Source organism: Helicobacter pylori (genome assembly GCF_002832345.1).
Lineage (GTDB): Bacteria > Campylobacterota > Campylobacteria > Campylobacterales > Helicobacteraceae > Helicobacter > Helicobacter pylori_CP.
Genome location: NZ_PHLZ01000017.1, coordinates 1 through 43,110 on the forward strand (window position 1 = coordinate 1; position 43,110 = coordinate 43,110).

The window sequence follows — 43,110 nt, forward strand, 5'->3', positions numbered from 1 at the left end:
CCCTACAAACAACTCCCTTTGACTTCTGGCGAGTGCGTTATTGTCATTTGATTTTTTCATAAAAGTCCTCTTAATATTAAATTTTTTAATAGAAATTAAAAAGAATGTAATTTATAAAAAATCAAAAACAAGGAGCTTATTTATAAAAAAAGAATAAAAAGATATATATAATGTAATAATTGTAATTATATATAAATCTCTCTCCCTTATTAATAATTAAATTGTAAAGAAAAAATTTTCCGATTTATAAAAAAAACAAATTTTTAAAAATTTATGGTAGAATACAGAGATGGTTTTTAAAAAGTTAGCATTAGAAAATTAAGAAGCTTAGATCTAGCTGAATAATTCCATTCTTATCGTTCAATGATTATTGCATAATTTTTGATATTCAATACAGATTAGTTTAAAACTATAATTATTAGTTGTTAGGCTATAGCCTGTCTTAATGATAGACTATATATTTATTAAAAACTAAAAGTTTTATTAGCGCATAAATTAGTATAAATACCTATATTTTCATCTTTATCTTCTACTAATAAATAATGATGGCTTTGCTGATACCTTTTTATACTAATTGGTTTTGATTATCCAATAAGGTTTAAGCAAACTCCCTAATCTCTTTCTCTAAAGCGTTAATAAAAACGCTTGAATAGGATTTTTCCTTAGGGAATTTGGCTAAAAAATCATTCAATAGCCCAAGGTATTGCTCTTTATTTAAAGCCCCTTTTAACACTTCGTATTTTAAAAAAAGCCAGTAAGTGTTAAGCACATCGCTTTGGCAATAGCCATCAATAATGCCTTTTTTCTCCTTTTGGCTTAAATGCGGGTTGTAATAAATCGCATGCACTAAATCCCCGCTCACATCAAATTTACCAGGAATATTCATCATAGAGCAAACGCCATTTAGATTCAACCCCCTAACGGATCCATAATGGCTCAAGCTATCCATTAAATCCAAATGGAACTGCTCGCTATAACGCGCGCGGTAATTTTCCCATTTGTTTTCTTGGCTGTAAAAAGCGTCTAAGGTTAAATTGTATTTAAGGGCTTTGAGCGTGAGTAGAGGCATATCAAAGCCTCTGCCATTGAAGCTTATTAGGCGCGGTTGCTTTTCGTTAAAGTATCTAAAAAAGTCTTCTAAAAGCTCTTTTTCGCTTGTAAAATCCTCTTTATTTTCGTGTTTTTGACCAAAATTCCCCACTTTGATAAATTGCCCGTAATCATCGCCAATGACTGCTGCAATAGAGATGATCTCATGCAAATAAAGAGGCAAAAACTCGCTCCCGCTTTTTTCTTTTTGCTTTTCAAAACTCCGTTCACAGATTTTTAGTGCATCATTTTCTTCTAATTGAAAATGCTCTTTACACAAACTCACGCTAGGAATGGTTTCTATATCAAACACGCACAACATCACACGCTCCTTTCGCATTTTAATATTCTTGTCTCGCTTTTATTATATAACAATTAGTCTTATAGCGCTATAGTGCCAACTTTTAATATCAAAACGATATAACTAAAAATTAAAAAACTTATTTGGAGAATTGGAAGTGAAAGAAATCACTATCGCCCTTGTGGGCCAGCCTAATGTGGGGAAATCATCCCTCATCAACGCTTTGAGCAACGCCCATTTGAAAGTGGGGAATTTTGCTGGGGTTACCGTGGATAAAATGGAAGTGGGTTTGATACACAAAGAGCATCAAATCACTATCATTGATTTACCTGGCACTTACGCGCTCAATGACTTCACCACTGAAGAAAAGGTTACTAAAGATTTTTTAGAAAAAGGGCAATACGATCTCATTCTTAATGTGGTGGATTCCACCAATTTAGAGCGTAATTTAGCCTTAAGCACACAGCTATTAGACACGAATAAAAAAATGCTTCTCGCACTCAACATGTGGGATGAGGCGCAAAAAGAAGGCATTAAAATTGATACAGGAAAGCTTTCTAAAGAATTAGGGGTTGTGTGCGTGCCTACAAGCGCAAGATCCAAAGAAGATCGCTTGAATACCGAGCTTTTATTAGACGAAATTGTCAGGCTTTATTCTCAAAACACTACAAACAATGAAAATATAAAAGTCCCGTCTCAAAGCTTTAAGGAGTCTTTAAAATACAGCCAGAGCGCTCAAAGAATCGCTAAATTAGTGATCAGTGAAAACCAACAAAACGCGAGTTTTGAACACACTTATAAGATTGATAAGATTTTAATGCACCCGCGTTATGGGATTTTCATTTTTTTAGGGTTCATGTTTATCATTTTTTCCTTGAGCTTTTTAATAGGAGGGGGAGTGCAAAAAGCACTTGAAACAGGGTTTAAATTTTTGAGCGATGGCATCAAAGAAAATGTGGCTAATGAAGATTTAGCGTCTTTGGTGGGCGATGGCATTATTGGGGGAGTGGGAGCGACGGTTTCATTCTTGCCTTTAATTGTGGTGTTGTATTTTGGGATTTCTTTACTAGAGACGACAGGATATATGAGTAGGGTAGCGTTTTTATTGGATGGAATCTTGCATAAATTTGGCTTGCATGGGAAGAGTTTTATCCCTTTAATCACCGGTTTTGGCTGCTCTGTGCCTGCTTACATGGCGACAAGAACTTTACAAAATTATAACGAACGGTTGATCACGCTTTTTGTGATCGGGTTTATGAGCTGCTCGGCAAGGCTGCCTATTTATGTGCTGTTTGTAGGCTCGTTTTTCCCTTCTTCAAGCGCGGGGTTTGTGCTGTTTTGCATTTATATTTTGGGGGCGGTTGTGGCGTTAGTGATGGCCAAATTACTCAAATTAAGCGTGTTTAAAGGGCAGACCGAATCCTTTATCATGGAAATGCCCAAATACCGCTTTCCCAGTTGGAGAATGGTCTATTTCAGTATCTACACCAAATCGCTTTCCTACCTAAAAAAGGCCGGGACTTACATTTTAGTGGGAGCGATTTTAATCTGGTTTATGTCTCAATACCCTAAAAGCGATGCAGCTATGAAAACTTATAAAAAAGAAAGCTTGTTAGTGGGTAAAAACACCACTCTTTCAAGCGAAGCTAAAGAAGAAAAATTAAAAGAATTAAAAGCAGAATTGGATAAAAAGAATTTAAAAAATAGCATTGTAGGAAAAGGTGGGGCGTATTTAGAAAAAGTCTTTAGCCCTATGGATTTTGATTGGCGTTTGAGTGTGTCGCTTGTAACCGGATTTATGGCTAAAGAGGTGGTGGTTTCTACTTTAGGCGTGTTGTTTTCTTTAGGGGATCAAAATGAAAAATCTGACGCTTTTAGAGAGATTTTAAGAAAAGAAGTCAGCGTGCCAAGCGGAATCGCTTTTATCGTGTTTGTGATGTTTTATATCCCTTGTTTTGCAGCGACCATTACTTTTGGTAGGGAAGCTGGGGGGATAAAGTTTGTGGCGTATTTATTCATCTTCACAACCGTTGTAGCGTATGCGTTTTCCTTGATAGCTTTTTATGCGACTCAAATTTTGGTTTAAAGGCCAGCTATAAAAGGGTTTTTAAACCCTGTATTTGTTTAAAATCCACCCTATTAGAAATATTAAAAAATTTTTATTTTTCTTTATATCCCAATCTTTTCTATAAACATTCGCATTAATCGGCATTTTTGACAAAAAAAGCTATTAATTTAATTTAAATAATAATTGTCTCAAAATTTAAGCTAAAACTAATAATAGTTATTATAAATTACACCTTGTTGCAAAAAAGAACATTTTTCATAAAAGGTGGTAAATGAAAAGAGTTTTAGTCTCTTTGGTTGTTTTGAGTCATAGCGCGCATGCTGTCAAAACTCATAATTTGGAAAGGGTGGAAGCTTCAGGGGTGGCTAACGATAAAGAAGCGCCTTTAAGCTGGAGGAGTAAGGAAGTTAGAAATTATATGGGATCTCGCACGGTGATTTCTAACAAACAACTCACTAAAAGCGCCAATCAAAGCATTGAAGAAGCTTTGCAAAATGTGCCGGGCGTGCATATTAGAAACTCTACTGGTATTGGAGCTGTGCCTAGCATTTCCATTAGGGGGTTTGGTGCGGGAGGCCCAGGGCATTCTAATACGGGAATGATTCTAGTCAATGGGATTCCTATTTATGTCGCGCCCTATGTTGAAATTGGCACGGTTATTTTTCCTGTAACCTTTCAATCTGTGGATAGAATCAGCGTAACTAAAGGTGGGGAGAGCGTGCGTTATGGCCCTAACGCTTTTGGCGGTGTGATCAACATTATCACCAAAGGCATTCCTACCAAGTGGGAAAGTCAGGTGAGCGAGAGGACCACTTTTTGGGGCAAGTCTGAAAATGGGGGCTTTTTCAATCAAAATTCTAAAAACATTGATAAAAGCTTAGTTAATAACATGCTTTTTAACACCTATTTAAGAACGGGGGGTATGATGAATAAGCATTTTGGAATCCAAGCTCAAGTCAATTGGCTCAAAGGGCAAGGGTTTAGATACAACAGCCCTACCAACATTCAAAACTACTTGCTAGATTCGTTGTATCAAATCAATGATAGCAACAAGATCACTGCTTTTTTTCAATATTACAGCTACTTTTTAACAGACCCTGGGTCTTTAGGTATAGCTGCCTATAATGAAAATCGTTTTCAAAATAACCGCCCTAATAATGATAAAAGCGGGAGAGCGAAGCGATGGGGAGCTGTGTATCAAAACTTTTTTGGGGACACGGATAAAATAGGGGGGGATTTCACTTTCAGTTACTATGGGCATGACATGTCAAGGGATTTTAAATTTGATTCTAACTATTTAAATGTCAATACCAATCCTAAATTAGGCCCTGTTTATACCGATCAAAATTATCCAGGATTTTTTATTTTTGATCATTTAAGGCGTTATGTGATGAACGCTTTTGAGCCTAATTTGAACTTAGTTGTTAATACCAATAAAGTTAAGCAAACTTTTAATGTGGGCATGCGTTTTATGACGATGGACATGTTCATTAGATCCGATCAAAGCACGTGCGAAAAATCAGATATTATTGATGGGGTGTGCCATATGCCCCCATATGTTCTTTCTAAAAAGCCTAGTAACAATCAAGAAATGTTTAACAACTATACAGCGGTATGGTTGAGCGATAAAATAGAACTTTTTGATTCTAAATTGGTGATAACTCCAGGGCTTAGATACACCTTTTTGAACTATAACAACAAAGAGCCAGAAAAGCACGATTTTTCCGTATGGACCAGTAAAAAACAGCGTCAAAACGAATGGAGTCCCGCCCTTAACATCGGCTATAAACCTATGGAAAATTGGATATGGTATGCGAACTACCGTCGCAGTTTTATCCCCCCACAACACACAATGGTAGGCATTACTAGGACTAATTACAACCAAATTTTCAATGAAATTGAAGTGGGGCAACGCTATAGTTATAAAAATCTATTGAGCTTTAATACCAATTATTTTGTGATTTTTGCCAATCGTTACTATGCTGGAGGCTATAGTCCACAGCCTGTGAATGCTAGGAGTCAAGGGGTGGAATTGGAATTGTATTACGCGCCGATTAGGGGTTTGCAATTTCATGTGGCTTACACTTACATTGATGCGCGCATCACTTCTAATGCTGATGATATTGCTTATTATTTTACAGGCATTGTCAATAAACCCTTTGACATTAAAGGGAAGCGTTTGCCTTATGTGAGTCCTAACCAATTCATATTTGACATGATGTATACTTACAAGCACACGACTTTTGGAATCAGCAGCTATTTTTATAGCCGTGCTTATAGTTCTATGCTCAATCAGGCCAAAAGCCAAACCGTGTGCCTGCCCTTAAATCCAGAATACACAGGGGGGCTAGAGTATGGTTGTAATTCAGTAGGGTTATTGCCCTTGTATTTTGTGTTGAACGTTCAAGTAAGCTCCGTTTTATGGCAAAGCGGTAGGCATAAAATCACAGGAAGCTTGCAAATCAATAACCTTTTTAACATGAAGTATTATTTTAGGGGGATTGGCACAAGCCCTACAGGAAGAGAGCCTGCACCAGGGAGATCCATTACAGCGTATTTGAATTATGAGTTTTAAATTAGTTTCAAGCTTTTATAGCTTGAATGTTTGATATCAAACCATTTTAAAACTCGCTACTAAATTTTCTGTCAATAAATTAAACCCATCTACCAGAATAAACACTAAAATTTTAAAAGGCAGAGAAATCATTACAGGCGGGAGCATCATCATGCCCATCGCCATTAAAATAGAGCTGATCACCATATCAATCACCAAAAAAGGCAAGTAGAGTAAAAAGCCGATTTGAAACGCTGTTTTCAATTCGCTTATCATAAATGCCGGGATCAAAACGCTCAAACTCACCTCATCAGGGGTTTTAGGGTTAGGCAGGTTTCTGATCCTAAAAAAAAGCGCTAGATCCTTTTCTCGTGTGTTTTTAAGCATGAATTCCTTGAAGGGCAGAGCGCTTTTTTCAAACGCTTCGGTGTAAGAAATTTTTTTATCCATATAAGGCTTAATCCCTGTATCATAAGCCTTTTTCAAACTAGGTTCCATGATGAAAAAAGTCAATATCAAAGAGAGCGAAACTAAAATTTGAGTGGGTGGGGTTTGTTGCGTGCCTAAAGCGGTCCTTAAAAAAGAAAACACCACGATCAAACGGGTGAAACTCGTCATCACTAAAATCAATGATGGGGCTAAAACTAAAAGCGTGAGCAGGGCGATGACATTAAGGGTGGTTACAAGCTGTTTGGGATCATTAGGAGCGTTTAAAGAGAGATTGACGCTGGGCAATGCGCTATCAGCGCTCATTAAAGGGCATATTAAAGGGCAAATGAGAATGAAAAAAATGAAAAAACGCAAAATTCTAGCCTTAAATCTTTGATGAAACGAAGTCAAATTATAAGATAAGGCATGTTAAAATTCCCTAAAAAAAGGATTTTAATGCTTTCTGTAATCATACTAGCCGCTGGCAAAGGCACTCGCATGCATTCTAGCCTGCCTAAAACTTTGCACACGATTTGCGGGGAGCCTATGCTGTTTTACATTTTAGAAGTGGCTTTTTCAATCAGTAATGATGTGCATCTTATCTTACACCACCAACAAGAACGCATTAAAGAAGCGGTGTTGGAGCGTTTTAAGGGCGTCATTTTTCACACTCAAATCGTGGAAAAATATTCAGGGACAGGTGGGGCTATCATGCAAGAAGATAAAACGCCTATTTCTACGAAACATGAGCGGGTTTTGATTTTGAATGCGGACATGCCCTTAATCACTAAAGACGCTCTCACCCCCTTATTAGAAAGCAAGAATAACGCCATAGGCTTACTGCATTTAGCTGACCCTAAAGGTTATGGGCGCGTTGTTTTAGAAAACCATCAGGTTAAAAAGATTGTAGAAGAAAAGGACGCTAATGATGAAGAAAAAACCATTAAAAGCGTGAACGCTGGCGTGTATTTTTTTGAAAGAAAGTTTTTAGAAAAATACTTGCCCAAGCTTAATGACCAAAACGCCCAAAAAGAATACTACCTCACGGATTTAATCGCTTTGGGTATTAAGGGGAATGAAACAATTGACGCTATTTTTTTAGAAGAAGAGTGTTTTTTAGGGGTGAATAGCCAAACAGAAAGAGCAAAGGCTGAAGAAATCATGCTAGAAAGACTGAGGAAAAACGCCATGGACTTAGGGGTAGTGATGCAATTGCCTGGTAGCATTTATTTAGAAAAAGGCGTGAGTTTTAAGGGGGAGTGCGTTTTAGAGCAAGGGGTGCGTTTGATTGGGAATTGCTTGATAGAAAACGCGCATATTAAAGCTTATAGCGTGATAGAAGAGAGCCAGATTGTTAATAGCAGTGTGGGGCCGTTTGCCCATGCGCGCCCTAAAAGCGTGATTTGTAATAGCCATGTGGGGAATTTTGTAGAGACTAAAAACGCCAAACTTCAAGGCGCTAAAGCAGGGCATTTGAGCTATTTGGGGGATTGCGAGATAGGGAAAAACACAAATATAGGGGCTGGCGTGATCACTTGCAATTACGATGGTAAAAAGAAACACCAAACGATCATCGGTGAAAATGTCTTTATAGGGAGCGATAGCCAGCTAGTCGCCCCCATAACTATCGGCTCTAATGTTTTAATCGGCAGTGGCACCACCATCACTAAAGACATTCCTAGCGGTTCGTTAAGCCTTTCACGCGCCCCTCAAACTAACATTGAAAACGGGTATTTTAAGTTTTTTAAGAAGCCTTAAAGAGCTTGAAAAGAATTGCCGTTTTAAAACTTCATTGAGCGTATTTTAATGGATTAAAAAGTTCTCTTTTTATCCTTTTGGATTTGCTTCAATAATGAAAAATCCTAAAACTACTATAATTATTTACTTTAATCCTGTAATTTGTGAATAAATAAAACACTTATTGAGCTTCTTGTGATATCTGGCTGATCTGTAACAACGCTTTTAATAGGGTTGTGGTATAAATATTCTTATCAAGGTGTGCCAAACATGCCTTGAATCTCCATTTTATGAAAGGATTTGTTATGAGTGGATTAAGAACATTTAGTTGTGTAGTGGTTTTATGCGATGCAATGGCTAATGTGGCTATAGCTAGTCCTAAAATAGAGGCAAGGGGCCAGCTTGGCAGAGATATAGGAGAAGGTGTTGGAGCTGGAATGGGTGGTGCAATGGGTGGAATGATTGGGGCTCTTGGAGGTCCGTGGGGTACTGTGTTTGGTGCAGGCATTGGTGGTGGAATAGGGGCATATTCTGGGGCTGAAATAGGCGATAGGGTAGAAGATTTTATCCGTGGCGTTGATAGAGAGCCGCAAGCCCCAAGAGAACCCACCTATGATCATCATTTCGTGTATGATAGGTAGCTTTGGGCAAGAAAGGAGAGAGCATGAATATCAAAGAGCGTTTGAGCGATTGGGAATATCGATGGGCAATGGCTCTAGTCTATGGAGGATGTATCTCCATAACCACTAGGATTTTTTATGACATAAATGGTTCAGCTAGCGATCCACTTTTTGACCCTAAATACAGCTATTATGTGTGGTTAGTGGGTCTAATAGCGGCTTTATTGTCTAACCTCTTGTTCAACCCAAAAGGCAGGTCGGTAGGTTATTTAATGATTGAAACTTGGCAAGGATTCCCCAAGTTTTTTAAAGCCATTTTTAAGGCTAGGTTTTTTGGCGCGTTTTATGACGCTGTGTTAGGAGCAAGACTAAGGGATTTTTATGTGATGCTTTTAACGATACCCTTTATTATCGCTATGCATGAGATTTCGGCGTATTGTGGGCATCCTAGCAATCTCCTTATAGAGGGTTTGGTCATTTTGGGGTTTCAATGTTTTCTTAAGCTTTGCGCTAAATGGGGGTGGTGATTTAACCCAAATGTCATTAATAATATGGAGGGGGGGAGTAAAAAATTAAAAAACTTTAAAACTCATTCTCATTAATAGAACAAATCCAACTTGAACTTCTCTCTTTCTTAAGTCTTAAGTTTTTTATTGATACAATGCCAAATTTAAAAGAAAACGATTTGATTTAAAGGAAAAATTTTGATTACGGTGGTTAAACGGAACGGGCGCATTGAGCCTTTGGACATTACCAAAATCCAAAAATACACTAAGGACGCTACGGACAATTTAGAGGGCGTGAGCCAAAGTGAGCTGGAAGTGGATGCGAGGTTGCAATTTAGAGACAAGATCACTACTGAAGAAATCCAACAAACTTTGATTAAAACCGCTGTGGATAAGATAGATATTGACACGCCTAATTGGAGTTTTGTCGCCTCAAGGCTTTTTTTGTATGATTTATACCATAAAGTGAGTGGTTTTACAGGGTATAGGCATTTGAAAGAGTATTTTGAAAACGCTGAAGAAAAGGGCCGCATCCTTAAGGGCTTTAAGGAAAAATTTGATCTAGAGTTTTTAAATAGCCAGATCAAGCCTGAAAGGGATTTCCAATTCAATTATTTGGGGATTAAAACCTTGTATGATCGCTATTTGTTAAAAGACGCTAACAATCACCCTATTGAATTGCCCCAACACATGTTTATGAGCATTGCGATGTTTTTAGCGCAAAACGAACAAGAACCCAACAAAATCGCTTTAGAATTTTATGAAGTTTTGAGCAAATTTGAAGCGATGTGCGCGACCCCCACTCTAGCGAACGCACGCACCACCAAGCACCAACTCAGCTCATGCTATATTGGCAGCACGCCGGATAATATTGAGGGGATTTTTGACAGCTATAAGGAAATGGCGCTATTGTCCAAATACGGCGGGGGGATTGGCTGGGATTTTTCTTTGGTGCGCTCTATTGGGAGTTATATTGATGGGCATAAAAATGCGAGCGCTGGCACGATCCCTTTTTTAAAAATCGCTAATGATGTGGCGATTGCGGTTGATCAATTAGGCACACGAAAGGGCGCGATTGCGGTGTATTTGGAAATTTGGCACATTGATGTGATGGAGTTCATTGATTTAAGGAAAAATAGCGGCGATGAAAGGCGAAGAGCGCATGATTTGTTCCCGGCTCTTTGGGTGTGCGATTTATTTATGAAAAGGGTTTTAGAAGACGCGATGTGGACTTTGTTTGACCCTTATGAGTGTAAGGATTTGACTGAGCTTTATGGGCAGGATTTTGAAAAACGCTATTTAGAGTATGAAAAAGATCCCAAGATCATTAAGGAATACATTAACGCTAAAGATTTATGGAAAAAAATCTTAATGAATTATTTTGAAGCCGGCTTGCCTTTCTTAGCCTTTAAAGATAACGCCAATCGGTGCAACCCAAACGCTCATACAGGAATCATTCGATCCAGCAATCTGTGCACGGAGATTTTTCAAAATACCGCACCCAACCACTACTGCATGCAAATAGAATACACTGATGGCACCATAGAATTTTTTGAAGAAAAAGAGTTGGTAACCACAGATAGTAATATCACTAAATGCGCTAACAAGCTCACTAGCACGGATATTCTAAAAGGCAAGCCAATCTATATCGCTACTAAAGTCGCTAAAGACGGGCAAACGGCGGTGTGCAATCTAGCGAGCATCAATTTAAGCAAAATCAACACTGAAGAAGACATTAAAAGGGTTGTGCCGATCATGGTTAGGCTTTTAGACAATGTGATTGACTTGAATTTCTACCCTAACCGCAAAGTCAAAGCCACTAATTTACAAAATAGAGCCATAGGGTTAGGGGTTATGGGTGAAGCGCAAATGCTCGCAGAACACCAAATCGCTTGGGGGTCTAAAGAGCATTTAGAAAAAATTGACGCTTTAATGGAGCAAATCAGCTACCATGCGATTGACACGAGCGCGAATTTAGCGGAAGAAAAAGGGGTTTATAAGGATTTTGAAAATTCAGAATGGAGTAAGGGGATTTTCCCTATTGATAAAGCCAACAATGAAGCCTTAAAGCTCACCGAAAAAGGGCTTTTCAATCATGCTTGCGATTGGCAAGGTTTGAGGGAAAAAGTCAAAACTAATGGCATGCGTAATGGCTATTTAATGGCGATCGCTCCCACAAGCTCCATTTCTATTTTAGTAGGCACAACCCAAACGATTGAACCCATTTATAAGAAAAAATGGTTTGAAGAAAATTTGAGCGGGCTAATTCCAGTTGTAGTGCCTAATTTGAATGTAGAAACTTGGAATTTTTACACATCAGCCTATGATATTGACGCTAAAGATTTGATTAAAGCAGCAGCCGTGCGCCAAAAATGGATCGATCAAGGCCAAAGCATCAATGTGTTTTTACGCATAGAAAACGCTAGCGGTAAAACCTTGCATGAAATTTACACGCTCGCTTGGAAATTGGGACTCAAATCCACTTATTATTTGCGCAGCGAAAGCCCTAGCATAGATGAAAAAAGCGTGTTGGATCGATCGGTGGAATGTTTTAATTGCCAATAATATAAGCTTAAATAAGCTAATCTTTGCTAAAATGAGATTCAAAATTATTTAAGGAAGATGAATGCTTTTTGCGATGATTGGTTCAGGGGGGGTTATCGCTCCCAAGCACTTGCAAGCGATTAGAGATACAGGGCATTTTTTGGATTGCTCTTTTGATGTTCATGATAGCGTGGGGGTTTTAGATGAGTATTTCCCGCAATCAGAGTTTTTTACCAATATTGAAGATTTTGAAAATCATTTAGAGCAATCTAGGGCTATGGGTAAAGAAATCAACTATTTGAGTGTTTGCACGCCCACGCACACGCATTTTGATCACATCCGTTTCGGGTTAAGAAACGGCATGCATGTGATTTGTGAAAAACCCTTAGTTTTAGACCCTAGCGAAATACAAGAATTGAAAGATTTAGAGGTGAAACACCAAAAAAGGGTGTTCAGTCTTTTGCCCTTGCGCTTGCATTGCGACACGCTGGCTTTGAAAGAAAAAATTAAGAGCGAATTAGACAAAAACCCTAGCAAGGTGTTTGACATCACGCTCACTTATATCAGCGTTCAAGGGAAATGGTATTTTTCTTCATGGCGAGCGGATGTGAATAGGAGTGGGGGGCTAGCCACTCAAATGGGAGTGAATATCTTTGACACTTTATTGTATTTGTTTGGAGGCGTTAAAGACAAGGTTATCAATAGAGAAGAGCCTGATTGCGTGTGCGGGATACTCTTTTTAGAGCATGCCAAAATAAGATGGTTTTTTTCCATCAATCCAGAACACATGGGAGTGGCTAAAGAAAAAGTTTATCATAAAATGATCCTAGAGGGCGAAGAAGTCAATCTCACGCAGAGCTTTGATAACCTGTATATAGAAAGCTACAAACAGATTTTAGCTCAAGGGGGGTTTGGTTTAGATGACGCTATGGCGTCTATTAAATTGGCTTATGAATTAAGAAACCTCTCAGTCAGCGAACCCAATGAAGATTCGCATGTTTTGTGTTGCAAAAACAAAACAGACCAATAAAGGCATCACTTTTAAAAGCGTTGTTTAGGGGGTTTGGTTATTGGTGTTTGATTAGAATAGGGTTGTTTTTAATTTTCTTTTAGAGAGATTTATAGGGGGTTTTTACTTTTTTAAGGGTTTTTATGGATATTTATGCGTTATACATAGCGATAGGGCTTTTTACTGGCATTCTATCAGGGATTTTTGGCATTGGTGGGGGGTTGATCATTGTCCCTATCATGCTCGCAACCGGGCATTCTTTTGAAGAATCCATTGGTATTTCCATTTTGCAAATGGCGCTTTCATCGTTCGTGGGATCTGTTTTGAATTTCAAAAAAAAATCGCTTGATTTTTCTTTAGGCTTGTTGATAGGGGCAGGGGGGCTGATAGGAGCGAGTTTTAGCGGTTTCATTTTAAAAATCGTTTCCAGTAAAATTTTAATGGTTATTTTCGCGCTTTTAGTCGTGTATTCTATGATCCAATTTGTTTTGAAACCCAAAAAAAAAGATTTGATAACGGACACTAAACGCTACCATTTGCAAGGTTTAAAATTATTTTTAATTGGCGCGCTCACAGGGTTTTTTGCCATCACTTTAGGGATTGGTGGGGGGATGCTCATGGTGCCTTTGATGCATTATTTTTTAGGGTATGATTCTAAAAAATGCGTGGCGCTAGGGTTATTTTTTATTCTGTTTTCTTCTATTTCAGGAGCTTTTTCTTTAATGTATCACCACATCATCAATAAAGAAGTGCTAGTAGCAGGGGCGATTGTGGGATTAGGCTCTGTTATGGGCGTGAGCATTGGGATCAAATGGATCATGGGGCTTTTGAATGAAAAAATGCATAAAATTTTGATTTTAGGGGTGTATGGTTTGTCGCTGTTGATTATTTTATACAAACTCTTTTTTTAATTGATGGTTTTATACCACTACTATTTTAAGACCCCTAAGAGCTTCCCTTTAGAGTATTTGCATTTGTGCGCTAATGAGAGCCATTTGTTGAGATTGGATTTTGATACGACCAATTTTTCTCATAACACCCCTATGAATACCCCATTAAAACTCAGCGTTCAAGCCTTAGAGCGTTATTTCTTGGGACAACTTTTTGAATTTGATGCGCCTTTAGATTTGATAGGGACTTCTTTTCAAAAACAAGTTTGGTCTGCGTTATTAACTATCCCTTATGGTAAAACAAAAAGTTACGATGAAATCGCAAAGCTCATTAATAACCCTAAATCTTGCAGAGCGATTGGCAACGCTAATCATAATAACCCTATTTCTTTGATCGTGCCTTGTCATAGAGTGGTGCGTAAAAATGGCACTTTAGGGGGGTATAATGGGGGCATAGAAGTCAAAAAGTGGCTGTTAGAATTTGAAAGCAAAATTTTAAATGAGCAAGCTAAAAACTCTTTAATTTCTTAAAAAATGGGGTTTTAGTTGTTTTATGGTAAAAATCATTTTTTTAAGGGAGTAGGGGGTGTTTTAATTTTCTTCCCAAATGCTCGCCGCTTCTTCTAAACGCTGTTTGTCAAAATGCGTATAAATCCTGCTCGTATTCAAGCTCGCATGCCCTAGAGCTTCTTGAACCAAAATCAAATCATGGCGTTTTTGATAAAGCAAGGTCGCAAAAGAATGCCTTAACATGTGCGCCCCATTTTTCTCTCGCCTGAGTCCTGCAAAATTGATGATGCGCTCCACCTGCTTATACAAATACGCTTGCGTTAAAGCACTGCCTTTTTGGTTGCAAAACAATAAATCGTTTTTAACAGGATACAATTCCCTTTCTATGAGCCATTCTTTCAAAAGACTCTCAATGTGGAAAGCTTTGAGCATCACCGCTCTGTATTTATCGCCCTTACCTTTAATCAAAATCGTATAACAGCCATTTTCTAAAGTAAAATCCTTTATTTTAAGCTGCAAGGCTTCGTTAGAGCGCATGCCTGTAAAAACGATGATTTTAATGAGCAGGCGGTTTCTGGCACGCACTTTAGCGGACATTTCTATTTTATCAATGCCCTCTAAAAATTTTTCTAATTCTTCATTATTCAAATGAGTAGGGAGCTTGTTGCCCGCACTTTGATTGACTCCGCTGATATTTTTAAGCGTGATATTATAAATATAAGATTTTTCATTTTCATCTTGATTTTGCTTGTCTATATAGCTAAAAAGCCCTAATAGAGCGATCCGGTAATTTTTCTTGGTGGCTAAACTCAAACCACCGGTATAAATACTCAAAAATTCAGCCAGCATGACTTCATCTATATTTTTGAGCGATTTTAAAGAAAGCTTTTGAGCGTATTCGTAAAATTTGAGTAGGGGCAGTGCGTAGGTATTGATACCTAGTAATCCGGCATTACGGGCTTTTTTGCAAACTTTTTCCAATTGGCTTGAGCTGATGAACGCATGATTGAATTCGTTCAAGCATTCAAAAACCTTGTTTTGATCTTTCACTTGGGAATTAGACAGGCTTGTGCATTTGTAACGCAAAAAGCGCCCAATCCATAGTAAAAGATTTTCTATGGGGTCTTTTAATTCTTCTAGGGGGTGTTTCATTTAGGGTTTAGTCATCTATTAAGTGCAAATCAATGATATAAGAACCTTGATTAAGATGACATATTAAAGAATTTTCGCTACAAACACTATGAATTTCGCTACAAAAACAAACACGATGGGACGATAGCGTATTTTTAATAAGCCGATCAATATTCTCTAGATCCAACGCTTCTCTAGGCACTTCAATAATTAACTGACTTGACTCTTTTAATAAAGGATTATCCACATCAAAGATAAAATGGAATGTGTTATCAAGCAAATTATACTTAATATCATTTATTAAGATATGATCGAACGCTTTTCCCTTTTTTTGATTAATAACATGGGTAATATCAATATCTTGCTGTATAAATAATCGTTCTTTTAATAAATTCTTTAAATCATCAGGAGTAATAAAACAATATCCAGCATTTAGATCGAACGCATTAGCAATAATCTTTTCACCAATTATCTTACCACTTTTTAAACCCTCAGCAATTTCATTGATCTTACGGTTTTGTTCAGAGCTTACTCTATGATTACAAAAAGAAGGATCTAGTTTAATTTCTTCATTCACTTGCTCTTGTATTTTGGCTATCCTTTTCTCTTGTGGAATTTTAGAATAACCATGCCAGCAATAGCAATCAAAGGTATCTCTTACTTTTCTGTTAAATGCTGCATATGGAGAAATTGATGAATTCTTATTGCTTGTAAAATTAAATGAAATTTTTTCATTGGGGCTTTTTGAATTTTTAAAGTTTGCAAGAAATTGCGGTAATTCATTAGGGGATAAGGATGTAATTTGTGAAAATTCAAGCAATACCCCTTTAAAATCAGAATCATTACTAATCAATTCAATTTTATGTGTGTTTGCGTTTTCGCAATAAAAAATACCCGTTGGCTCAAACCCTAAGTTTACTTTCAATCCTAACAAGTATTGCTTTAAATTGAATGGTCTGTCGTTCTTGTTTGGCTCGCATTGGAATACAAAACAGCTTTTTAGATTATCTAAAATTAAATAGTCCTCAGTTATAATTGGGAAGTAAGAAAAACGACTATTCTTATCACTACAAAAACATGATTGTAACTTTTTGGTTTTATTATCAATATCAATAGGGTCGTCAGAGTTGCTAGCGATGAATATAATCCCAAAAGGCAATCCGTTGTATTGCGGACAAAGTTTTCACAATACCAAATATTTCTACTGTTATTGAAATTTTTGGATAACACTAGCAAGTAGTTTTTTAAATTTAATATTGCATCTGATTCGTCTGTAAATACCACAAATGCGGTAATTTCAGTAATGCTACTATATAATTCATAAAACTTTATAGAATTACACTTTTTCTTGCGCTCTAAAATTGATCTTAATTGTTTGTTTTTATCATCAACAGAAATAGCTCTAAGAAAATCAACGATAAAGATAACTCCAAATCTTATTGCCATTTATTATTCCTTAAAATCTATTTTAGTTATGAAAACTGCACTTTTCAAACTTTTAAGTCAAGCCATTATACCACGCTATGCCACTAACACAATATCAAATTCCAAACAAGATTAAAATCCCCCTTTTTTTTAAATACCAATTTTTTTACCCATTTGATTTGACAAAGCGAGCGATGCGTTCAATCCCCTTTTCAATCTGTTCTTCTGAACATGCAAAAGACAAACGGACATAACCTTCCAATCCAAAAGCCTTTCCAGGCACTAACGCCACGCCTTCTTTTTCTAACAATTCATGGCAAAAACGCATCGAATCCCCCCCACAAAGACTGCCAATATTAATAAACAGATAAAACGCTCCATCAGGTTTTAAAGCGTTCAGCCTTTCAATCGCATTGATTTTTGCGTGGGCTAAATTACAGCGTTTTTCAAAAGCCTGACGCATCGTTTCAATTTCCTTATCCACCAACCCTTCAAGCGCCACAATAGAAGCCATTTGCGTGATAGAATTGATATTGGAAGTGCATTGGCCTTGTAAGTTATTCATCAATTTGACTAATTTTTTATCCTTGCTCGCCGCATAGCCCATACGCCAGCCTGTCATCGCCACTGACTTGCTCAAGCCATTAATGGTAATGGTGCGTTTTTTCATCTCTTCACTCACCGCCGCGCAAGAAACAAACTCCCCCTTATAGACAAGCTTTTCATAAATTTCATCGCTAAGCACCCAAATTGGAGTGTCTTTTAAAACTTCGCCTAAAGCCTCTAACTCCGCCTTACTATAAAGCATGCCGGTAGGGTTTGATGGGGTGGTGAGAATGAGCATTTTTGTTTTGGGGCTTAAGGCGTCTTTAAGTTGCTTAGGGGTGATTTTAAAATGGCTTTTTTCATCGGTTTGAATGAATTGACTCACCCCTCCGCTGTATTTCACAAGCTCAGGGTAAGTTACCCAAAAAGGCACAGGGATAACCACCTCATCGCCCTCCCCTATCAAGGCTTGAATCGCATTGAACAGGCTTTGCTTAGCGCCATTACTCACTAGAATTTCACTCGGCTCATAATCCAAGTTGTTTTCTTTTTTCAATTTAAAAGCGATCGCTTTTAATAATTCAGGGATCCCAGCCACTGGAGTGTATTTTGTAAAGCCGTCATTTAGAGCTTTTATAGCCGCATCTTTAATCGCTTGCGGGGTGTCAAAATCAGGCTCGCCCGCTGAAAAACTTAAAATATCTTTTCCTTGCGATTTCAATTCTTTAGCGAGTGTGCTGATAGCGATCGTTGTGGATTCTGAAAGGGATTGGATTTTAGAGGAATATAACATGCTTAATCCTTGTTAAATTTTTGAACTATCATAACATGATCAAAAAGATTTTAATTCTAATTTTCAAAAAACTTTAAAAAATGTTTCAAAAGAAAGCGGTGGCTTATGCAAGAAAACTCTAATTGAAAATCCAATTAGAGAAAAACAAGCGTTTTAAATCAGAAATTGTAACGATACCCTACATAAAGGCTGTATTGACGGCGGTAAGTGAAGCTCAAATTCCCATGGTTAAAATAATAAACATTGATAGTAGGAATCTTCACGCCAAAGTCAAATTCTTGATGCTGGCCAATATGGGTGCGGATCCCTAAATTAAAAAGGAACTGGAAAATCGCCGGATCAAGGCTATAGGAAGTGTGCTTATAAGGGCTTTTAGTTTCCAAAAAGGCCCCTGTCGTATTACCCCAAGAGTTGCCCGCGATTTGAGCCCCAAAAAAGAAACCAAAACTCGCATCTTCTTTATTAATGACATTGTATAAAGTGTCAATACCCACACCATAAGTGAACATGTCAGACAGATTGCCCATTGTCCCTACTTTGGTCGCACATGGCTCATTGAGTTTGCATGCCCCACCGTTATCTGATGTCAAAGCGTTCGCTCCAAACACGGCATGCCCATAATCCATAAAGCCGTAATAGCGCGCACCAAACCATCTCTTCTCCCCGAAAAACTGCTTATAACCCACAGTAAGCCCTAAGCCTTGCATAACGGCCAGATAGTCGGTTTTACCCACAGGGAACTTAGGGTAGTTAAATTCGCTACTCTTTGGGGGGTTTTTAACGCTTTGTGAAGCCTGACCGACTTGATAGCTAATCCCCAAATACCAAGCGTTTTTCTCGCCTTTCACTGCTTTATACTCTTTTGGCTTTTCCAATTGTTTTTGCACTTCTGTGCTACCTTCTGCTGCCACAAGACTATGACCTAACACTACCGATAAACAGAGCGTTTTAAACACTACAAACTTTTTCATACAACATTTTTCCTTCTAAAAGTCTACATTTCGTATAATAATAACATAATAATCTATAAAAAACCTAAATTCTTAAGAAAAACACCCCTAAAACTTAAAATTTTAAATTTTCTAAGGGGTTTTAGCGGTTTGGCTCGGTGATTTTTTCTGTTTTTGGGGGGATTTTGGGATAAGTCGTTTAGGATAGTTGGAAAAATGCGTTTTTTAATTTGAGAAAATCAATTAAAGTGGGTGGTTGCATGAATACAAGAGAAAATCTTTTGGGAGATCAATTTTTAGTTGTTTAAATGTGTGGTTGAGTGGCAAACTAAAAGTGTAATCGTTGATCCAAAAATATTCCCCCAAATCTTGCTGATTTTCATTGCGGTATTGGGATGCGCTTTTATACCATTTTTCTATTAATTCCAAACATTCATCTCTATGGTTTTCCATAACTGCCCTTAATGAAAAATGAGAGTTATAATTAAGAATTCTAAAACCAAAAATATAAGGGAAAGCTTTGAGATTGTCTTTATTTTCAAGAAAAAACTCAATTGATGCCTCTTCAAAGTCTTTGCTTGTTTGACACTTTTTTAAAAAATCATTGTGGTATTTTGTATCTTGAATGATTTTATTTGTCATGTTTTTAAGGCAATTTTGGAGTTCTTTTGGATTATAAGAAGCGTTTGTTTTTATGCTCTCTATACCATTTTTTATTGTTGGTGCTTGTTGCTCCATCACTTCTTTAAAGATTGTAGAGTTTGGAGAGAGAAGATCTATTGTATTTCCTTTTAATTCTATAGGAAGTTTTATAGGAAATGAATTAAATGAAGTATAATATTTATCATATAAATCAAAATAACATGCATAAACTATTGAATATAGTAAGTATTGGTATATTTTTTTAAACTCATCATCATTTGGATACTTTTTTAGTTGCAATTCATCATATATATTATTTAATTTTTGAAATGTTCTAAGATTGGTTGTGTTATCATCAATATTGAAAGTATCTTTCATATAGGGATAAGCTTCAAAATCAGTTTCAATTGGATGACCACCCATTACTTCAATTTGTTCTTTTGCACAAGGAGAAAAGTTAAACATTCTGTCAAAAACTTTTTCACAATAAACATTAAATATTTTCTGTGTCTCATCAGTAAAGAGCTTAAAGTAATTGCAAATCACAATAACACAACACCCCTTATGTTCCTTGAGTTCAGAAATCAACCCCAAAATATCTTGCACTGGGATCTTATCAGATAGTCTTTCAAACTCATCAATGCACACAATGGTATTTTCCATATGCTCTTTTTTAAGCATTTTGAATAAAAAATCAACATTAACATTTATTTTTACTCCAAAATGCATGCTAAGAAATGAAAGTATCCCATTAATGATGTTTCTTATTGGATTAGTTTTTTGTTTTTCAGCGCTTAAAAATTGAGCGACTAGATCTTCAATGATCGCTTGCTCATCTTTTTTCCCAAAAACAGAAGTGTAAATGGGATTTTTTTTAAACTTGTCTTTAATAAGTGGAGCTAATTCATTTTTCCATAAATAGGTTTTTCCTATCCCCCACTCCCCATTAATGGCAATAGCGACAGGCTTATTTTGATCCTTGCTCTTTTTTAGAAGCTCAATAATCTTTTCTTTTAAGATCTCTCGCTCTTTAATTTCTATGATACTATTTTTGCTCACTCAAACCTCTTCATGCTGATCTTTTCAATCAAATCCACGCTTTTTTCAGAGAGTTTGATGACCCTACAAAGGAGTTCAAAAACGTATTTTCCGCCGGCGTAATGATTCGGGTTGTTTTCAATCAAGCTGTCTTTATCGGTAGTCTTTTGGTAGCGTTCGATCACCCAGTCAATCGCGCTTTTGCCATTTACCACATAGTCAAAGGCTTTTTGTGGGATCTTAGTGATGGTGATGTTTTGGTTATAAAGATGCTATCCCCTTTTTTTGTCATTTTAACCACATCATAATAGCCCTCCATTCCGGCGTTCATCAGTGTGGTGTATTTAACGCTCTCATGCATTTCCCCGCTCTCATAGTTCAAATGCAACTCTCCTAATTCTTTGCCAAGCATAGAGAGTTCTTTAAAATCCTCGCTCAAAGCGATGCGCGGCGCTTCTTTGGCGAGGGAATTTTTGTATTTTTCCAAATAGCCTTTATGGTGTAAAACCGCATAAATGTAATAAAAAATCTCTTCTTCAGTGATGGAGTCATCTCCATAATGCTTCCTGAAGAGGTTGAGCGCATAGCCGCTGATAGCGTTATAGCGGTTCCCTAGATCATCGTAATAATACAAGGGGTAAGCTTGGGTGTGTGAGATCAAATCACAACTAGAAATAAAATCGCTTACAAGAGCGCTAAAATCCTTACCATTTCCCACACCGGTATTGATCACCACATTTCTCTGAGTGCTTTTATCCGGGAAAATTTTTTTCATTGAGTAAAAACTCCAAGCAAGCTCTCGCTCGTAGTAAAAATATTGTTTATTAAAAGGGCGATACAAACTAACAGAGATTTTTTCTTGCGAGAAATCATCAAGCTTTTTCCCTTTTATCAGTTGCGTTTTAAGATTTTGAACCCAAGCGATTTTCGTTTTATCGGTGGTGATTTCTCTATCGTTTAGGTGTTTATAGAGATCGGCTTTTTTAACGCCTTTGGTGCGTTGTTTGAAAGCTTCCCTGAAACGCTCATTGAAGCGCTTCAAATCAGCGTTATAAGTTTCAATGCAGTTTTGCACCGATTGCATTAAAGTTTTTTGAGAAAAGTTATACACCCAAGGATCACGCCCGATCACCACGTCGCCAGAATTGATGTCAAAAATGCTGTCGTTTTGGAGTTTTTTGTCTCTTTTTAAAGGGATGAGTTTTTCAAATTCTTCATTCCTTTGGTTGATCCAATCGCCTTTAGCATTCGGGGTAATTTCCTTAAAAGGCACCGATTCCAAATTTTCAAAATTGGCGAGCAAGTTGAGTTTGGCTTCTCTTTTCAAATAATCCCCAATATCGTAGTAATGGATTGTGTTGTTGGTAACGCTATTGTCTTTCACAAAAAAGATAATCGCTACCGTCGCCCTAGATCCGCTATCAAATATTCCATCGCTTTCTTTTTTTCGCTCTTCCCCCGAAGTCCTAGCATTCCCCCTCAAATTCAGCACATAAAGATGCGCAAAATCTTTCGCCACGCATTTCCTGAACCTGTCCGCGCTTTTAGAGTCAATAAAACTCCCGTTCACCACAAAGCCTAGCACCCCCCTATCTTTTAAAAGCTCGCTAGATAGATAAATGCTGTGAATGAGCGTGTCTCGTGTGGTGTTCCCATTTTTAGCACTGGAATTTTTTCCGTATTTTTCAGTAACCCTTTTTTCAAGCTTAGGGTGTGAAAGGTTTTGGTTGTTATCGTTTTCGCTCTTTGCACCGGCTGAATAAGGCGGGTTGCCGATGATGACTCTAATGTTTTGCTTTTCTATAGTGTCTTTGATGTCTTTGTTTTCTTTCAAATCTTCATATAAAGGGAGCGCCCCTTTATTTGTTTTTTCCTCCAAATAATCCAAGCTGTCCGTGAGCGCGATGTTTTTGAAATTTTTTAACGAGCTGTCCCTATTTTGCGCGGCTTGAGTGATATTGATTAAAGCGATGTAATAAGATAAAAGCACGATGTCAAAAGCGAATAAATTTTTTTGAAATTTTTCTTTTAAGGCTTCATCGCTAATGAGCGCGTTTTCTTTAGAAAGCAAACGAGCGATAAAACTCCCGGTGCCAGTGAAAGGATCAAAAATCGTGATGTTTTGATCGTTAAAATCCGTGTTGAAATGCTTTTTCAAAATGCCGTTAGTGGCTCTTAAAATGAAATCCACCACCTCTATGGGCGTATAAACGATCCCTAGTTTTTCACTTTGCTTTTTAAAGGCTACTTTAAAGAAAGTGTTGTAGAGGTTTTTAATGAGTTCTTGTTGGCTTTTTTGGCTTTTGGCGTGCAAGGCTTCGGTTTTCACGCTTTCATAGAGGTTTTTAAGATCTTTAGTTTCCCCTTGTAATCCCAGAGTGGAGAGTTTTTGAACCATTTTATCCAACGCTTTTGCGATAGGGTTTTGGATATTGTCCCCAAAAAGCGCATCAAAAATGGGCTTAGTGATGATGTGGGAAGTGATCATATCCAAGGCTTCATCTTCTTTGATGTTTTGATGGATATTGCCTCTTAAAGAATCCAAAAAGTCGGAAAAAATTTCAGGGTTTTTTTCAAAAATCATTTTTAGGCGGTTGTTCAAGGTCTTTGCGATATTGCCCGTTTTTTTAGTGAAATTTTCCCAATAATTCCTATCCCCTAATTTAGTGGGCATGACATTATACACAGCGTCCGCTAGATCTTGCAATAAGATAGCGTCAAAAAGGGTTTTTTGGGCTTGTTTGGGATCTTGCTCTGTTTTATCTTTTTGCGGCTTTTCATCGCACACCTCTTCATCGTCTTGGTTGGTTTCATCGTTGCTCCCAAAGATTTTGATTTTTTCTTTAAAAGTGGCTTCATCAACCAAGCTTGGGTCATGGCTTCTTAAGGCTTTTATCACTTTCCAAATGTTTTTGAAATTGGTGTTATTGACGGCTTCATCGAGGTTTTGGATCTCACTCTCTTCTAAAGCGATAGGCAAAATGATATAGCCTCTTTTCTTGCGTTTGGCTTTGCGCATCACCCTACCCACCGCTTGGATAATATCCACCATAGCGCTCTTGCCATCAAAAAAGATAACGCTATCCAACGCTGGGACATCCACCCCTTCACTCAAACACCTAGCGTTACTTAAAACCTTACAAGTGTTAGGTTGGAATTGATTGAGTTCTTCTAATTTTTCAAGCCTGACCTTACAATTCATGGTGCCATCAATGTGATCGATGCTGATTTGCAGGTTTTTAAAACTCTTTTTCTTCAACTCTTCATCATAGCATTCCATAATCGTTTCAAAGGAGTCTTTAATGTTCTTGCTCGTGTTAATGCTTTTACAAAAGTTTATGGCTCTTTGAGAAGGAGCGGTGTCGTATTGGTTTTGCAAGTTGTGATCTTCTTTGTTTTCACCATCTAAAACGATTAGATCCTGCTTGGCTAACCCTTTATGAGTGCCGACAATCTTACAAACAAATTCGTTATTGATGAGCTTTTTATCTAATTTAGTGCCTTCGGCTTTGAGCTGGCTGATTTTCTTATTCACGCTGTTAGTAACGCCGCTTAAATTTTCTTTTCGCACCGCTAAAATGATGACTTTATAATCGGTTAGGAGATCCAAAGCGATCGCTTGTGAAAAATTGAGCGTATAGATTTCTTCGCCAAAAATCTCTTCATCGTCCATAGAATAGATAACATTATCTTTCTCTTTGGCTTTAGCTTTAGAGCTTTCGCTATAAACTTTAGGCGTGGCGGTCATATACAGGCGTTTTTTCGCTTGGATATGTTCATCGCTATGGCAAAGCGTGAAAGCGTTTTTATCGTCCCTTTCATTACTAGAATACATAGCCCCTACCGTTCTGTGGGCTTCATCGCAAATGATGAGATCGATTTCGCCCAAACCCATTCTTTGCGCTTCTTGGATACGCAACGCGCTTTGATAGGTTGAAAAAATAATGAAGCGCTTGTTTTCTTTTTGTGCTTTTTTGTGAACGCTTAAAATGTCTTCAAGGCGGGTGGAGGGCTTTAAGGGGAGCTCAGAAAAATTGATATCATCGCTGTTATCATCGTTTTTATTTTTCTTACCTTTCCCGACTTTATCATCGCTGCACACGATAGAAGCGTAAAAAGGCTCGCTTTTTTCTTGCGCGTATTCTCTAAAAGTTTGAGAAAGCAAAGCGATGCTTGGCGCTAAAAAAAGCGTGATCTTGGGATCTAAAGCTTCCATGATTTTTAAAGAAGTGTAGGTTTTGCCTGTCCCGCATGCCATAATGAGCTTGCCTCTAGTGTTTTTAGGGTCAGAAAAATACTCTTTAGTGGCGTTTATCGCTTCTGTTTGGTGAGGGCGTGGCTTTTTCTTATCGCATAAGGGGAGTTCGCTTTGCGTGGTATCCAACTTTTCCCAATCAATCTGAGAATAGATAAAATCCTCTTCAGTGATTTCATCAATATCAATACCCATTCCGTTGCTTCTGATTTGTTCAATGGCTTTAAGAGCGTTAGAGCTTAAGTTAGAAGTGGAAATGATGATCCCTTTTTTAAACCTAACCTCCCCTACCCCGCTTTGCAATTGGGTTAAAAAAGTCGCAATGTCGTTAAGCGAGATGTTGTTTTGATGGTATTTGCATTGCACGGCGATGTATTCTTTTGAAGTCGTTTGAATGACTATATCAATCCCCCTATCGCCTTCCTTCCCCCTTCCTTCCCACTCGCTCCAAAGCTGAATAGACTCGTATTCGTTAGCGCTGTCATGCTCTATTAAAAAACGCTTAGAAATTTTTTCAAACAAGCTCCCTTTTTGGTTGGGGGGTATGGCTTGTAATTTTTCTTTAATGAGTTTATAGGTGCTGATTTCTGACATGTTACATTCCTTAAATAGCGGTGTTAAAGTTTTGTATTATATAAAAAAATAGGATTTTAATTAACTTGCTTTATCGTTTTAGATTTCATTTTATTGTAAAACTCTTAAGGGATAGGGGGGGTATTTTGAAATAATTCCCCCCTTAACCCCCTTTAACAACCCCCTAACCCAAGAAGACCGCTTTTTTCAATAAGCTATCGCTTGCTTTTTGCAAGCTCTTTGATATTTTAATTGTTAAAAATGCCTTTAAGCGCTTTTTAACCTCTATTCAGTGCTTTTTAAAGCTTTAGCGATGAGTTCTAAAGGGTGTGAAAAAGAGGGGGTGTTAGGATCATCTAAAGACTTTAAAGCGTTGTTAAGCTGCATGTGGCATGCCCCACATTCTGCGCTCAAAATTCTAGCTTTGGTGTCTATGATTTCTTTAGCCCTAAGAAGCCCCACTTTTAGAGAAAACTCCGCCTTTTCGGTTTGCATCGTAATCCCCCCAAAACCGCAGCAATTGTCCGGCATTTCTTTAATTTCATAATGCGAATGGAGCAAGTTGCGCACTTCTTTGTGAGCGTTTAGGGTTTTTTTGGCATGGCAAGGGTTATGATAGGTGATAGCCTCTTTTTTCCCTTTAGGGATTTTTTCTAAAAGACTTTTTAAAGGGGTGTGTTTCTCTAAAAACACGCTCGCAAGATAGATTTTAGGCGTGATTTTTTCCAAGCGCTTCACATACAAATCCTTATCTTTTTCGCCTAAAAACACCTTGTAATAATCGTTAATGAGCATGCTAGCGCATGTGGCTTCAGGCACAATGATCGCATCCACTTCCTCTAAATAGCTTTCAAACCATTCTATGTTTTTTTTCACTAAAAAAAGCGTGGTGTCTTTATCGCCGGTAAAATACGCAGGCGCTGAACAGCATTCTTGCTTAGGAACGATCGCTTGAATGTTGAGCTTTTCTAAAATATACAACAAGCTTTCCCCCACTTGCTGGTAATGGTAATTGCTCAAGCACCCTATAAAAACCGCCACTTTTTGAATGGGGTTTTCTAAAGGCTTCATTCTTGCATGCTTTTGTAAAAAACTTTTTTGATTTAAAGGAGGCAGAGCGCTTTTTTTAAAGCGTTTGAACAAGCCTTTAAACGCCACTCTAGGCTCTAAGCTATCATTGCCTACTTGCTTGAAGATACAAGGGGCTAAAAAATGCGCCACCGAAAACACTCTATCCATTTTTTTGCGGTTTTTTAAAAGGGAAAAATAGGATTTTTTATACCAAGCGATGCCATGCTTTTGAGCGATTTTTTCTCTGGCTTTTTCTATTAAAGTGTCTATGGGCAAATGAAAGGGGCAGGTTTCTACGCAAGTGGTGCATAAAAAACAAGTTTCTAAAAGATGTTTTAAATTTGCGTCTAATTGGAGCTTGTTTTGAGCGTTTAAGCGCATCAAATCTAAAAAGCCCCTAGGCGAAGTCGCCTCGTCTTTATGAATGCGATATATCGTGCAACCTGGCACGCATTTAGCGCATTTAACGCAAGCGTCCCCTACTTCTTCAAAAATATTTTCATTAATATTTTCATTCATAGCGTTTTACTGAAATGTTTTTCGCCCCCACGCAAATACGCGTCAAACTCCATGGCCATGTTTCTTACGAGCATGCCCCCTGTTTTTGTCATCTCAAAGCCTTTAGGGTTGAAAGAAAGCAAGCCCGCTTCTTCATAAGGCTTTAATTTTTCTAATTCTTTTTTAAAATGCGCTTTAAAATCAATAGAAAATTTTTCTTCAATCTTAGAGTAATCCAATTTTAAATTACTCATCATGTGCATGATGACTTCCTTTCTCAACGCATCTTCTTGGCTGAGCGCTACACCCCTTTCTACCGGTAAATGCCCCAAATCAAGGGCTTTTTCATAGTGGTGCAAGTCTTTATAATTTTGCGTGTAATAATCGCTCCCTTCGCCAATGCTCGTAACGCCAATGCCAATGGTTTGAGTGAATTTTTTCGTGGTATAGCCTTGAAAATTACGGCGCAATTCCGCTTTTTGAAGGGCCAGATACAATTCATTATCGCTTTTAGCGAAATGATCCATGCCTATCATTTGGTAGTTGGCTTTTTCTAAAAAACTGATGAGGGATTCTAAAATCTCTAGCTTGTCTCTAGGGCTTGGCAATAAGGTTTCATCAATTTTACGCATCGTTTTTTTCACCCAAGGCACATGCGCGTAATTAAACACCGCTAATCGGTCCGGATCCAGTTTCAAAACCCATTCCAAAGTTTTTAAAAAACCCTCTTTAGTCTGGTTGGGTAAGCCATAAATCAAATCAAAATTAATGGATTTGATGCCGTAATCTCTAGCGAGCTTCACGGATTCTTGAACCATTTCAAAAGGTTGGATCCTATGAATGGCTTTTTGGACTTCAAAATCAAAATCCTGCACCCCAAAACTCAAGCGGTTAAACCCCCTATCAAACAAGGTTTGCATGTGTTCTTTAGTGAAATGCCTAGGATCAATCTCGCAACTCATTTCAATATCTTTGCTGAAATTAGGGAAAACTTCTTGAATGCTTTGCGTGATTTCATCTAATTGAATGGGCGAAAAAAAGGTCGGCGTGCCGCCTCCATAGTGGAATTGCGCCACTTCTCTGTTGGTATTCATGGCGTTTTTTAAAAGGGCGAGTTCTTTTTTAAGGTAGCTGATATAGCGGGTTTTTTTCTCTTCTAAACTGGTGTAAATGACTGAACAAGCGCAAAAATAACACGCGCTCCTGCAAAAGGGCAAATGCGTATAAAGCGATAAAGGCATGGGGTTTTTGAGATTATCATGGTTAAAAAACGCCGTTTTCAAGCTCTCTTCATTAAAATTTTCTTTAAACTCCACCGCTGTGGGGTAGCTGGTGTATCGTGGGCCGGGCTTGGAGTATTGTGAAAATTTTTCAAAATCAATGGTTTGCATTAAAAATTTTCCTCATCGCTATTGTCAAAATTTTCAAAATGATTTTCATTAAAAGGGGGTTGTTTGAACATGTTGTCAAAATTAAAAAATAAATTCGGGTGTTCTTTTTTGATTTGTTTGACAAAGTTTAAGGTGTTGATATTGGGCAAATTCCCATCTTTTTGGCGTAAATTTTCTAACAATTGCAAAGAAACTTCGCGCACGTCTTCAAAATCAATCGGCGCTTGGGTGATAATATCCCTTTCTAATTCCGCCCTAAGCCTGGCTTCAAAAGCCTTTCTGGCGTTTTCTGCCAAAAGAGAGATCACATTGTCCGGCACTAAAACATAATTTTTATCTTCTTCATCAGAAATAAAGTAAGCTTCATTTTTTTTAAACGCCCCTTTTTCTAACTCTAAAAGCATTTCATTAGCGCTGATTTTTTTGAGAAAGGCTCTGTTTTTTTGGGTGGTTAGGCTATGGATAAGTTTTTGCGATTTGGTTTTAGAAACTCGTTTTTTAGGTAATTTTTCCATTTATATCCTTTTTAAGCTGATTGTATCCAATTTCGTTTAATTCTCATTATAAATCGTTTTTAAATACTCTATTTTTGAAGTCAAATTGAGTAATACCATATCGGCTAACACCAACGCTAACAAACTCTCGCACACCACGCTCCCTCTAATCGCAATGCAAGGATCATGCCTACCCTTTAACAAGCATTCGCATTCATTATTGTTAATGTCTATGGTTTGTTGAGGTTGGAAAATGCTTGGCGTGGGTTTGAAATGCACCTTAACAATAATTTCTTCCCCATTGCTCATGCCCCCTAAAACCCCTCCGCTACGATTGCTCAAAAACCCTTTTTGACTCATTAAATCGTTATACTCTGAGCCTTTTAATAAAGAGCTTTCTACCCCCTTGCCTATTTCAACCGCTTTCACCCCGTTAAGCCCCATCATCGCTTCAGCGATTTTAGCGTCTAATTTAGCGTATAGCCCTTGACCTAAACCAATGGGGAGTTTTTGATTGGTTTTTGCGCTCCTCGCTCTAATCAAAGCCACGCCCCCTATGCTATCGTGGTTTTTGATAGCGTTTTGAATGGCTGTTTTTTGAGCTTCTTCTTGATCTTTGTCTAGGGCAAAAATCTCGCTTTTTAAGGCGTGATTGAAATCGTAATTTTTGGCTTCAATGCCCCCAATTTCAATAATCCCGCTTTCACAAACAATACCAATTTCTCTTAAAAGCATTTTAGCAAACGCCCCAGCAGCCACTCTTATAGCGCTCTCTCTGGCCGAACTCCTCCCCCCACCCCTAAAATCTCTGATGCCGTATTTATGAAAATAAGTGAAATCCGCATGGCTAGGCCTGAAAAGGTTTTTAATGTTATCGTAATCCCTGCTCCTAGCCCTTTGGTTGTGGATTAAAAACCCTATGGGCGTCCCTGTGCTAAAATCTTCAAAAACCCCGCTTGTTATTTCCACTTTATCGTCTTCTTTTCGTGGCGTGGTGAAAACATTCCTCCCCCCTTGGCGGCGCTTCATTTCATTTTCTAATAGCACATAGTCTATTTTAATCCCGCTAGGCATGCCGTCTAATACCCCCCCTATCATATCCCCATGCGATTCCCCAAAAGTCGTGAGCCTTAAAAAACGCCCCAAAGTGTTCATTTTGCTTCCTTCAGTTTTTGCAGCGCTTGATAAGCGCATTGCTGTTCGGCTTCTTTTTTGCTTTTGCCTTTAGCGGTCGCATACATTTTATCTTGAATGTATAGAGCCATTTCAAATTCTTTATGGTGATCGGGGCCTTTTTCTTGGAGTAATTGGTACGAAGGGATCACGCAAAATTGCGCTTGGGTCAATTCCTGCAAAGCGGTTTTATAGTCCATAAACAAATGCTCCAAATCCAAACGCTTGTAAGCGCGATTGAGTAATTTTTGTATGATTTTACGCACCTTAGCTAACCCTGCTTCTAAATACACCCCGGCCATTAAAGCCTCAAAAGCGCTTGACAGAATAGAGGGTTTTTCCCTCCCATTAGAAATTTCTTCAGAAGAAGAGACGCGCAAATAATCTTGTAAAGCAATCGCTTTCGCTAATTTAGTAAAACCATGCGTGCTCACAATAGAAGCCCTTAATTTAGAGAGTTTGCCCTCATCGTATTGGTAGAATTTATGGTATAGCAACTCTCCTATCACCAGACCCAACACCGCATCGCCTAAAAATTCCAAGCGCTCATTGTTTAAAGCGAGCTTGCATGATTTATGCGTTAAGGCTTGTTCCAATAAACGCTTGTCTTTAAAAGAATACCCTAAAGCTTTTTCTAGCGTTAGATAAGAGCTATTAGGCGTTACATAAGGGCTATTTTGAGAGCGTTTGTTTTTCATCATGTTTCCCTTTAAGTGGTCGTTTTGACCCGTTTTTGCGCCTCTAATTTAGCGAGGCTGTCGCATCGTTCATTCTCGGCATGCCCATTATGCCCCTTGATCCAAACAGCCACAATCAAATGCCCTTTAGAGACTTTTACAAATTCTTTCCATAAATCCACATTTTTAACTTTAGAAAAATTCTTTTTTTGCCAGTTAATCAGCCACACATTGATCGCTTGGCACACGTATTGCGAATCGCTATAAAGCGTGATATGGCATGGGCGTTTCAAAATTTTTAAGGCTTCATTGAGCGCTCTTAATTCCATGCGGTTATTCGTGGTGAAATGTTCGCCCCCACTGATAATTTTTTCTTTATCTTTATAGCGTAAAATCGCCGCATACCCGCCTGGCCCAGGATTGCCTAAAGAAGAACCATCGCAAAAAATTTCAATTTCTTGCATTTAATCCACTCCCATAGCTTTCTTTAGAAATTTTAAGCACCATATCCATAAACGCTAACTGGTAACACACAGGACACCTGTGGCTTTCAAAAGGAAAGATTTGTTTGCAATGCTTGCAACGGTATTCAAAAGTCAGACGCGCTTTCATAGGGCTATGCAATAGAGCGCGTAAAACCTCTAATTCAAAAATTTGGCAAGGTTTGTTGTCCAAAAGCAGCCCTTGGGATCGCGCGATGTCTTGCAAAAGGGCGTGTTTTTCTAAAATAAAAGCAGGGATATTCATATCCCATAAAAGATCGATCATATTTTCTAAACGCTCGGTCGCGTCAATTTCTTGCCAAAAAAGATTTTCATCATGCGATTTTAAGTGATTTAGGGCGATTTTTTTCAGATCTAACGACGCCTTTGAAACATGCAAGATTTTAGCCGCATCTTCCTTATTCTCTATTAAATGCATGAGATAAAGGTAATTTTTAATCGTTTCAATTTCCGCCACTTCCAATTCTTCCAAACATTCCAAAGTTTCTAAAGCCTTTGAATAATCTTTTTCTAATTCATACGCATGCAAAAGTTTCAATAACGCTTCCACATTCCTTGGGGAAAAGCGCAGAATTTCTTTCACGGTGTCTTTTGTTTTTTGCAAATACCCCACGCTAAAATAATTTTTGGCTAATAAATCTAAAACAGCGATTTTTTCTTCATCTTTTAAGGAGCGATTCAAAAGCCCTTTTAAGATTTCAATACTCATTTGTACATCCGCTTTAGAATACGCCCTAGCTAAAAACATCAAACTGGAAATTTTAGCATGCTTTAAAAGCTCGTCTAAATTCTCACTGCCCGCATAAGCGTTTTGATTTTGGGCGAATTTTTGTAAAAATTTTTTGTTTTTCTTTTGGGTGAAATACGCTCTAGCCTGTTCTAATAGAATCACAAGAGCGATAATGAAAGTGAATAAAGCGATAGAAAATAAAGAATCTTTATAGAGGAAATTGAAGTGTTGCACAATCTAAAAATCACTCTCTAATCATCACAATCCTAGACTTAACGCGCAATTTTTCAAAATGCTCTTCTAAAATCTTATCTTTAGATTCTTCCACTAATTTTTGAGCGATGAATTGCTTGGCCTGACTGAAGCTCACTTCGTTTTTACCTTTTTTTTCCTTGATATAAAAGGTGATGAACTGCCCCCCACCCCCATTCATAACGGGCGTGAAAGAGCCTTGCTCATGCGAGATAAAGACTTGAGCGATTTGAGGGTTTAGGGTTTTCATCTCTATTTTTTCATTAGCCTTACTCACCCCTGGAATTTCTAAATTAGGATCTGCCATAGCCCTTTCTAAATCTTCTTGATTGGTGGAAGTGTAGCGCACGGTTTCTATTTCAGTGGGGATGCTGAATTGCTCCTTGTGTTTGTTGTAATATTCGCGCATTTTGGTTTCAGAGTTGGTATCCACATTGGTGAGTAAGATATTACGCAACAATTCTTGCATTTCTAAATGCTCCTTAAGCTGATCTCTATAGAGTTTATAATGCCCCTCAGCCATAAGCATTTGTTTGAAATGGTCTAAATCCATGCCTTGTTGTTGCGCCATCATCGCCATTTCCTGGTCTAGCTTGTCGTCATCTACATGGATTTTTAAGCGTTCAATTTCTTGGTTTTTAATGCGTTCAGCGATCAAACGATCCCTGGCTTGAGCTTTGCTCACTTTAGATTTTTCTTGCTCTTCTTGGATTTGATACAGCGTGATAGGCGAACCATTAACGAGCAAAGAAATGCCTCCTACGACCTTATCTTCAAGTGTGTTTTTGGTAGCGTTATTAGGATTACCAAAAATAGAATTGAATTGAGAGCTAGGGCTTGCTCCTTTATTTTTTTCAAGAGTTTGAGAGATTGTCTCTTTTTCTTCAAGTTTTGGCGCGTTATTTTGAACGCCTTGATTTTGCGTGCCTTGATTTTGAACCCCTTTAGCGCCCTCTTTGATTTTAGAAGGCGTTATTTTTTGAGTAGGATTTTTGGCATCCCCATGATGGACTTCTGCTCTGGGTTTTCTTTTGGCTTTTGTTTCTTTCTTTTCTTCAGTGTTTTTCTTTTCTTCTTTTTTATTTTTCAATTCTTTATTTTTCAAATCCTTATTCTTTAATTCTTGGCGGATTTTTTTATCCAAAGAAGACTCTTGCTTCCTCCCTTCTAAGGCTTCCACTTTAGATTCCGGCTCTGCATAAACGATCCCAATAAACAACAAAGCCTTCAAAACATAAGAAAAAATTTTCCTCATCAACCCAATTTCTCTTTCAAAATAGCATTCACCACGCTAGGATTAGCGCCTTTTAGATTTTTCATCGCTTGCCCTACAAAAAACCCAAAAAGCTTGTCCTTACCGCTTTTGTATTCAAGCACCTTATCAGCGTTGTTTTTAAGCACCTCTTCTATCACTTTAACAATCGCTTCTGTGTCATTGACTTGAGATAAGCCCATTTGTTCAATGAGCGCATCCACATCGCCCCCTTGCTCTTCTAAAAGCTTGTCTAACACATCTTTAGCGCTCTTACCTGAAATCTTGCCCTCATCAATGCGTTTGGATAAAATGCCTAACATATGAGCGCTAACTCCGCAATTTTCTAAAGTGGTTTCGGCTTTCAAGCGCCCTAATAATTCCACGCAAAGCCATGTTACGCTCGTTTTAGCCTTAACCCCAAGATTGAGCATGCTTTCAAAATACTCCGCCAATAAAGGATCGCTCACCAATAAATTCGCATCGTCTTCTTTAAGGTTAAAATCTTTCATGTAGCGGATTTTTTTCGCGCTAGGCAATTCATTGATCTTTTGAGCTTCTTTTAAAAGCTTCTCATCAATAAAAACAGGATACAAATCCGGATCTTTAAAATAGCGGTAATCCGCCGATTCTTCTTTATTGCGCATAGAAAGGGTGATCCCTTTGGCGGTGTCAAAAAGGCGCGTTTCTTGAACCACCTCTTCGTTATAACGCCCGCTTTCCCACGCCGCGCTTTGGCGCTCTATCTCGTATTCAATCGCTTTAGCGATGAATCTAAAGCTATTTAGGTTTTTAATCTCCACCCTCGTGTAAAGCTTTTCATCGCCTTTGGGCCTGATGGATACGTTCGCATCGCACCTGAAATTCCCCTCTTGCATGTTCGCATCAGAAATCCCTATAAAACGCACGATAGCATGGAGCTTTTTCAAATACGCTATGGCTTCTTCACTATTTCGCATGTCCGGCTTACTGACAATTTCTAATAAAGGGGTGCAAGCGCGGTTCAAATCCACTAAAGAACAACTGCCCTCATGGATATTTTTACCAGCGTCTTCTTCCATGTGGGCTCTTTCAATACGCACGATTTTTGCGCCTTTTTTAGTGTCAATCTCTAATTTCCCATCGCTCACAATGGGGACTTCAAACTGCGAAATTTGATAAGCCTTAGGCAAATCAGGGTAAAAGTAATTTTTCCTCGCAAAAATGGAATACTGGTTGATATTGGCTTCAATGGCTGTGCCTAATTGGATGGCTTTTTTAACCACTTCTTTATTCAATACCGGCAAAGCTCCCGGTAAGCCCAAACACACAGGGCAGGTGTTAGAATTGGGGGTTTCTCCAAAGCTTGTAGAACAAGAGCAAAAGATTTTGGTTTTGGTGTTGAGTTGGACATGGACTTCTAGCCCGATTACAGCTTCAAATGGCATTATTTGTCCTTCTTTTTATTGCTCACAATGGCAAAAGTCAAGTCGTTGATTTCGGTGTGTGCTTTAATGAAATCATTGATTTCTTTCAAACTCATTTTTTGGATTTGATCCAAGAGCGTTTGGTTGAAATTTAAAGGCAAACCTAAATAAAAATAATTGTAAGTGGTGTTCAAGCGGCTAGAGATCGTTTCATTCCTTAAAGGCTCAGAGCCTAGTAAAAACTTTTTAGCGTCGTCTAATTCTTGTTGCGTCATGCCTTTTTCTATAAATTCTTTGACTATTTTTTTAACTAAAGCAACGCTTTTAGCTTGAGTGCTGAGCTTGGTTTGCAAATACCCGCTCGCAAAATGCGCCACTTTAGAAAAATTAGAGCGGATATACACGCTATAAGCTAAGCCCTCTTGAACTCTGATTTTTTCCATCAAACGAGAGCCAAACCCTCCCCCAAGCACAAACATCATGACTTTAGATTTCGCTAAATCCTGTTTTAAATCCTTGATTTTAAAGGGCGCGCCAAAATACACGAAAGCCTGCTCAGTGTCTTTATAGAGGACTTTTTCGCTTTTTTTATCGCTCGTTTCAAAATAAGGCTCTTCATACGCTTTACCTTGCGGCAAGAAATTAAGAGCGTTATCTAAACGCTTAAGGGTTTGATCGATTTTCAAATCGCCCCCAAGCACCACCACGAGTTTATTGAGTTCAAAGACCTTAGAAAATTGCTGTTTCAAATCCTCTAGCTTGATTTTTTGAATACTCTCTTTAGTGCCTAAAGCCGCATTAGCTAAAGGGGTGTTAGCAAAAAGTTCTTGCTTTAAAGTCAATTTAGCCAAATAATCAAAATCGCTTTCTTTTTGTAAAAGCGCGGCTAACATTTGGGTTTTGACTTTTTCTAAAGCGTTTTGAGTGAAGTTAGGGGATTTTAAAAGCTCTTTTAAGCGCGTTATGGCTTCATCTTCGTATTCTTTTAAAAATTCTAAAGTGATTTGCAAATCTTCTGTGCTGGTATCCACATTCAAACTGATCGCTTTTTGCTCTAAAAGTTGCGCAAACCCCACCGCGCCAAGCTCTTTAGTGCCTTCGTTTAAAACTTGCGCGAACAATTTCGCCAAACCCAACTGGTTTTTATCGCTTAAGCTCCCACCCCCTCTAAAAGCTAAATGGATAAACCCCATAGGCAATAAATGGTTTTCTTCATAAATCACAGGGACTTTAGCTTGATTGATTTCTTGGTGTGTCAAAGCACTCGCTTGTAACCCCATAAAAACTCCTAATAATAAAGTGATTAAAAATTTTTTCATGCTCTTTATACCTTTGCTTTAGCCGGATAACGCTTTAAAATTTCATAAGCGGTGTTTCGTTTAGCCGCCACGCTCCCAATGTCTTCAATAAGCTCTATCATTTCCGCTTCATTCATGCAAAAACTCGTCCCGGCTGCTTTCACTACATTTTCTTCCATCATCACACTCCCTAAATCATTCGCTCCAAATAATAAGGCTAACTGCCCTATCATAGAGCCTTGAGTAACCCATGAGCTTTGTATGTTTTGAATGTTATCCAAAAAAATCCTACTGCATGCCAAATAGCGTAAATACCGATTGGAACTCGCTTTTTTAATGCTTGGGATTTCTTCTTTTAAGGGGGTGTTGTTGGGCTGAAAACTCCATAAAATAAAAGCCCTAAAGCCGCCGGTTTCATCTTGCAAATCGCGCACCCTTTGTAAATGCTCTATTACATCTTCTTCATTATCCACGCTCCCAAACATCATGGTAGCCGTGCTTTTAATCCCGCAAAGGTGTGCCATTCTATGCACTTCAATCCACCGATCACTGCTCAATTTTTTAGGAGCGATGACATCGCGCACCCTATCGCTTAATATTTCTGCTCCCGCTCCTGGAATGGAGCTTAACCCGGCGTCTTTCAACCTTTCTAAAACTTCTTTTAAAGACAATTTAGAGATTTTAGAAATGTAATCAATTTCAACCGCGCTAAAACCATGAATGGTAATGGTGGGGAATTTTTGGGCGATATGGCTGACTAAATTTTCATAATAGTCTATTTTGAGCTGCGGGTGCACCCCCCCTTGAAAAAGGATCTGCGTGCCACCAATAGCGAGCAATTCTTCAATCTTTTGATCAATTTCTTCATAGCTCAACACATAGGCGTCTTTTTCTTTTAGGGTGCGTTTGAACGCGCAAAACTTGCAATCCACAAAACAAATATTGGTGTAATTGATATTCCTATCCACAATAAAAGTCGTCAAGTTTTCAGGGTGCAAGCGTTGCTTTATTTTTAAAGCCCTTTGCCCTAATTCTTTCAAGGGTGCGTTTTTCATTAAATCCAAAATTTCTTCTCTGTTGGTGCGCATTTTAAAACCTTGTTCCCATAGAAAATTCAAAGTGTTGCGTGTAATCGTCCATGTTAGGGTTGAAGCATAGCCCTTTACAGTTCTTGCCATTGCCATTCCCCCATTGGTTGAAAAACGCTATAGGGAATATGAGCACCAAAGGCCCCATGGGCGAAATCCATTCAATCTGTAAGCCTGTAGAAGCCCTCCAAGTCGCTCTTTCAAACCCAGCCCCTATAACGCCATAATCTTTAAAATTCGCTGTCGTGGTGGGAGCGTTATAGAAGAAACTCCCCCTAGTTGGGGTTTTAAAGGTTAAGAAACCAAAGTCAAAAAACCACGCTAAACGCATTTTAGCCGCTTTTAACACCCCATAGCTCAATTCAGTAGAAGCGGTAAAAATCCCATCGCCTCCAAGCCACAAGCCAAACTCATCTTTAGGCGTGATTGAGCCGTTCCTAAAGCCTCTTACCGTGGTTACACCCCCCATGTAGAAAGTGGAGTTTAGGGGCAAGTAATCCTCGGTGTTATACCTAAAGATATAGCCCCCTTGCGTTTTAAAGCGAGCGATCAAATCTATCAATAAATATTTTTGCAAATGGTGGTAAGCGGCGAATTTACCATAGACTTTGGTGTTACGGACATTCCCGCCTAACCCGTTCCACGAATTGAGCGTGCCAGAGCTTGGCAAACCAGACATCGTCGCATAGGAGCTAAAGATAACCCCATTTCTAGGGAAATAATAATCATCAGTGTTGTCATAACTCACATCAAGAGTGAAAGAGCTAGTGATAGGCGTATGGTAATCCCTATCCCAAAGACCGGTAACCGGTGGCGTTTGCCCTACCCTAGTCGATCCGGGTGTAGAACAGCTTTGCACCTGACGGAGCCCTAACAATAAACCAAGACTAGACACACACACAGGCTGAGAGGGGATGATTATTTGCTTGGTAGAAGAATAGTAGCGGTTGTATAAAGGGCTGCTGAAACCAAGGAGCTTGGTAACATTCAAGTTATACCCTAAGCTCACATGGGTTCTGTTACCCAGCATGCGCCCGACATTCACCCCAAAGCCCCCGCCTTGTTGGATGTATTGGTAGCTTATCCTATAATCCGCATAAAGATTGATCGTAGAGCTATACCAGCTGTCAAAAATCCTTGGATTAGTCAAGCTCAAATTCCCCGCAAACATACGCCCCGCTCCTCTTGGCATGCCCGGATAAGATCTGCCCCCCCCTGTAGCGATGTTGGCATACAAGCTCATGCTTTGGCCTGTGCCAAAAAGGTTTCTTTCGCTCACGCTCCCATTAAGCATAAGCCCTCCATAAGAGCCATAGCCTAACCCAAATTGCAACTGCCCAGTGCGCCCCTCTTCCACGCTCACTAACAAATCCATGAGTGAGCTATTAACCCTTTTTTCTTCAATTTTGACTTTAGAGAAGAATCCTAAACGCCTCAAAGAATTTTCGGAATTTCTCAGTTTGGTCAAGTTGTATTTATCTTTAGGCCCTAGTAACAATTCCCTTCTAATGATCCTATCGCTCGTGCGTTGGTTCCCTGAAATGATGATATCATTGATATACACCATATCGCCCACTTCAATACGATAAATGACTTTCACAAGCCCGTTTTTTTCATCTTTATCCAAGTCTGGCTTCACCACCGCAAACGCATAACCCTTATCAGCAATTTCGGTTTTTAAAATTTGCGCATCCGCTCTTAAATGTTCAATATTAAAGACATCTTTTCTTTTAACTTTAAGCGCTTTTTCTAAGGTTTTTAAGGGGACTACCGGGTTGTCAATCTCTATTAAAATGTCTGAAATCCTGTATTGGATCCCCTCTTTGACTTTATAATGAAGCTTAGCATCATGGGTAGAAAAATCCGTTTTCAAAAAAGGCGAAGAAATGTGAGCGTCCAAATAACCCCTACGCATATACACGTCTTGGATACGCAAAGAATCGTATTCTAATTGATCTAAACGCAATTTCCCATCATTCAAGCCCCACATCCAGCCCATGAAATCTCGTTGCTTGTTCGCACTCAAAGATTCAATCATGCGGCGTTTTAATTTCGCGCTTCCCTCATAAATGGATTGTTTGATATAAATACTATCCCCCCTATTCACATCAAACACGATTAATAACGCGCCCTCACTGACCTTTTCTGTGCGCACCTCCACCACGCTCCCATAATAGCCCTGCCCCTCTAAAGCTGTTTTTAAAGCCGTTTTAGCATGTTCTAATTTTTGCTCATCAAAGGTGTCGCCCTTTTTGATCCCCATTTGGGATTTTAATTCGCCTTTTTCCTTTTCAGTCCCATAACCCTTGATTTCTACCCCGGCAATTCTGGCTTTTTCATCAAAATGAAATTCTAATATGCCGCTTTCAAAAGTGGCATAAACGTCTTTAAAATACCCTTGATTGAACAAAGCCAAAACAGCGGTGTCTATTTTTTTAGAATCCACAATATCGCCCACACGAATCTTTACAATCTCATTAGCGAGCATGTCAGACATGTAAGAAAGCCCGATATACGAAATGGACTTGACTTTCATTTCTTTAGGCGTTTGACTTGATTGAGGGGTTTCTTTTTGAGCTTCATTTCTTTGAGCTTCATTTTTTGGAGCCTCATTTCTTTGAGATTCTTGAGAGGCTTCTTTTGGTGGAGTCAAATCGTTTGGTTTAGAGCCGTCATTTTCTAAAGCTTCAACGCTGGTATTGATACATGCGAAAACAAGAGAAGATAGAATAAATTTTTTAATACTGATTTCCTTAATAGATTTTAGCTTGAGTGTTGTTAGTAGCATTATTATAACTAATCATTCTTAAAAACGCTAAAAATTATTAAAATTTCTGTATAAAATTATACAAACTATCCCTTTCTACCGCAACAAAACCAGCATCCTTGATTTTAAATACCAAATCTTCTTTTTCTAAACCATGCCGGCTCTTCGCGCCAGCCGCGCTTTGAATGCTCTCTATTTCTATCGTGCCGTCTAAATCGTTAGCGCCAAATTCTTGAGCCACTAAAGCCAAATTCAAGCCCAAAGTCGCCCAATAAGCTTTAATGTGAGGGACATTGTTTAAAAGAATGCGAGATATAGCGATGGTTTTTAAGATTTCTATCGCACTAGGGGATTTTTCCACTTTCAAATAATTGTTTTCTTTTTGATACAACAAAGGGATAAAAGCGTTAAAGCCCCCTTCTTTATTTTCTACTTTATTTTTAGGGCTTTGGATTTTTTTGATTCTTAACATGTGATCGATGCGATGGATTTTATTTTCAATATGCCCAAAAAGCATGGTAGCGTTACTCATTTTGCCTAATTTGTGCCAATAAGCATGGATTTCTAACCACCGAGAAGATCCCACCTTACCATTACAGATTTTACGCCTAACTTCTTCATCAAAAATCTCAGCCCCCCCACCCGGCATGGAATCCACCCCGGCTTTGAGCATGTCTTCTAGCACCAATTCAAAAGGTTTGTTGAATTTAACACTTAAAAAATGCACTTCTGCGGCGGTCATGGCCTTTAAGTGCAAGTTAGGCATTTCTTGTTTGATGGTTTCAAACACCTTTAAATACCATTCATAAGAGTAATTAGGGTTATGAGCGCTCACGATATGGACTTCTTTAATCCCCTTGTTGTAGGAATTTTTAACCTTTTCTAGGATTTCTTCTAAGCTCATTTCATAAGGGTTAGGGTTTTTTCTGTGGGCTGAAAAAGCGCAAAATTTGCAAGCGTCCGTGCAAATATTGCTAGGGTTTAAATGCCTATTCACATTAAAATACACGATTTTTTGGTGCATGTTTTGGCGCATGTGATCCGCTACTTCCCCTAGCGTGTATAAATCATAATCATAAAGCTTCACTAATTCTTTACTTTCAGTAACTTGATTGTCTAATACTTTTTCCAAAAAGTCCATGGTTAAATTGCCTTTCATTTTAAAGATAAACATTATAGCATTTTTAGATTGAAGAATGCTTTTTATATATTTATTATATAAAAATATCCCTTTTAATCCCCCCCCTATTGATACCAGCCCTTTTTTGACCTAATTCTCATTAAATAGATTTTTATGATAAAATCTAAGCTTTATCAAGCCATTGGCTGGTGTTCTTTCTTATTTTTATAAATTTTTAAAAATTTTCATACTCTTGTTTACTTTTTCATTATCATTTATGCTATAATTATGGGACAACTTAAACCAACACAAAGGAGATACTATGTTATCAAAAGACATCATTAAGTTGCTAAACGAACAAGTGAATAAGGAAATGAACTCTTCCAACTTGTATATGAGCATGAGTTCTTGGTGCTATACCCATAGCTTAGATGGCGCGGGGCTTTTCTTGTTTGACCATGCGGCTGAAGAATACGAGCATGCCAAAAAGCTTATCGTTTTCTTGAATGAAAACAATGTGCCTGTGCAATTGACCAGTATCAGTGCGCCTGAGCATAAGTTTGAAGGTTTGACTCAAATTTTCCAAAAAGCCTATGAACATGAGCAACACATCAGCGAGTCTATTAATAATATCGTCGATCACGCCATAAAAAGCAAAGATCATGCGACTTTCAATTTCTTGCAATGGTATGTGGCTGAACAGCATGAAGAAGAAGTGCTTTTCAAGGATATTTTGGATAAAATTGAGTTGATTGGTAATGAAAACCATGGCTTGTATTTGGCTGATCAGTATGTCAAAGGGATCGCTAAAAGCAGGAAATCTTAATTTTAGGGTATTGGGTGCAAAAACTAGCCGTTTTTGATTTTGACTCCACGCTAGTCAATGCTGAGACGATTGAGTCTTTAGCGAGAGCGTGGGGGGTGTTTGATGAAGTGAGAGAGATCACTTTGAAAGCTATGAATGGCGAGACAGATTTTTATAAAAGTCTTATTTTAAGGGTTTCTAAACTCAAAAACATGCCCTTAAAACTAGCCAAAGAAGTTTGTGAAAGTCTGCCTTTGTTTGAGGGGGCGTTTGATCTCATTAACGCCTTAAAAGAGAAAAATTACAAAGTGGTTTGCTTCAGCGGGGGCTTTGATCTAGCGACCAATCATTACAGGAATTTATTGCATTTAGATGCGGCTTTCAGTAACACGCTGATCGTGGAAAATAACGCCTTAAACGGCTTGGTTACCGGGCATATGATGTTTTCACATTCTAAGGGCGAAATGCTCCTCGCCTTACAACGCTTATTAAATATCAGTAAAGATCGCACTCTAGTCGTGGGCGATGGAGCGAATGACTTGAGCATGTTCAAACATGCCCATATTAAAATCGCTTTCAACGCTAAAGAAATTTTAAAACAGCACGCCACGCATTGCATCAATGAGCCTAATCTAGCCCTAATCAAGCCTTTGATTTAAAAAAATTTTTTTGTAAAATACTCCTTTAAACTATAAGGATAGCCATGTTTCAGCCCCTGTTAGACGCTTATATAGACAGCACCCAAATAGAAGAGACAACCCATAAGCCCCCATTAAATATAGCCCTAGCCAATTGGTGGCCTTTGGATAAAAGAGAAAGCAAAGGGTTTAGAAAAAAATTTATTTTACATTTCATTTTAAGCCAACGCTACACAATCACCCTCCACCAAAACCCCAACGAACCCTCCGATCTCGTCTTTGGCAGTCCTATTGGCTCAGCCAGAAAAATCCTATCCTATCAAAACACTAAACGAGT

The 43,110-nt window shown here is 38.3% G+C and carries 29 protein-coding genes and 5 pseudogenes; 12 read left to right on the forward strand and 22 right to left on the reverse strand.

Going from position 1 to position 43,110, the window contains the following annotated elements:
- Positions 1-598: 598 nt before the first annotated feature.
- Positions 599-1,411, reverse strand: coding sequence for a 3'-5' exonuclease (locus tag CXY28_RS05670; RefSeq protein ID WP_100979882.1), 813 nt, complete (start codon positions 1,409-1,411; stop codon positions 599-601).
- 136 nt (positions 1,412-1,547) lie between these two features.
- On the opposite strand from CXY28_RS05670, the gene feoB reads away from it, so the two are divergent.
- Both feoB and CXY28_RS05680 read left to right on the forward strand, forming a co-directional pair.
- The gene (gene feoB / locus CXY28_RS05675; RefSeq protein WP_100979884.1) at positions 1,548-3,476 is read left to right on the forward strand and encodes a ferrous iron transport protein B; all 1,929 of its coding nucleotides are present in this window, start codon (positions 1,548-1,550) and stop codon (positions 3,474-3,476) included.
- 253 nt (positions 3,477-3,729) lie between these two features.
- Complete coding sequence (locus CXY28_RS05680) at positions 3,730-6,033, forward strand: TonB-dependent receptor family protein (protein WP_100979886.1); 2,304 nt, start codon at positions 3,730-3,732, stop codon at positions 6,031-6,033.
- Between the two features lie 36 nt (positions 6,034-6,069).
- Here CXY28_RS05680 and fliP read toward each other — a convergent pair whose 3' ends face one another.
- Both fliP and CXY28_RS08975 read right to left on the reverse strand, forming a co-directional pair.
- Complete coding sequence (fliP, locus tag CXY28_RS05685) at positions 6,070-6,816, reverse strand: flagellar type III secretion system pore protein FliP (RefSeq protein WP_001210273.1); 747 nt, start codon at positions 6,814-6,816, stop codon at positions 6,070-6,072.
- A gap of 35 nt (positions 6,817-6,851) precedes the next feature.
- Positions 6,852-6,941: pseudogene (locus CXY28_RS08975) on the reverse strand (flagellar biosynthesis protein flip); the annotation flags it as partial.
- Here CXY28_RS08975 and glmU point away from each other — a divergent pair.
- The 7 genes from glmU to CXY28_RS05725 all read left to right on the forward strand — a co-directional run bounded on the left by glmU (position 6,898) and on the right by CXY28_RS05725 (position 14,278).
- Complete coding sequence (gene glmU / locus CXY28_RS05695) at positions 6,898-8,199, forward strand: bifunctional UDP-N-acetylglucosamine diphosphorylase/glucosamine-1-phosphate N-acetyltransferase GlmU (RefSeq protein ID WP_100979888.1); 1,302 nt, start codon at positions 6,898-6,900, stop codon at positions 8,197-8,199. The pseudogene CXY28_RS08975 and the gene glmU overlap by 44 nt on opposite strands.
- A gap of 269 nt (positions 8,200-8,468) precedes the next feature.
- Positions 8,469-8,819: a pantothenate kinase gene (locus tag CXY28_RS05700; RefSeq protein ID WP_100979890.1), complete on the forward strand. Its 351-nt coding sequence runs from the start codon at positions 8,469-8,471 to the stop codon at positions 8,817-8,819.
- Between the two features lie 23 nt (positions 8,820-8,842).
- Entirely contained in the window at positions 8,843-9,325 is a 483-nt protein-coding gene (locus CXY28_RS05705; protein ID WP_100950044.1) for a hypothetical protein, read from the forward strand.
- Between the two features lie 177 nt (positions 9,326-9,502).
- Positions 9,503-11,869, forward strand: coding sequence for a ribonucleoside-diphosphate reductase subunit alpha (locus tag CXY28_RS05710; RefSeq protein ID WP_100979892.1), 2,367 nt, complete (start codon positions 9,503-9,505; stop codon positions 11,867-11,869).
- 61 nt (positions 11,870-11,930) lie between these two features.
- A complete protein-coding gene (locus CXY28_RS05715; RefSeq protein WP_100979894.1) occupies positions 11,931-12,878 on the forward strand; it encodes a Gfo/Idh/MocA family protein in 948 nt (315 codons plus the stop codon).
- Positions 12,879-13,000: 122 nt separating this feature from the next.
- Entirely contained in the window at positions 13,001-13,768 is a 768-nt protein-coding gene (locus CXY28_RS05720) for a sulfite exporter TauE/SafE family protein (RefSeq protein ID WP_100950042.1), read from the forward strand.
- 3 nt (positions 13,769-13,771) lie between these two features.
- Positions 13,772-14,278, forward strand: a complete 507-nt coding sequence (locus tag CXY28_RS05725; protein WP_100972022.1) for a methylated-DNA--[protein]-cysteine S-methyltransferase — start codon at positions 13,772-13,774, stop codon at positions 14,276-14,278.
- A gap of 60 nt (positions 14,279-14,338) precedes the next feature.
- Here the strand turns inward: CXY28_RS05725 and xerH are convergent, their stop codons facing one another.
- The 19 genes and pseudogenes from xerH to mqnE all read right to left on the reverse strand — a co-directional run bounded on the left by xerH (position 14,339) and on the right by mqnE (position 41,351).
- A complete protein-coding gene (xerH, locus tag CXY28_RS05730; protein ID WP_100971982.1) occupies positions 14,339-15,409 on the reverse strand; it encodes a tyrosine recombinase XerH in 1,071 nt (356 codons plus the stop codon).
- Positions 15,410-15,416: 7 nt separating this feature from the next.
- Positions 15,417-16,834 (reverse strand): annotated as a pseudogene (locus CXY28_RS08980) (hypothetical protein).
- 145 nt (positions 16,835-16,979) lie between these two features.
- Positions 16,980-18,152 carry a pyridoxal phosphate-dependent aminotransferase gene (locus CXY28_RS05745; RefSeq protein WP_100977881.1) on the reverse strand — a complete coding sequence of 391 codons (1,173 nt, stop codon included), beginning with the start codon at positions 18,150-18,152 and terminating at the stop codon, positions 16,980-16,982.
- A 158-nt stretch (positions 18,153-18,310) separates the two neighbouring features.
- Positions 18,311-19,123, reverse strand: coding sequence for an outer membrane protein (locus CXY28_RS05750; RefSeq protein WP_100979896.1), 813 nt, complete (start codon positions 19,121-19,123; stop codon positions 18,311-18,313).
- Positions 19,124-19,345: 222 nt separating this feature from the next.
- The gene (locus tag CXY28_RS05755) at positions 19,346-20,803 is read right to left on the reverse strand and encodes a P-loop NTPase fold protein (RefSeq protein WP_100971976.1); all 1,458 of its coding nucleotides are present in this window, start codon (positions 20,801-20,803) and stop codon (positions 19,346-19,348) included.
- A pseudogene (locus CXY28_RS05760) lies at positions 20,800-25,631 on the reverse strand (type ISP restriction/modification enzyme). Before CXY28_RS05760 ends, CXY28_RS05755 begins: the two are co-directional and overlap by 4 nt.
- 264 nt (positions 25,632-25,895) lie before the next feature.
- On the reverse strand, positions 25,896-27,200 hold the full coding sequence (locus CXY28_RS05765; RefSeq protein ID WP_100979898.1) for a (Fe-S)-binding protein: 1,305 nt from the start codon (positions 27,198-27,200) through the stop codon (positions 25,896-25,898).
- Positions 27,197-28,570, reverse strand: a complete 1,374-nt coding sequence (hemN, locus tag CXY28_RS05770; protein ID WP_100979900.1) for an oxygen-independent coproporphyrinogen III oxidase — start codon at positions 28,568-28,570, stop codon at positions 27,197-27,199. Before hemN ends, CXY28_RS05765 begins: the two co-directional genes overlap by 4 nt.
- Positions 28,570-29,085 (reverse strand): DUF2603 domain-containing protein, encoded by a 516-nt coding sequence (locus CXY28_RS05775; RefSeq protein WP_033616962.1) that lies wholly within the window; start codon positions 29,083-29,085, stop codon positions 28,570-28,572. Before CXY28_RS05775 ends, hemN begins: the two co-directional genes overlap by 1 nt.
- A gap of 36 nt (positions 29,086-29,121) precedes the next feature.
- The gene (gene aroC, locus CXY28_RS05780; protein ID WP_100979902.1) at positions 29,122-30,219 is read right to left on the reverse strand and encodes a chorismate synthase; all 1,098 of its coding nucleotides are present in this window, start codon (positions 30,217-30,219) and stop codon (positions 29,122-29,124) included.
- A complete protein-coding gene (rnc, locus tag CXY28_RS05785) occupies positions 30,216-30,935 on the reverse strand; it encodes a ribonuclease III (protein ID WP_198513898.1) in 720 nt (239 codons plus the stop codon). The genes aroC and rnc overlap by 4 nt, the downstream gene beginning before the upstream one ends.
- A pseudogene (gene rnhA / locus CXY28_RS05790) lies at positions 30,910-31,378 on the reverse strand (ribonuclease HI). Before rnhA ends, rnc begins: the two are co-directional and overlap by 26 nt.
- The gene (locus tag CXY28_RS05795) at positions 31,365-32,381 is read right to left on the reverse strand and encodes a tetratricopeptide repeat protein (RefSeq protein ID WP_100979904.1); all 1,017 of its coding nucleotides are present in this window, start codon (positions 32,379-32,381) and stop codon (positions 31,365-31,367) included. The pseudogene rnhA and the gene CXY28_RS05795 overlap by 14 nt, the downstream one beginning before the upstream one ends.
- Before the next feature lie 10 nt (positions 32,382-32,391).
- A complete protein-coding gene (locus CXY28_RS05800) occupies positions 32,392-33,654 on the reverse strand; it encodes a SurA N-terminal domain-containing protein (protein ID WP_100979906.1) in 1,263 nt (420 codons plus the stop codon).
- A complete protein-coding gene (gene gatB / locus CXY28_RS05805) occupies positions 33,654-35,078 on the reverse strand; it encodes an Asp-tRNA(Asn)/Glu-tRNA(Gln) amidotransferase subunit GatB (RefSeq protein ID WP_198542625.1) in 1,425 nt (474 codons plus the stop codon). The genes CXY28_RS05800 and gatB overlap by 1 nt, the downstream gene beginning before the upstream one ends.
- Positions 35,078-36,376 (reverse strand): M16 family metallopeptidase, encoded by a 1,299-nt coding sequence (locus CXY28_RS05810; protein WP_100979910.1) that lies wholly within the window; start codon positions 36,374-36,376, stop codon positions 35,078-35,080. Before CXY28_RS05810 ends, gatB begins: the two co-directional genes overlap by 1 nt.
- A gap of 5 nt (positions 36,377-36,381) precedes the next feature.
- Positions 36,382-37,443 carry a dehypoxanthine futalosine cyclase gene (locus CXY28_RS05815; RefSeq protein ID WP_015644329.1) on the reverse strand — a complete coding sequence of 354 codons (1,062 nt, stop codon included), beginning with the start codon at positions 37,441-37,443 and terminating at the stop codon, positions 36,382-36,384.
- A gap of 1 nt (position 37,444) precedes the next feature.
- On the reverse strand, positions 37,445-40,231 hold the full coding sequence (gene bamA, locus CXY28_RS05820; RefSeq protein WP_198542626.1) for an outer membrane protein assembly factor BamA: 2,787 nt from the start codon (positions 40,229-40,231) through the stop codon (positions 37,445-37,447).
- 37 nt (positions 40,232-40,268) lie between these two features.
- Entirely contained in the window at positions 40,269-41,351 is a 1,083-nt protein-coding gene (mqnE, locus tag CXY28_RS05825) for an aminofutalosine synthase MqnE (RefSeq protein WP_100979914.1), read from the reverse strand.
- Positions 41,352-41,652: 301 nt separating this feature from the next.
- On the opposite strand from mqnE, the gene CXY28_RS05830 reads away from it, so the two are divergent.
- The 3 genes and pseudogenes from CXY28_RS05830 to CXY28_RS05840 form a co-directional block, all read left to right on the forward strand.
- Positions 41,653-42,156, forward strand: a complete 504-nt coding sequence (locus CXY28_RS05830) for a ferritin (protein WP_000949206.1) — start codon at positions 41,653-41,655, stop codon at positions 42,154-42,156.
- Positions 42,157-42,170: 14 nt separating this feature from the next.
- Entirely contained in the window at positions 42,171-42,794 is a 624-nt protein-coding gene (serB, locus tag CXY28_RS05835) for a phosphoserine phosphatase SerB (RefSeq protein ID WP_100971954.1), read from the forward strand.
- Between the two features lie 44 nt (positions 42,795-42,838).
- Positions 42,839-43,110 (forward strand): annotated as a pseudogene (locus tag CXY28_RS05840) (glycosyltransferase family 10 domain-containing protein); the annotation flags it as partial.

Coding starts and splice junctions, on each gene's coding strand:
- CXY28_RS05670 (WP_100979882.1), bottom strand. CDS start 1,411: ATGTTGTGCGTGTTTGATATAGAAACCATTCCTAGCGTGAGTTTGTGT.
- CXY28_RS05680 (WP_100979886.1), top strand. CDS start 3,730: ATGAAAAGAGTTTTAGTCTCTTTGGTTGTTTTGAGTCATAGCGCGCAT.
- glmU (WP_100979888.1), top strand. CDS start 6,898: ATGCTTTCTGTAATCATACTAGCCGCTGGCAAAGGCACTCGCATGCAT.
- CXY28_RS05700 (WP_100979890.1), top strand. CDS start 8,469: ATGAAAGGATTTGTTATGAGTGGATTAAGAACATTTAGTTGTGTAGTG.
- CXY28_RS05705 (WP_100950044.1), top strand. CDS start 8,843: ATGAATATCAAAGAGCGTTTGAGCGATTGGGAATATCGATGGGCAATG.
- CXY28_RS05715 (WP_100979894.1), top strand. CDS start 11,931: ATGCTTTTTGCGATGATTGGTTCAGGGGGGGTTATCGCTCCCAAGCAC.
- CXY28_RS05720 (WP_100950042.1), top strand. CDS start 13,001: ATGGATATTTATGCGTTATACATAGCGATAGGGCTTTTTACTGGCATT.
- CXY28_RS05725 (WP_100972022.1), top strand. CDS start 13,772: ATGGTTTTATACCACTACTATTTTAAGACCCCTAAGAGCTTCCCTTTA.
- xerH (WP_100971982.1), bottom strand. CDS start 15,409: ATGAAACACCCCCTAGAAGAATTAAAAGACCCCATAGAAAATCTTTTA.
- CXY28_RS05745 (WP_100977881.1), bottom strand. CDS start 18,152: ATGTTATATTCCTCTAAAATCCAATCCCTTTCAGAATCCACAACGATC.
- CXY28_RS05750 (WP_100979896.1), bottom strand. CDS start 19,123: ATGAAAAAGTTTGTAGTGTTTAAAACGCTCTGTTTATCGGTAGTGTTA.
- CXY28_RS05765 (WP_100979898.1), bottom strand. CDS start 27,200: ATGAATGAAAATATTAATGAAAATATTTTTGAAGAAGTAGGGGACGCT.
- hemN (WP_100979900.1), bottom strand. CDS start 28,570: ATGCAAACCATTGATTTTGAAAAATTTTCACAATACTCCAAGCCCGGC.
- CXY28_RS05775 (WP_033616962.1), bottom strand. CDS start 29,085: ATGGAAAAATTACCTAAAAAACGAGTTTCTAAAACCAAATCGCAAAAA.
- aroC (WP_100979902.1), bottom strand. CDS start 30,219: ATGAACACTTTGGGGCGTTTTTTAAGGCTCACGACTTTTGGGGAATCG.
- rnc (WP_198513898.1), bottom strand. CDS start 30,935: ATGAAAAACAAACGCTCTCAAAATAGCCCTTATGTAACGCCTAATAGC.
- CXY28_RS05800 (WP_100979906.1), bottom strand. CDS start 33,654: ATGAGGAAAATTTTTTCTTATGTTTTGAAGGCTTTGTTGTTTATTGGG.
- gatB (WP_198542625.1), bottom strand. CDS start 35,078: ATGCCATTTGAAGCTGTAATCGGGCTAGAAGTCCATGTCCAACTCAAC.
- CXY28_RS05810 (WP_100979910.1), bottom strand. CDS start 36,376: ATGAAAAAATTTTTAATCACTTTATTATTAGGAGTTTTTATGGGGTTA.
- CXY28_RS05815 (WP_015644329.1), bottom strand. CDS start 37,443: ATGCGCACCAACAGAGAAGAAATTTTGGATTTAATGAAAAACGCACCC.
- bamA (WP_198542626.1), bottom strand. CDS start 40,231: ATGCTACTAACAACACTCAAGCTAAAATCTATTAAGGAAATCAGTATT.
- mqnE (WP_100979914.1), bottom strand. CDS start 41,351: ATGGACTTTTTGGAAAAAGTATTAGACAATCAAGTTACTGAAAGTAAA.
- CXY28_RS05830 (WP_000949206.1), top strand. CDS start 41,653: ATGTTATCAAAAGACATCATTAAGTTGCTAAACGAACAAGTGAATAAG.